Origin of the sequence: Streptomyces sp. NPDC101776 (assembly GCF_044766845.1) — a bacterium.
Taxonomy (GTDB): domain Bacteria; phylum Actinomycetota; class Actinomycetes; order Streptomycetales; family Streptomycetaceae; genus Streptomyces.
The window spans coordinates 64980-119941 of the sequence record NZ_JBIWMV010000015.1 but is presented as its reverse complement, the minus strand read 5'-3'; the positions used below and the strand labels follow the sequence as shown (position 1 = coordinate 119941).

The following is a 54962-nucleotide window of genomic DNA, read 5'->3' as shown; positions in this document are numbered from 1 at the left end:
GGTCGTCAGATAGTCGCTGCCCATCTCGTCGAGCAGCGCCGAGCGGGTGACCAGCAGCGTCTGCCCGTACTCGACCGCGACCAACGTGACCACGGGCAGGACCAGATGGTGGGCCACGTCCAGGACGTACGCGAAGCCCTCCTTGCCGCCCGTCTCCATGCCGCCCGTCGGGAAGAGCCCGGGGATCGGGCCCACCCCCACGGAGAACACGATGATCAGCAGCAGCCCGAGCCAGAACGACGGGATCGAGTAAAGGGTCAGCGCCAGACCGGTGTTGAGCCGGTCGGAGAGGCTGCCGTGCCGCCATGCCGAGCGCGTGCCGAGGAACATGCCGAGCGCGGTGTACAGCACGAAGGCCGTGCCGGTGAGCAGCAGGGTGTTCGGCAGCGCCTCGCCGATCTTGTCGATGACCGGCGCCCGGAACTGGTACGACGTCCCGAGGTCGCCGGTGAGCGCCTTGCCGCAGTAGTCCGTGAACTGCTGCCACAGCGGCAGGTCGAGCCCGAACTCCCGGCGGTACTCGGCCAGTTGGGCGGACGAGATCGGCCGGCCGCCGGTCATCGTCTTGACCGGGTCGCCCGGGATCAGCCGGAACAGGAAGAACCCGGTGACCAGCACGGCCAGCAACGAGACGACGGCGCCGCCCAGTTTGCCGCCGACGTAGCGGACGTAGCCGGACCGGGCGGTGCCCGCCTCAGGTCCGGCCGTCTCCTCCACCAGTACTGACGGTACGTCAGCCGTCATCAACAGCCCTCCCGTGCACCGCTGTTGAGGATCGGTGCCATCGGCTACTCCCGGTCCTCGGCGGTCGCCCGGCGCCGTAGCGCGAACAGGACCACCGCACCGACGACCACCAGACCCCCGACGGCGATGCCGGTGATCGCCCCGCCGGAGAGCCCGCCGGACGACGAACCGCTGGAGGCCGTCGGCACCGCGGACCACCAACTCCAGTACCCGTCCTGGCCGTAGATGTTGCCCGCGGCGCTGGGCATCGTCTCGATGGACTTGATCTGGTCGGTGCGGTAGGCCTCGACGGCGTTCGGGTACGCCATCACGTTCATGTACCCGAGGTCGTACAGCCGGGACTCCATCTGCTTGACGAGGTCCGCGCGCCCGGCCGGGTCGTACTCGGCCAACTGCCGGGCGTAGAGCGCGTCGTACGTCTTGTCGCAGACGAAGTTGTCGGTCGCGCCGATGTCCTTGGGCGTGGCCGGGAGGGCCGCGCAGGTGTGGATGGACAGGACGAAGTCGGGGTCGGGGTTGACGGACCAGCCGTCGAAGGCGAGGTCGTACTTGCCCGCGAGCCAGGGGTCGGTGACGTTGTCGAGGCAGTCGAGCGTCACGCCGATGCCGAGCTTGCCCCACCACTCCTTGAGGTACTGGCCGACCGCCTTGTCGTTGGGGTCGGTGGCGTGGCACAGCAGGCGGTAGGTGATCGGCTTGCCGTCCTTGCCGACGCGTTCGCCGTCGCCGTTCTTCTTGTAGCCCGCCTCGTCGAGGAGTTGGGCCGCCTTGGCCGGGTCGTAGGAGAGTGCCTGGCTCGCGGACGGTTTCCAGAAGTAGGTGGAGAAGCGCGGCGGGATGTAGCCCTCGCCCTCGACGGCGTGGCCCTGGAACACCTTGTCGATGAGGGTCGTGCGGTCGACCGCCATGAAGAGGGCGTGCCGGACGTTCTCGTTCAGGAGGGAGGGGTCGCCGTCGCCGAAGTGCTGTCCGTTCTTCGCCCGGGCGCCGGGGTTGGTGGCGAGGGCGTAGAAGCGGCGGCCGGGGGCGTCGTTGACCTTGATGTCCTTCTCGCCCTTGAGGGAGGCGGCCTGGGCGGGGGTCAGGGACGGGGAGCCGGCGACGAAGGAGACCTCGCCCTTGCGCAGGGCGGCCACCGCCGCGTCCTGGTCCTTGTAGTAGCGGAAGACGAGTTCGTCGAACTTCGGTGCCCCGCGCCAGAAGGACTTGTTGGCCTTGAGGCGGACGTAGCTGTCGGCCTTGTAGTCGGTGAGGACGAACGGGCCGTTGCCGACGATCGGGAAGGTCTTGTCGTTGGTGAACTTGGAGAGGTCGCCGGCCTTCGACCAGATGTGCTCGGGCACGATCGGGACGTCGAGCGCGGTCATCGTGGCCTGCGGCTTCTTCAGCTGGATGACCAGCTGGGTGGGGCTCGGGGCGGTGACCTTCGCGAAGTTGGTGACGAAGCTGCCGTTGGCCGTGGCGGCGCCCGGGTCGGTCATCATCGTGTTGAACGTCCAGGCCGCGTCCTTCGCGGTGGCCTGCTGCCCGTCGGACCACTTGGAGTTCGAGCGGATCGTGTACGTCCAGGTCAGCTTGTCCGGTGACGACGTCCACCTGGTGGCGAGACCCGGGATCGTGTGGTTGTCCTTGGGGTCGTAGTTGGTGAGGTAGTCGTACATCAGCCGGCCGATGCTCGTGCTGACCAGGCGGCTCGCCAGGAACGGGCTCAAGGAGTCCACGCTCTGTGCGACGGCGACGGTGAGGACCTTGTCGCTCTCCTTGGCCTTGGCCTCGGCCTGTTGCGGTGCCGGATCGAGAGGGGTGGCGAGCGCCGCGGTGAGGGCGAGGGCACCGGCCGCTCCGGCTACCAGCCGGTGTAAGTGACGGGGTCGCGGTCTTCCGGTGCGTGAGTGCTCTGTGCCGTTCCGGTCCTGAGTGCTCATGGTCCTGACCTCGCGCTGGTGACGCCGGGCTGGGTTGAAGAGTGTGTCTATCAGCGGCGGTCGGCGGCCGTCAACGGTGCCTGAAAGCCCATGTGGCCTGCGGAAACAGGGAGTTGACGGGTCGCTGGGAGGTTTATTGGTCCAATCCACTGAAGCGTCCCTGGTGGGGCCCTGACGGTGTGACGGGACCACCTCGGCCGGTGCCGTCACTCCTCTCGCGCGCGCCCTGTGCTGCATTCGGGTGACTGCGTATGCGGGGTGCCCATTTTGTGCGGATATTGGCCGTTAGTGGATCGATAGCGGATCGGTAGTGGATCGATCCGGACCGGTCCGGGTCGGCTTTCTGAGGAGGCACTCGATGCGTGGAGCCACGCACGCCAAATGGGCCGCTTGCGCAGCGGCGGTAGCCCTCGCGGCGACCGCCTGTGGGGGCGGCGGAAGCAGCGACAGCGGCGGCGGCGGTGACGGCGGCTCGGTGCTCAGCGCCTCCTGGGGTGACCCGCAGAACCCGCTGGAGCCGGCCAACACCAACGAGGTGCAGGGCGGCAAGGTCCTCGACATGGTCTTCCGCGGACTGAAGCGGTACGACCCGAAGAGCGGCAAGGCCGAGGACATGCTCGCCGACAAGATCGACACCACGGACTCGCAGAACTTCACGGTCACCGTCAAGAGCGGCTGGAAGTTCAGCAACGGCGAGGCCGTCACCGCGAAGTCGTTCGTCGACGCGTGGAACTACGGCGCCAGCCTCAAGAACAACCAGAAGAACGCCTACTTCTTCGGATACATCGAGGGCTACGACAAGGTCCACCCCGACAGCGGTTCCCAGTCCGCGAACACGCTCACCGGGCTCAAGGTGACCGGCACCGACACCTTCACCATCAAGCTCACCCAGAAGTTCTCCACCTTCCCGGACACCCTCGGCTACGCGGCCTACTCGCCGCTGCCGTCGACGTTCTTCTCGGACCACGCGGCCTGGCTGAAGAAGCCGGTCGGCAACGGGCCGTACACGATCTCGTCGTACACCAAGGGCTCGCAGATGAAGCTCGTGAAGTGGGACGGCTACACCGGGACGGACAAGGCCGAGAACGGTGGCGTGACCCTCAAGGTCTACACCGACAACAACACCGCCTACACCGACCTGATGGCCGGCAACCTCGACCTCGTCGACGACATCCCGGCCTCGCAGCTGAAGAACGTCAAGAGCGACCTCGGCGACCGGTACATCAACACGCCCGCCGGGATCATCCAGACGCTCGCGTTCCCGTACTACGACAAGAACTGGAACAAGAGCGGTTCGGAGAAGGTCCGCACGGGTCTGTCCATGGCGATCAACCGGGACCAGATCACCAACACGATCTTCCAGAAGACCCGCACCCCGGCCAGCGACTGGACCTCGCCGGTGCTCGGCACCGAGGGCGGCTTCCAGGACGGGTTGTGCGGGGACGCCTGCAAGTACGACCCGACCGAGGCGAAGAAGCTCGTCCAGGAGGGCGGCGGCATCCCCGGCGGGCAGGTCAAGATCACGTACAACGCGGACACGGGCTCGCACAAGGAGTGGGTGGACGCCGTGTGCAACTCCATCAACAACGCGCTCGGCAACGACAAGGCGTGCGTCGGGAACCCGGTCGGCACCTTCGCGGACTTCCGCAACCAGATCGGCCAGCACAAGATGACGGGCCCGTTCCGGGCCGGCTGGCAGATGGACTACCCGCTCATCCAGAACTTCCTCCAGCCGCTCTACTACACCAACGCCTCCTCCAACGACGGCCAGTGGTCCAACAAGGACTTCGACAAGCTCGTCGACCAGGCCAACGCGGAGACGGACACGAGCAAGGCGATCAAGCTCTTCCAGCAGGCCGAGGAAGTCGTCCGGGACAACATGGCCGCCATCCCGCTCTGGTACCAGAACGGCAGCGCGGGCTATTCGGAGCGGCTCTCCAACGTGGCGCTCAACCCGTTCAGCGTCCCCGTCTACAACGAGATCAAGGTCAGCTGAGCCGACTGGGGCGGCCTTCGAAATGGCCGCCCCACTATCCCCGGAGCCCTCATGGGACGGTACGTAATCCGGCGTCTGCTGCAGATGATCCCGGTCTTCATCGGCGCCACACTGTTGATCTTCCTGATGGTGAACGTGATGGGCGACCCCATCGCGGGCCTGTGCGGCGAGCGGCAGTGCGACCCGGCGACGGCCGCCCAGCTCAAGCGGGAGTTCGGCCTCGACAAGCCCGTGTGGCAGCAGTACCTGACCTACATGGGGAACGTCTTCACCGGTGACTTCGGGACGGCGTTCAACGGCCAGAAGGTCACCGAGCTGATGTCGACCGCGTTCCCCGTCACCATCCGGCTCACCGTCGTCGCGATCATCTTCGAGGTCGTCATCGGCATCACGCTCGGGGTGCTCACCGGCCTCAAACGCGGCCGGCCCATCGACACCACGGTGCTGCTGCTCACCCTCGTGGTGATCTCCGTGCCCACCTTCGTCACCGGCCTGCTGCTGCAACTCCTGCTGGGCGTCGAGTGGGGCTGGATCAAACCGTCCGTCTCCCCGGAGGCGACCTTCAGCGAACTGATCGTCCCCGGGCTGGTCCTCGCCTCGGTCTCCCTCGCGTACGTGACCCGGCTGACCCGGACGTCCATCGCGGAGAACAGGCGCTCCGACTACGTCCGCACGGCGGTCGCGAAGGGCCTGCCGAGGCACCGGGTGATCATCCGTCACCTGCTCCGCAACTCCCTCATCCCCGTGGTGACGTTCATCGGCACGGACATCGGCGCGCTGATGGGCGGCGCGATCGTCACCGAGCGGATCTTCAACATCCACGGGGTCGGCTACCAGCTCTACCAGGGCATCGTCCGCCAGAACACCCAGACGGTGGTCGGCTTCGTGACGGTCCTGGTCCTCGTCTTCCTGGTCGCCAACCTCCTCGTCGACCTCCTGTACGCCGTACTCGACCCGAGGATCCGCTATGCCTGAGCAGCCGTTCGAACCGGAACGCGCCATTGCCGGGACCGGCATGGGCGGCGCCATGGACCTCGCCACGAGCGAGGCGGAGACCCTGGAGCAGCAGTCATCAGCCGCCTCCGGCGGACGGGCACCCGGGGGACCGGAAGGCACGGGCCCGCAGGAGCGCCCCCGCTCCCTCTGGTCCGACGCCTGGCGCGACCTGCGCCGCAACCCCGTCTTCATCATCTCCGCGCTGGTCATCCTCTTCCTGGTCGTCATCTCCCTCTGGCCGTCCCTGATCGCCTCGGGCAACCCCCTCAAGTGCGACCTCGCCAAGGCCCAGGAGGGCTCCCAGCCGGGCCATCCCTTCGGCTACGACGGCCAGGGCTGCGACGTCTACACGCGCACGGTGTACGGCACCCGTACGTCGGTGACGGTGGGCGTCCTGGCCACGCTGGGGGTGGCGATCTTCGGGTCCGTCCTCGGCGGACTCGCGGGCTTCTTCGGCGGGATCTGGGACTCGATCCTGTCCCGCCTCACGGACATCTTCTTCGCGATCCCGGTGGTCCTCGGCGGCCTGGTCCTGCTGTCCGTGGTCACCAGCAACACGGTCTGGCCGGTCATCGGCTTCATGGTCCTGCTCGGCTGGCCGCAGATCTCCCGCATCGCCCGCGGCTCGGTCATCACCGCCAAACAGAACGACTACGTCCAGGCCGCGCGAGCCCTCGGTGCCTCCAACTCCCGCCTCCTGCTGCGCCACATCACCCCGAACGCGGTCGCCCCGGTGATCGTCGTCGCCACGATCGCCCTCGGCACCTACATCTCCCTGGAGGCGACCCTGTCCTACCTGGGCGTAGGCCTGAAGCCCCCCACGGTCAGCTGGGGCATCGACATCTCGGCGGCGTCCCAGTACATCCGCAACGCCCCCCACATGCTCCTCTGGCCCGCCGGAGCCCTGGCGATCACCGTCCTGGCGTTCATCATGCTCGGCGACGCGGTACGCGACGCCCTCGATCCGAAGCTGAGGTGACCGGCGTCATGCTGCTCGAAGTGCGGGATCTGCAGGTGGAGTTCAGGACCAGGGACGGGGTCGCCAAGGCAGTCAACGGGGTCAACTACAGCGTGGACGAGGGCGAGACCCTCGCCGTGCTGGGGGAGTCCGGGTCGGGGAAGTCCGTGACCGCGCAGGCGGTGATGGGGATTCTCGATGTGCCGCCGGGGAAGATCACCGGCGGGGAGATCCTCTTCCGGGGCAAGGACCTGCTGAAGTTCAAGGAAGAGGAGCGGCGCAAGGTCCGCGGCGCCGAGATGGCGATGATCTTCCAGGACGCGCTGTCCTCGCTCAACCCCGTGCTCTCCGTGGGCGACCAGCTCGGCGAGATGTTCATCGTGCACAAGGGGATGTCGAGGAAGGACGCGCGGGCCAAGGCGATCGAGCTGATGGAGCGGGTGCGGATCCCGGCCGCCAAGGAACGCGTCCGCGACTACCCGCACCAGTTCTCCGGCGGAATGCGCCAGCGCATCATGATCGCCATGGCGCTCGCCCTGGAGCCGGCGCTCATCATCGCCGACGAACCGACCACCGCCCTCGACGTCACCGTCCAGGCCCAGGTCATGGACCTGCTCGCCGAGTTGCAGCGCGAGCTCAACATGGGGCTCATCCTCATCACCCACGACCTCGGAGTCGTGGCGGACGTGGCCGACAAGATCGCCGTCATGTACGCGGGCCGGATCGTCGAGTCGGCCCCGGTCCACGACATCTACAAGGCGCCCGCCCACCCGTACACCCGCGGCCTCCTCGACTCCATCCCGCGCCTGGACCAGAAGGGGCAGGAGCTCTACGCCATCAAGGGCCTGCCGCCCAACCTCATGCACATCCCGCCCGGCTGCGCCTTCAACCCCCGCTGTCCGATGGCCCAGGACGTGTGCCGGACCGACGAACCCGAGCTGTACGAGGTTGATCAACACCGGGGCAGCGCCTGTCACTTCTGGAGGGAGTGCCTCAATGGCTGAGTCGATCCTGGAGGTGACCGGGCTCGTCAAGCACTACCCCTTGACCCAGGGCATCCTCTTCAAGAAGCAGGTCGGCGCCGTCAAGGCCGTCGACGGTGTGGACTTCACGCTCAACAGAGGAGAGACCCTCGGCATCGTCGGGGAGTCGGGGTGCGGCAAGTCGACCGTCGCCAAGATGCTGGTCAACCTTGAGCGGCCGACCGAAGGGTCGATCAAGTTCAAGGGCGAGGACATCAGCAAGATGTCCGGCCGCGCCCTGAAGGCCGCCCGCCGCAACATCCAGATGGTGTTCCAGGACCCGTACACCTCCCTCAACCCCCGGATGACCGTGGGCGACATCATCGGGGAGCCGTACGAGATCCACCCCGAGGTGGCGCCGAAGGGCGACCGGCGCAAGCGGGTTCAGAATCTGCTGGACGTGGTGGGGCTCAACCCCGAGTACATCAACCGGTATCCGCACCAGTTCTCCGGCGGCCAGCGCCAACGCATCGGCATCGCACGGGGGTTGGCCCTGCGCCCCGAGGTCATCGTCGCCGACGAACCCGTCTCCGCACTCGACGTCTCCGTCCAGGCCCAGGTCATCAACCTCCTCGACCGCCTCCAGGACGAGTTCGACCTCTCCTACATCTTCATCGCGCACGACCTGTCGATCGTCCGCCACATCTCGGACCGGGTCGGCGTCATGTACCTCGGCCGGATCGTGGAGATCGGCAAGGACGAGGAGATCTATGACCACCCGACGCACCCGTACACCCAGGCGCTGCTCTCCGCCGTCCCCGTGCCCGACCCGGACGCGCGCGAGCACCGGGAGCGGATCATCCTGTCCGGCGATGTGCCGTCCCCGACGAACGTGCCGTCCGGCTGCCGCTTCCGCACCCGCTGCTGGAAGGCGCAGGAGCGCTGCTCGATGGAGGTGCCGCTGCTCGCGGTACCGGCCGAGTTCCGGCTCGCGAGCGGGCCCGCCGCGCACGACTCGGCCTGTCACTTCGCCGAGGAAAAGACGGTCGTACCACCGGAAGTGATCCCGGAAGCAACCCCGGACGATCTTGGGAACGGGGCGGAATAGCGGGACGAACAGGTATCAAACGCGTTAACACGCAGGCAACTCGGCCGACCCGGTCTCGATATACGGACGCGTCAACCTGAACGACGTACGGCCGTGCGGGTGCCGTAAACGGACCGGGGCGCGCCATGTCGCCCCGGTCCGTTGCCCGTTGTCAGCGGGTGAGGCCCAACGACCGCTTCAGGAAGTCCACTTGGAGCAGCAGCAGGTTCTCCGCGACCTGTTCCTGCGGGGTCATGTGGGTCACCCCGGACAGCGGCAGCACCTCGTGCGGGCGGCCGGCGGCCAGCAACGCGGAGGACAGCCGCAGGGTGTGCGCGACCACCACGTTGTCGTCGGCGAGACCGTGCACGACCATCAGCGGGCGCTGCGGGTCGGCGGGCGCCGACAGCCCGCCGTCCGTCACCAGACTGCTCTTCGCGTACGACTCCGGGTCCTTGGCCGGGTCGCCGAGGTACCGCTCCGTGTAGTGGGTGTCGTAGAGCCGCCAGTCGGTGACCGGGGCGCCCGCGATGCCCGCGTGGAAGACGTCGGGGCGGCGCAGCACGGCGAGCCCCGCGAGCCAACCCCCGTACGACCAGCCCCTGATGGCGACCCGGGAGAGGTCGAGCGGGTGGCTCTTCGCCAGGTCCTGGAGGGCGTCGATCTGGTCGTCCAGGGAAAGCGTGAAGTCGCGGTGGACGGCCTTCTCCCACGCCGGTGAGCGGCCCGGGGTGCCCCGCCCGTCGGCGACGAGCACCGCGAAACCCTGGTCCGCGAACCACTGCGAGGTGAGGTGCGCGTTGTGCGCGGCGACCACGCGCGGGCCGTGCGGACCACCGTAGGGGTCGAGCAAAACCGGAAGCGGGTCACTGCCGTCGTAGTCCTGTGGCATAAGCAGGGCGCACGGGACGCGCCGTGCGCCCCCCTCGGTGAACGTGATGCGCGGGGACATACCTGGATCTTCGGCGTACGACGCGATGGTCACCGTCTTCCTGCCCTCGCGCAGCACCTGGACCTGCGTGCCCGGCCGGTCCGGCACCGCCGACAGCAGCACGGTCACGCCCCCGGCGCGCACCGCCGAGTGCACGCCGGGCTCGTGCGAGAGACGCTCCAGCCCGAGCTCGTTGACGCGATATACGTGCACCTCGCCGGTCTCCGGGGCGGGCGCGGACTCGCCCGCCGAGGCCGAGACCAGCACATGGTCGTCGGAGACGTCCAGCACCGCGCGGACGTGCAACTGCGGCCCTGTGAGCAGGCGTTCACCCACCGCGAGCACCCGCGCGCCGCCCTCGTCGGCGATCCGCACAAGCCGTCCCGAAGGGCTCCAGCAGGGCACGCCAGGGAAAAGATCCAGCCAAACTGGATCTTCGTCGGCATGCACCATCCGGGTCGCCCCGGTGTCCGGCTCGACGGCCAGGAACAGCTGGCTGCGCTGGTCCCGGGCCTGCACGAGCAGCAGCGGCGCACCCGCCGCTGACCAGTGCACTCGCGCCAGATACGGGTACCGCGCCCGGTCCCAGACGACCTCCGTACGCGTCCCGTCCAACCCGAGCACATACAGCCGTACGTCCGCGTTCGCGGTGCCCGCCGCCGGGTACGCGACCCGCTGCGGCTCACGCTCCGGATGGGCCGGGTCGGCGATCCACCAGCGCTGTACCGGTGTGTCGTCCGCGCGGGCGACCAGCAGCCGGTCCGACTCCGGCGACCACCAGAAGCCACGCGTCCGGCTCATCTCCTCCGCCGCGATGAACTCGGCCAATCCATAGGTGACTTGCTCCGACTCCGGCTCGGCCAGCGCGCGGTCACCGTCACCCTCGGCTTCCACGACGCGCAGGGCGCCGCCGGTGACGTAGGCGATGTGCCGTCCGTCGGGGGCGGGCCGGGGGTCGATCACCGGTCCGGGGACGCGGAGTCGGCGTGTCGTACCCGCCCTCAGCTCGGCCGTGAAAAGCCGCCCTGACAAGGTGAAAGACGCCAACTCGGCCTCGCTGTCGGTGGCGTAGCCGACGATCCCCGCACCGCCCTCACGGGTGCGCTCGCGACGCGCCCGCTCCTCCGCCGAGAGATGCTCCGCGGCACCGCCCAACAGGGCCTGCGGGTCGGCCACCACGCGCTCGGTACCGTCCGCCGGATCGAGGACCCACAGCGCGTTCGCCCGGTCCGTGCCGGAGGCGGAACGCAGGAACACGACCCGCGAACCGTCGGGTGAGACGGTGAACGCGCGCGGCGCGCCGAGCGTGAACCGCTGGGTACGGGCGTGCCGTCGGGGGAAGGAGTCAGCCTCGGTCGTCATACCCCGACCATATTGGCCATGCGCCCCCTTGTGCGGCTGTGCGCCGAGCGATGCGCGAGCGCGGATAGTTATGATCACTAGCGCTAGGTGGGTATGAACCTGCTGGCTGCTGTATGGATTTGCCGTAGGGATCCACCCCATGGATCCATTGCCCCCATAGTCCGACCCCCCTAGTCCCTGGGATCATTGGAGGTGAGCCGCCGTGGCACTCTCGATTTCGGCGGTGGTGCTGCTGGCGATCGTCGTCTTCCTTCTGGTCAAGAAATCAGGGCTGAAGGGCGGACACGCGGTCGTCTGTGTCCTCCTGGGCTTCTATCTGGCCTCCTCGACCATCGCGCCCACGATCAGCGATCTCACGACCAACATCGCGAGCATGATCGGCAGCATCAAGTTCTGACGGTGCCGGCCCCTCGGAGACGGGGGGCTGGACGCTACTCCTGGCCCGTCGGCACGCGCTCGACGCGGGTCCAGCCCCGCCAGCCACGCTCCTTGAGGATCGCCAGCACCCGTTCGGCGCCCGGTGCGGACTTGAGCATGGTCGAGTCCATGAGGGCGACGAACTGATCGTCGAGGCCGTCGTCACCCATCTCACCGGCCTCCACGGCGCGCATCATCAGGCGTTCCAGGATGTCGGCGATCTCGACGATCCGCGGATCGTCGGCCGGCCAGTCGAGTTCCCCGGTGAAGAAGGTGTAGAGCCGCACCATGTCGGGGTCGTCCAGCTCCTCGTGCTTCTGGGCGATCACGGCGTCGATCTGCTGCGGCACCTGTGCGGCGATCATGATCCAGGCATCCCGCTCCAGCTCCATGTACCGTGCCCCGACGCCGAGTCCGCGCAGCCGGTCGAGGTAGTCCACGACGCTCCGTGGGAGCGCCAGGTGCTCACCGGCGGCGAGCCGGGCGAGCCGGCTGCGGGTGTCCTGGAGCCGCCGGATCTCGGCGCGCAGATCCCTGTCGATCTCCTGGACGCCGCCGGCGAACAACTCCGGTCCGGCGTCGAGGAGTTCCTGCACCCTGGCCAGCGGCACGCCGGCGCCGGCCAGGGTGTGGATCCGGATCAGTCGTACGACCGCGGCGGCATCGTAGGTCCGGTACCCGGAGCGGTCGCGCTCGGGCTCGGGGAGCAGCCCGATCCGGTGGTAGTGGCGCACCGCCCGTACCGTCACCCCGGCATACGCCGCCAACTGGCTGATGGTGAGCATGGTTTCAGCCTGCCTCAGGCGATCTTCCGGCGATAGGCGTTCATCGCGAAGACGTACGCCACGACGAGGATGCCCAGGCACCACCCGAGCGCGAGCCAGATGTCGTCGCCGACCGGCCGCCCTGCGAACAGGGCACGGATCGTGTTGACGATCGACGTCACCGGCTGATGCTCGGCGAACCAGCGCACCGGGCCGGGCATCGTCTTCGTGGGCACGAACGCCGAGCTGACGAACGGCAGGAAGATCAGCGGGTAGGCGAACGCGCCCGCCCCCTCGACCGACGACGCGGTGAGCCCGGGGATCACGGCGAGCCAGGTCAGTGCCAGGGTGAACAGGAGCAGGATGCCGGTGACCGCGAGCCATGCCGACACTCCCGCCCCCGAGCGGAAGCCCATGAGCACGGCGACGCCCACGACGAGCACGAGCGCGATCAGGTTGGCGACCAGTGACGTGACGACATGGGCCCACAGCACACCCGACCGCGCGATCGGCATGGACTGGAATCGCTCGAAGATCCCGCTCTTCACATCGGTGAACAGCCGGTACGCGGTGTAGGAGATGCCCGAGGCGATGGTCATGAGCAGGATGCCGGGCAGCAGGTAGTTCACGTACGAGACCGACCCGGTGTCGATGGCGCCGCCGAACACGTAGACGAACATCAGCATCATGGCGACCGGCGTGACGGCGGTCGTGATGATGGTGTCCATGCTGCGTGTGACATGACGCAGGGTCCGCCCCGTGAGCGCGGCGGTGTCGCTGAAGAAGTACGCGGTCATCGTCGGCCCCCAGTCGTGACCGCGAGGAAGATCTCCTCCAGGGTCGGCTGCTTCTCGACGTACTCGACCTTGGCCGGCGGGAAGAGCTGCTTGAGCTCGGCGAGGGTGCCGTTCACGATGATCCGGCCCTGGTGGAGGATGGCGATCCGGTCGGCCAGTTGCTCTGCCTCCTCCAGGTACTGCGTGGTGAGCAGCACCGTCGTTCCGTGGCCGGCGAGTTCCTTGACCGCTTGCCACACCTCGATGCGCGCCTCGGGGTCGAGTCCGGCCGTCGGCTCGTCCAGGAAGACCACCGGCGAGTTCCCGATGAGGCTCATCGCGATGTCCAGCCGACGGCGCATCCCACCCGAGTACGTCGACGCCCGCCGCGCACCCGCCTCGGTCAGCGAGAACCGCCGCAGCAGATCGTCCGCGATCGCGCCCGGGTCCTTGAGGTGACGCAGCCTGGCGACGAGGACGAGGTTCTCCCGACCGCTGAGGATCTCGTCGACGGCCGCGAACTGCCCGGTGAGACTGATGGATTGCCGCACGTCGGCCGGTCGCGCGGCGACGTCGAAGCCATTGACGCTCGCCGTCCCCGCGTCGGCCTTCAGGAGTGTGGCGAGGATCCGCACGGTCGTGGTCTTGCCCGCCCCGTTGGACCCGAGCAGGGCGAAGATGCTGCCCGGCGCCACGTCGAAGTCCACACCGCGCAGCACGTCGAGCGTTCCGTACGACTTCTCCAGACCCCGCACGCGCATCGCCGGACCGGCGATCGTCTGGGCCGTCATGGTCATCCGCCTCCTTCGCGGAGCGGTTCCACACGCGGCTGCGGGGAAGCTCCTGCCGGAAGGATGAAGGGTTGACGCAGCGTCAAGGTCAAGCCGGCGAGGACGGCAACGGGGAAGGCCCAGCCTTCGAGGCGCCCACGCGGCCGGGGTGACGGTGAACCGGGGGCCCGGACGGTGCTGTACCGCAGTTCGAGAATTGCGGAGTTCCTTCAGGGCTGAAGTCGGACGACCACCGAAGGCTCCGTCGTACGACCGGTATCGACAGCTCGGACACGGACAAGTCACTCTTCACGCGCACCGAGTTCCAGAAACCCGAACTCCGGTGCAAGGGGCGGCTTTTCCCAAGAACCACGACGGCGAAAGAACCCTCACCAAGCCCCACCCCACCCCACCCGCCCCGCAGCAGGACCCGGCCCTCACCCATTCGGGTGAACATCATCAACTGGGCTGGATTCCGGACCGGTTGCGTGATCTACGCTCAACGCAGCACCAACTCAGGCTTTGCAGAACAACTGCAGACATACGACGGCCCTCGCCGGGACGGCAATCCCAAGGCGAGGGCCTGACCACCAAGGAAGAAGCGAACTTCCCCGATGGATACGCACGACATTAGCGCGCCCTCGCGCGCCCAGTCCTGGCACACCGCCGACAAACACCCGAAGCAGCGGCACCCCCGTTCGGGACACCCCGGCGTCGGACTCACCCACGACAACGCCCGCCACACCGCCCGCTTCACGGTGATCGGCAACCACCTCGCCCAGCACCCGGAGTTGTCGGCCCTGGCGATCGGACTCGGCGTCCACATCCAGTCCCTCCCGGCAGGCGCCCGCGTCGACATCAAGACGCTCGCGGCCCGCTTCCCCGAGGGCACGACCCGAATCGCCGCCGCGCTACGGGAGTTGGAGACCCACGGCTACCTCCGCCGCGAACGCCACCGCATCCCCGACGGCCGCATCGTCACCCGCACAACCTCCTGCAACCAGCCCGGCCACCGCGGCGAGACAGCCCCCGCACACGCCCCGGCGACGCCGAAGAAGCCGAAGCAGCGCACACCCCGCAAGCCCCTCCCCGCCGTACCGAGTCCCGCGTACCCGGCACCCGCCCTTCTCCAGGCGGCCACCGACCTCCTCGCGGGCCTCCGCCGTCACCACCCCGACCTCCTCCTGTCGGCCTGCGACACGGCCCACCTGGCGCCAGGAGTCGCGGCCTGGCTGGAGCGGGACATCGGCCCCACCGCCGTACGCCACGCGCTGACGGCCGATCTGCCCCCGGAGGGCGTGCGACGGCCCGCAGCGCTCCTGGCGCATCGCCTGGCCGCGCAGTTGCCGCCACCGCCGCCGTTCCGGGCCCCGGCACCACCACCGGCCGTACGGCAGCCCCTCCAGAACTGCGACGGCTGCGAGCGCGCCTTCCGCGCACCTGCCCCAGGGCTCTGCCACGACTGCCGAACCGATCTTCCGGAGGCCGCCTAGCATGAAGGGGACGATCCCTTGCCCCTGGACACAGACCACGAGGAGCGAGCGCCATGACCATCGCCTCGGACAACGCGCAGCAGGGCGCCTCCCACCAGTACCGGGCCATGAGGGACGTCGTGCGGTCCATGGACGACACCCTTCCCGGCAAGTTCGAGATCACCAAGGAAGGGATCGTCCACGACATGATGGCGCCCATCGGTCCGCACGAGCTGACCACGCTCCACCTGCGCAAGCGCCTGGAGAAAGTCATGCCGGACGAACTGGTCGCTCACACGGGTACACCGGATGTGGAAGCTGAAGCCGAGGGCATCATGCGCCATCCCGATGTGATGGTGATCGCGTGGGCAGACATGGACGTGCCGGATTCGTTCGACCCGCGCACGTTGATCGCCGCCATCGAGGTGGTCTCCCGTTCCAACCCGGACAACGACTGGGTCGGCAAGATGCGCGACTACCCCCTGATCGGGATTCCCGTCTATGCCGTCTTCGACCCCCGCACCGGCACCGGCGCCGTCCTCACCGACATCCACACCACCCCCGGCGGCCCCCGCTACGCCACCCGCAAGGACTTCGTCTACGGCGAGGACGTCACCATCGGCGACTGGACGATCCCGACGGACAATCTGCCGCGCTACGGAGACCGGGTCACCGGTGAGTCCAAGCCTTGAACTCTCCGGGTTCCGGACGCCTCGTAGGGTAGGCACATGACCGAACTGCCCTCCCCCACCCTTCGGGCGGGGGGACCCCCATCTCGCTGCGCTCGTCGTCTGCTGCTGGTGCACGCGCATCCGGACGACGAGTCGATCAACAACGGCGCGACGATGGCCAAGTACGTGGCCGAGGGTGCGCACGTGACACTGATCACGTGCACGCTCGGTGAGGGTGGCGAGATCATCCCGCCCGCGCTACGGCATCTGTCGGGCGCCGGGCTGGCCGAGGAGCGGGAGCGGGAGCTCGGCGCCGCCATGAAGGCGCTCGGGGTCACCGATCACCGCCTCTTGGGCGGGCCCGGGCGATACCGGGACTCCGGAATGATGGGCACCTCGGACAACGACGACCCCGGCTGCTTCTGGCGGGCCGATCTCGACGAGGCCGCCGGGCATCTCGTCGAGGTGATCCGCGAGACCCGGCCCCAGGTTCTGGTCACCTACGACCCCGACGGCGGCTACGGCCACCCCGACCACATCCAGGCCCACCGCGTCGCCATGCGCGCCGCCCAACTCGCCGCCGACGCCGGGCAGTCGGTCGCCAAGGTCTACTGGAACCGGGTGCCCCGGAGCGTCGTGGAAGAGGGTTTCGCGCGGCTGCGTGACGCGCTGCCGGAGCTGCCCTTCGACGCGGTGGCCGCCGTGGACGATGTGCCCGGTGTCGTCGACGGGGAGCTGATCACCACTGCCGTCGACGGCAGCGCTTACGACGATGCAAAGATTGCCGCGCTGCGGGCGCACGCCACGCAGATCGAAGTGGCCCCGGATCAGCCGTACTTCGTGTTGTCGAACGAGCTCGCGCAGCCCGTATTCACCACCGAGTACTACGAGTTGGTCCAAGGGGTACCCGGTGCGGTGCCCGAGACCGATCTTTTCGAAGGGCTGGGCCTGTGATGAGTGCCAACCAGGGCGGCGGGAGTCTGCTCGCCCAGCCGTTGCAACGGCCGTCCGGGCTACGGGTGTTGGCCTACCTCGTGCTCTTCGTGCTCGGCGCTGTCGTCGGGGTGGCGGGGGCGCTGGTGCAGGCCGCGTGGTTCCCCGGCGGGCTGCTGCTCGCGCTCGTCGGAGCGGCCGGACTGTTCCTCGGCGGGGCGAGAGCGGCCGACGGGAGGGGCGGGGCCGTGGCGCCCGCCGCCGGCTGGATGGTCGCCGTTGTTCTGCTCACCGCCAGTCGGCCGGAGGGCGACTTCCTCTTCGGCGCGGGAGTCGGTTCCTATCTCTTCCTGCTCGGTGGGATGGCTGTAGCTGTGATGTGCGCCACGTTGGGTTTGGGGCGGCAACCAAGCAGCTCTGACGTCCGACTTGGCAAGTGACGTACCACTTCGCGGTGAGGCGCGCGTGCGAGTCCGGTGTGGGTTTCCCCAGCGGCCGTGGGATACCGCCAAGAAGTGGCCAGTATGGTGGTGCGCGCCGCCGAGTCGCCCGTGGGTGTCGGGCGGCGGAGCCAACCGGGAGAACTTGCCTTGAGTCGTGAAACTGACACTCCGTCCTCCGGGCCCGACGGGCGCGGCGGAGCCGCTTACCCCTCGGGGACCCCGCCGTACGGGACGCCCGCGGCTTCCGACGACCGTACGGATGCGGGGCGTTCGTCCGCGCAGCCGGAGGAACGCAAGACCGAGACGACGCTGACGACCCGGATCCGGATCAACATCCCCGGTTCGCGGCCGATTCCGCCTGTGGTCGTGCGCACGCCCGTCGCGGACACCGGATCCGCCGACGGATCCACGACCGCCGAGACGCAGTTGCCGAGTTCCGCGCTGCCCGCGGGCGTCGTCGAGCCGACCGCCGAACTCGCGCTGCCCGGCGCCGAGGAGAAGACGAGCGACTGGTTCGCGCCCCGCAAGTCCGGCCCCGCGAAGGGCGGTCAGGGCGGTGGCGGCACCAACGGGGCGGGAATTCCCGGCGGTTCGGCCGCGGGTACCCCGAGTGCGCCGGCTCCCGGTGCGCCCGTCGGCAATCGGCCGAGCGGTGCTCGTCCCGGCGGTGTGGTCGGCGGCATGAGCGTCACCGGCGCCAGCCGTCTGCCCGGCGCGGGCGGCGGCACGAACGGCGCCGGAATCGGCGGTGCCACCGGCGCCGGACCCGTCGCCCCCGGACACGGCGGCGGCACCGGCTCCTTCGACGTGACCGAGGCACTGGCGGCCGGACCGCGGGGCCCCAACGGGTCACGCCCGAACGGCGCCCCCGGCCCCAACGTCGGCGGCCCGGGCGAACCGCGCCGCGACGACCTGCCGTACTTCTCGGAGAACGGGCAGCAGGGCGGTTTCCCGGGACCTGCGGGCCCCGGCGGCCAGGGCGGCTATCCCGAGCCCAACGGTCAGGGTGAGCTGGGCGGCTATCCCGGGTCCACCAACGGTCAGGGCGAGCTGGGTGGTTTCCCCGGGTCCAACGGTCAGGGTGAGCTCGGCGGTTTGCCCGGCTCGGGCGGCCCCGGCCCGCGAGCCGAACAGTTCCCCGGGCCGAGCGGGCAGGGCATCGGTCCGGGCGGTCCCGGAGGCCCCGGTGGTCCGGGTGGACCCAGCGGATTCAACGGCCCGAACGGGCGCGGTGGTCCGGGCGGTCCCGAGGGCCCCGCGGGCCCGACCGGCGGTCCGGTCACCGGCAACGGCCTGATGTTGCCGCCCGGCCCCATGGGCGGAGCACCGGGCGCGCCGAGCGGCTACCCCGACGGACCGGGCGGCCCGAACGGCGTCGGCGGTCCCGCTGGACTCGCCGGGCCGGGTGGTCCCGGTGGTCCCGGCGGCCCGGGTGCGACCTCCGGCCGACACGGCGGTCGCGGCAGGCCTGGTAACCCGGGCGGTCCCGGTGCGCCTGGTGGTCCTGGTAACCCCGGTGGTCCCGGCAACCTCGGCGGTCCCGGTGGTCCTGGTGGCCCCGGTGGTCCCGGCGCGGGTCCCGGTGGCCCCGGCATGGGCGGCCCTGGCGGTCCCGGCATGGGACCGGGCGGCCCCGGTGGCGCGAGCCTCCCCGGCGGCATGATCCCCGGCGGTGGTCTCAGCGACGACACCGCGATCCTCACCCCGCAGAAGCCGGCCCCCGGACCGGGTGGCCAGGGCTACGGCGCCCCCGCCGACCAGGTCTCCGGGCACACCGTCACCAGCGGTATGCCGGTCGTGCCGGGTGCCGGGACCTCGCCGTTCGGCACCGGTACCCACCCCGACGGGCCGCTGCCGCACACACCCCCGAAGACGCCCGAGCCCGGTTCGGCGCAGAGCGCGCCCGCCGGGAAGAAGGCGGGCAAGGGCGCGAAGAAAAAGAAGAAGGGCCGCAGCAAGCTGGTCCTGCTCTTCGTCGGCGTGGTCGTCATCGCGGGCGGCGCGTACGGCGCCGGTCTGCTGATGAACCACACCGACGTGCCCAAGGGCACCACCGTGCTCGGCGTCGACATCGGCGGCGGCACCCGTGACGACGCCGTCAAGAGGCTCGACGACGCGTTCGGCGACCGGGTGAACAAGCCGCTGAAGCTGTCGGTCGGCGGCAGGACGGTCTCGCTGAAGCCGGACCAGGCGGGGCTGCAGTTCGACGCCACGGCCACCGTCAGCGCGGCCGCCACCAGCGACTACAACCCGGTCTCGGTGATCGGCTCGCTCTTCGGCCAGCACCGGGTCGTCGACCCCGTCATGCCGGTCGACGAGGAGAAGCTGGCCGCCGCCCTCTCCGACCTCGGCGGTGGCTCCGGCTCCGGCGCGGTCACCGAGGGCACGATCCAGTTCACCTCCGGCAAGGCCGTCGCCGTCTACGGCAAGGCGGGCAAGGCGATCGACGCGACCGCGTCCACCGGCGCCGTCGAGGAGGCGTACCGCAGCGAGGTGGAGACCGGCACGGCCACCACGGTGACCGTCCCGACGACCACCAAGCAGCCGACGATCACCAACGCCGAGGTCGACCGCGAGATGAAGGCCTTCGCGGAGCCGGCGATGTCCGACCTCGTCAAGGTCAAGACGGACACCGGGATCACACTGCCGCTGAGCCCGAAGAACTCCCTGTGGAAGTTCCTCAGGGTGAAGGCCGTGAACGGCAAGCTCACCGACAGCCCCGACCTGGCCGCCCTGAAGACGCTCTACGGCAGTACCTTCGACGGCGTGACGATCACCCGCGCCAGCGGCCAGAAGACGGCCGTCACACCGCAGGAGGTCTACATCGCCCTGCGCCAGGCCCTGATCAGCAAGACCGACCGGGTGGGGATCATCGACACGACCCCCAACTAGGCGGTGGCCGACCGCACGAGGGGGCACCCGGCACCACGCCGGGTGCCCCCTCGGTCGTCCGGAAGCGACCGTCGTACGGCAGGGCATCGGTCGTAGGACATGACATCTGTCATGCGCGACACCGGACCGTCGACACTGCCGGGGACCGGCCCCCGGCGGCCACGATGGACGGCATGACGACAACAGCGGCGACGGCCACCTCGGTGGTCGGGTTCGATCAGGTGAGCAAGAGCTACGGCGATGTACGGGCCGTGGACGGGCTGTCGCTCGTGCTGCACCCGGGGGAGACGGTGGCCCTGCTGGGGCCGAACGGGGCCGGCAAGTCGACCACCCTGGATCTGCTCCTGGGCCTCAAGCAGGCCGACACCGGCAAGGTCAGCGTCTTCGGCACCAGCCCCCGCGAGGCGATCGTCGCCGGGCGGGTGGGCGCGATGCTGCAGAGCGGCGGGCTGATGGACGAGGTCACGGTCGGTGAACTGGTCAAGCTGGCCTGCGACTTGCACCCGAAGCCGTACAAGGTCGGCGATGTCATCGCCCGCGCGGGCGTCACCCAGATCGCCGACCGCAAGGTCAACAAGCTCTCCGGCGGCCAGGCCCAGCGCGTCCGCTTCGCCCTCGCGACCGCCGGTGACAGCGATCTGATCGTCCTCGACGAGCCGACCACCGGCATGGACGTCTCCGCCCGGCAGGCCTTCTGGGCCACCATGCGCGAACAGGCCGACCAGGGCCGTACGGTCCTCTTCGCCACCCACTACCTCGAAGAGGCCGACGCCATCGCGGACCGCGTCCTGGTCCTGCACCGCGGCCGGCTGCTCGCCGATGGCACCTCCGCCGAGATCAAGGCGAAGGCCGGCGCCCGCCGGATCGCCTTCGACCTGGACGGCGAGATCGACGAGGCCCCGATCCGGTCCCTCCCCTTCCTCACCTCGGTCGACGTATCCGGCCAGACGATCCGTATCCAGTCCACCGACGCCGACGCGACCGTCCACGCGCTCTACGGCCTCGGCGTCTACCCCCGCAACCTCGAAGTCGCCGGGCTCGGCCTGGAGCAGGCCTTCGTCGCCATCACCACCGCCGAGGAGGCCAAGCAGTCATGCTGAATACATTTGCTTCGCGGGGCCTGATCAAGCTGGAACTCACCCGCGCCCTGCGCAACCGCAAGTTCCTGTTCTTCTCGGTGATCTACCCCTCCGTCATCTTCCTGCTCGTCTCCAACCAGACCGGCAACGTCGCCGGCACCGGCCTGAGCATCGCGAAGTACGTCATGGTCTCGATGGCCTCCTTCGGCGCCCTGACCGCCGTCCTGATGGGCAACAGCGAGCGCATCGCCAAGGAGCGCGAGAACGGCTGGGTACGGCAGTTGAGGCTGACCCCGCTGCCCGGGCACGGCTACGTCCTCGCCAAGACCGCGAGCGCCGCCGTCGTCAGCCTGCCGTCCATCGTGGTCGTCTTCATCGTCGCGGCCCTGGTGAAGGACGTACGGCTGGACGCCTGGCAGTGGCTCGCGCTGACCGGCGCGATCTGGGCCGGCAGCCTGGTCTTCGCGGCGCTCGGCGTGGCCATCGGCTACCTCGCCAGCGGGGACGCGGTCCGGCCGATCACGATGATCGTCTACTTCGGCCTGTCGATCCTGGGCGGCCTCTGGTTCCCGTCCTCGACCTTCCCGACCTGGCTCCAGGACATCGCCAAGTGGCTGCCCACGCACGCGTACGCTGCGCTGGGGCAGGCCATCGAGCAGAGCCAGTCGCCCCACGCCAAGGACGTCACCCTCCTCGTCGTCTACTTCGCGCTCTTCGCGGGCGGGGCGGCGTGGCTGTACCGGAAGGACACGCTGAAGGCGTGAGCGCGATGACGGAAGACCTGCGGTCCGACGAGGAGGCCCGGGCGGACCGCCTGGTGCGGATCGGGCAGCCGCCCCGCAACCGGGGCGAGGTACTGCGCAAGCTGGTGTGGATCCTGCCCTGGCTGGTCTTCCTCGGCGCGCCCGTGCGGGACCTGCTGGCCGACCATCACACCACCTCGGCCACGGCGGCCGGCTGGGTGGGCCTGGTGGCCTTCACCGGGACCTACCTGGCCGTCGTGTTCCGCACCGTGGGCCGCCCCTACTCCGGCTGGGCCGTCGCCGCGCTGGTCGCCATGATGTGGGTGCTGGCCGTCGCGCTGGCCCTCAGCCTCGGCAACTCCTGGCTCGGCCTCTTCGTCTACGTCTCCGTCTCCTGCGGCGTGGCCCTGCCCCTGAGCGCCGCGTACTGGACGATCCCGCTGACCACCGCGGCCATGATGCTGGCGGGCTGGTTCGTCGACGACCTGGACGAAGCCTGGGGCCTGTTCCTGGTGGTGTTGCTGGTGGGCTACTCGATGACGGGCGTACGGCAACTCGTGCGCACGACGGTCGAGTTGCGCAAGGCGAGGGCCACGGTCGCCCAACTCGCGGCGAACGAGGAGCGGTTGCGCCTGGCCCGCGACCTGCACGACCTCCTGGGCCACTCCCTCTCCCTGATCACACTGAAGAGCGAGCTGGCCGGCCGGATGCTCCCCGACCACCCCGACAAGGCGGCCCAGCAGGTCGCGGACATCGAACAGGTCAGCCGCCAGGCCCTGGTGGACGTCCGCGAGGCGGTCACCGGCTACCGTCGCCCCCGCCTGGCCGGCGAACTCGCGGGCGCCCAGGTCGCGTTGACGGCGGCCGGAGTCATCGCCGACCTCCCCGCCGAACCGGACCTCACCACCGTCTCCGAGGAACGCGAGTCCGCCCTCGCCTGGGCCCTGCGCGAGGCGACCACCAATGTCGTACGGCACAGCGGCGCCCGGCGCTGCGTGGTCGAACTGGTCCGACGCCAGACCCTGGACGGCCCGACGCTCGAACTCTCCGTCGAGGACAACGGCTCGGGCGGCTCGGGCAAGGGCCCCGGCAACGGTCTGACGGGCCTGGGCGAGCGCCTCGCGAAGGTCGGCGGCTCCCTGGAGGCTTCCCGCCTCAAACACGGCTTCCGGCTGGTCGCACGGGTGCCGGCGGGCACTCCGCCCACCTCGACGGACGTAGGATCGCCCGCATGAGCCGTACGATCAAGGTCCTCCTCGCCGAGGACCAGTCGATGGTCCGCGAGGCACTGGCCGCACTGCTCGGCCTGGAGGACGACATCGAGGTCGTCGCCCAAGTCGCGCGCGGCGACGAGGTGTTGGCGGCGGCCCGACAGCACGCCGTGGACGTGGCCCTCCTCGACATCGAGATGCCGGGCTGCACGGGCATCGAGGCGGCGGCCCAGGTCCACAAGGCGCTCCCCGAGGTGAAACTGGTCGTCCTCACGACCTTCGGCCGCCCCGGTTACCTCCGCAGCGCCATGGAAGCGGGCGCGGACGCCTTCCTGGTCAAGGACGCCCCCGCGGCCCAACTGGCGCAAGCAGTGCGGAAGGTACTGACCGGGGAGCGGGTCATCGACCCAACGCTGGCCGCAGCGGCGCTCGCCGGGGGCGCGAACCCTCTGACCGACCGCGAGCGCGAGATCCTGAGGGCAGCGGCAGAAGGCTCCACCAACGCCGAACTGGCAACGACCCTCCATCTGTCACAGGGCACGGTCCGCAACTACCTCTCGACAGCCATCCAGAAACTGGCGGTACGGAACCGGGCAGAGGCGGTGCGCATCGCAAGGGAGAAGGGCTGGCTGTAGACACAGGCCAGGGCAGCTCACCCAGGGGCGCGGGGCTGTATCGATTTGCGGCTCCGCCGCGTGGGCGCGACCAGCCACGACGCGCCTGCGCACGCAAGACGACCAGAGCTCAACGGCGCATAGGTGAAGGTCAGTTCAACCTGGAGCGAGCCGACCGCGCCTGCCCCCGCACCCGATCGGCAGCAGGTTCATCCACCACCGCCACCACCTCCGCATACGCCTCCAGTTCGGCCGCCCCACTGAGGAAATCCCCCCGCTCAACCAGCAGTTGAGCCCGCTCATACCGCAACCGCGCGGGATGCGAAGGCATCACCAACGCCAACTCCACAGCCCACAAAGCAACATCCGACCGCTCCGGCCGAGCCGCAGCCCACGCCCGGATGTTGTTCAGGACACGGGACACAACCTCCAAAGGCGCCGCGGGCACAAGCATCGAGGGCTCCAGCGAAGCCCCCGTCGCCCCCGCCACCAACAACTCCGCGTCCCCGCCCGTCAACACCCTCCCCCCGTCGAACGGATCGGCCAGCACCTGCTCCTCCGCCGCCCCGAACCCCACGACGAAGTGCCCCGGCAGAGCGACCCCGTACACCGGAGCCCCCGCCCGCCGAGCGACCTCCATCCACACCACGGACAACAGGATCGGCAGCCCGCGCCGGCGCCGCAGCACCGCGTGCAGCAACGAGGACTCCAGCCGCTGGTAGTCGCCGGGCGTACCGCGGAACTCGAAGCGGACGCCCAGGAGTTGACGCAGCGCGCTCGCCCAGGCCGCCGGCCCGCCGGGCCGGAACGGCAACTGCCCCGCCAGCCGGTCCAGTTCGACCTGTGCCGAGTCGATGCCCGCGTCGTCCAGCGCCCCGTCCGCCGCCGCCCCCACCAGCAGGCAGAGCGTGACCAGATCGGGCCGCTCGGACCGAGCCTCCTCGGCGAACAGGCGACGCAATTCGGCGAACCGTTCGGCCGGCGGCGGCCAGGGCGCGGACATGGCGAACTCGTACCCCCTCACGACGATCCGTGCGGGCCGGAATCAGCAGGGACCACAGGCTCGCGGTAGTGGTGATAGGCGTGATGCGCCCCGAACCCCATCCCCGTGTACAGCGCCCGCGCCCCCGCGTTGTCCGCCTCGACCTGCAACCACGCGGCCGACGCCCCCTCGTCCAGCGCCCGCGAGGCCAACGCGGCCATGACGAGCGAGGCCAGCCCCCGCCGCCGTAGCGCGGGATCGACCTCGACGGCCGCGAACCCGGCCCATCGCCCGTCGACGACACACCGCCCGATCGCGGCGGGCTCGTCACCGTCACCGGGCACCGTCGCGAACCACACCGAAGGGCCGCTCCCCAGCACCTTCAGAGCCACCTCGCTCACCCCCTTGCGCTGATAGCGGGCCAGCCACGCCTCGTCGGCCGTCCGGGATAGGACGACGCCGGACGCGTCGGCCCGGTCGGCGATCGGGGCCAGCGCGCCGACCCACAGCTCGGCGGTCACCTCACGGGTCCAGCCCCGCTGTTCCAACTCGGCGCAGAGCGGCTCCTGGGTGCCGTCGGCGCCGGTCGCGGTCTGGATGTACGCGGGCAGGCCGCGGTCGCCGTACCACCGTCGTACAGCGGTGAGGGCCGCGTCGAGGGGCAGGCCGGGATCGCCGAGCGGCAGCGCGGAGTTGGCGCGCCGGGTGAACCCGGCGGCGGCGCGCAGCTCCCACTCGCCGAGCCGCTCGCCCTCCACCGGCTGCCAGCCGCGCGCGGAGACCTGCGCCAGTTCGCGGTACGCGGCGGAAGGTCCTCGGCGACGGGCCGGAGCGGCCGGCACGACCTTGCCGGCCACCAGCGAGGATTCCGAAATACGCACGGACTCCCCACCCTTCCGTGTGATCGTCAGCACACCGCTGTCCCATGATGTGAGAACACCCACCGTGTCGGTGAACTTCTCCGTCGTGTCTTCAGCACCTGTCAAGCGCCTGACGGACACCCGTTTGCCCACGTCAGCAGCGGTGATCCGGACCTCAAGACGTCCGGCCGCAGAGATTTCCACAGGTCAGTTCACCCCTCCTGTATGGATCACGCCCCGGAACGGAGATACTAGGTGCGGGCATGGACGACGCCGCGCTCCAGCGCGCCTGGCGGCGGAGCCTACGGAGGCCCGCCAGCGCCCTATCGAGGAGGAACGACAGCGTGACCTACGTCATCGCGCAGCCTTGTGTCGACGTCAAGGACAAGGCGTGCATCGAGGAGTGCCCGGTCGACTGCATTTACGAGGGCTCCCGGTCCTTGTACATCCACCCGGACGAATGCGTCGACTGCGGCGCCTGTGAGCCGGTGTGCCCGGTCGAGGCGATCTTCTACGAGGACGACACTCCCGAGGAGTGGAAGGACTACTACAAGGCGAACGTCGAGTTCTTCGACGAGCTCGGTTCCCCGGGCGGCGCCAGCAAGCTGGGCCTGATCGAGCGCGACCACCCCTTCGTCGCCGCGCTGCCGCCGCAGAACCAGGGCGAGTAAGAGCGGCCCGCACAGACGCGCGCGCCGCCTCGGTCCCGTACGGCCAGATCGCCCCGGTCGCCGTACGGGGCCGAGGCGTTTGCCGTACCGGCCGTGTCGGGGGTGCCGCGCGTACTGGGCGTACCTGGCGTACCGAAGAAAGTGAGCGAGTAACCGTGTCCGCAGTCACCGATCGCCTCCCCACCTTCCCCTGGGACAAGCTGGAGCCGTACAAGAAGACGGCGACGGCACACCCGGACGGCATTGTCGACCTGTCGGTCGGCACCCCGGTGGACCCGGTCCCCGATCTGATCCAGAAGGCCCTGATCGACGCGGCCGACTCGCCCGGCTATCCGACGGTCTGGGGTACCCCGGCCCTGCGTGACGCGCTCACCGGCTGGGTCGAGCGCCGCCTCGGCGCCCGGGACGTCACCCACCGCCACGTCCTGCCGATCGTCGGCTCCAAGGAACTCGTCGCCTGGCTCCCCACCCAACTGGGCCTGGGCCCCGGCGACCGCGTCGCCTACCCCCGCCTGGCCTACCCGACGTACGAGGTGGGCGCCCGCCTGGCCCGCGCCGAGTACGAGGTCTACGACGACCCCACGACCCTCGACCCCGAGGGCCTGAAGCTCCTCTGGCTCAACTCGCCCTCGAACCCGACCGGCCGGGTGCTGGGCAAGGACGAGCTGACCCGGGTCGTCGCGTGGGCGCGCGAGCACGGCATCCTCATCTTCTCGGACGAGTGCTACCTCGAACTGGGCTGGGAGGCCGACCCGGTCTCGGTCCTGCACCCGGACGTCAACGGCGGTTCCTACGACGGGCTCGTCGCGGTTCACTCCCTCTCCAAGCGCTCGAACCTCGCGGGCTACCGCGCGGCCTTCCTGGCCGGCGACCCGGCGGTCCTGGCTCCGCTCCTGGAGATCCGCAAGCACGGCGGCATGATGACCTCGGCCCCGACCCAGGCAGCGGTGGTGGCGGCCCTGGCCGACGACACCCACGTCCAGGAACAACGCGAGCGCTACCTTGCCCGCCGGTCGCTGTTGCGTGAGGCCCTCGTGTCCCACGGCTTCCGCATCGAACACAGCGAGGCAAGCCTCTACTTGTGGGCGACGCGCGACGAGTCCTGCTGGGACACGGTGTCCCACCTCGCCGACTTGGGCATCCTGGTGGCCCCGGGCGACTTCTACGGAGAAGCGGGCGAGACTTTCGTACGAGTGGCCCTGACGGCTACGGATGAACGAGTAAGGGCAGCTGTAAACCGGCTCGGCTGAAGGCTTTTTGCCTTTAGGGGCGCGGGGAACCGCGCGACAAGCCCCCACCGGCCGCAAGCCGAAAAACAACGCAATGAAGGGGTCCAGGGAACTCCCTGGACCCCTTCAGCCAAGGCCCACTCAGCCAAGCGGCAGACCCTTAAGGGGCAGCTCCTGAGCCTTGGGCAGTCCACCCTTGGTCACCGCGTCCGTCGGCAACCCGCCACCCGCCGTCGCGGTCTTCGCCGTCTCGCCGAGCAGGCCACCCGCCTGCCCCGCCGTATCCCCGGCGACGTGCTGCGCGGCCGGAGCCACCGTCTTGGCAACCTTCCCACCGGTCTTGCCTGCGGCCGGCACCGCCTTCTCCAGCGTCTGGCCACCGGACTTGCCGGCGACCCCCGTGACGTTCTGGCTCGCGCCGTCGACCGTGTTGCCGACGCTCGCCCCGTCCAGGGCGGTCAGCGCGCCCAGGTTCGGGGTGGCCGGCAGGGAGGGGGCCGCACTGGCGGAGCCGGCCGCACCGACCCCGGCTGCCGCTCCCGCTGCGACGAGCAGCGCGGCACGGGCGATCCGGCGGGTCAGGGGGAGGGACATGAGACTCCTTGTGTTGATCTCCGGGCTCGGACGCAGTGACTACCGCTCGAAGCGCGCGAAGGTTGCGGAGCGGCAACGTAAAGAGTTGGCAATGCGTCGCATTATCAGCTACGGATAAAAACGGACAAAGAGCGCCCGGTGTGAAAGCCTGCAGAATGCCCGCAGCCCTTTGTTTCCAAGGACTTCGGCGCACACGAGGACGTCCGTGTGAAAACCCGACCACACCCGACCCCGGATCGACCACGCATAACCCCTGCGGGTGAGGACCCGTACTACTGCTCGACCTGCCCCTGGGTCACGATGCGGACCCCGCCGGAAGCCTTCGAGGCGGTCGAGTGCCACGGGTCGTCCGCGCTGCCGGCGGCCCACTCGCGGCCGGCGTACGACACGCGCTCGATGTGCAGCTCCGAGGAGTTGGCCACCGCCCAGTGCGCGAGTTGCCAGCCGGTCCGCGTGCTGCCGGACTTCACCGGCAGGGTCACCGTGCTGCTCCCGCCCGTGGCGCTCGCGCCGGGCGTCGGCGTGGACTCGGCCCCGGACCCGGACTCTGATTCCGCCTTGACCTTGTCCGCGGACGTCGAGCCCCCGGTCACCTCCGCGCCCGTCTCCTTCAGCACCGTGCGCCCGAAGTCCCGTACCAGCGCGGCCCGTACGGCGTCCGGGCCGGTGGCGGCCACGGTGGAGTCCGGGAGACCCTGGCAGGTCAGCGTGGCGGCCGCCTGGCCCGTGAGGGCGGCGGACAACAGCGTGGCCTCGGGCTCGTGCTTGGCGTACGCCTCCGGGTAGCCGCTGCGCTGCACGCGCTGCGCGGCGACGGTGAGGGGGAGCTTCTGGTAGTCGTCCACCTTGGCCAGGTGCTCGTAGAAGACGCCCGCCGCGTACGTCGGGTCCAGGATCTCCTTCTTGGTGCCCCAGCCCTGCGAGGGCCGCTGCTGGAACAGGCCGAGCGAATCCAGGTCGCCGTGCTGGATGTTGACGAGCTGCGACTCCTGGAGGGCGGTCGCGAGCGCGATCGTGACGGCCCGCTCCGGCATCCCGCGCCCGGTGCCGACGGCGGCGATCGTCGCCGCGTTCATCGTCTGCTCCTGCGAGAACTCGTACTTCTGGCCGTCGTCCTTGCCGGAGACCACCTTGCAACCGGGCCCGCCCCGGCCGCCGGTGACGTACTGGACGACCAGATAGCCCGCGACCGCGAGCAGCACGACGAAGGCCGAGAGGAAACGAAAGAGGCGGCCTCGTCGACGCTTCTTGGGGGTGGGGGACTGCAGCATCCCCACAAGGTACTGGAGGCTCCTGTTACCGGTGCGCCGGGTGTGGACAACCGGCGCACAGGCTGTGCGCGTTAGGGTCGACGCCATGTCCGACACCCCGCTTGACCTCACACTGGACGCCGCCCGGCTCACCGCGCAGCTCGTCGACTTCCCCTCGGAGAGCGGCAGCGAGAAGCCCCTCGCGGACGCGATCGAGACCGCGCTGCGCACCCTGCCGCACCTGAGGGTCGACCGGTACGGCAACAACGTCGTCGCGCGCACCGGCCTCGGCCGCACCGAACGCGTCGTCCTGGCGGGCCACATCGACACGGTCCCGATCGCCGACAACGTCCCCTCGCGCCTCGACGAGAACGGCGTCCTGTGGGGCTGCGGAACCTGCGACATGAAGTCCGGCGTGGCGGTCCAACTCCGCATCGCGGCAACGGTGTTGGCCCCCAACCGCGACCTGACGTTCGTCTTCTACGACAACGAGGAGGTCGCCGCCCACCTCAACGGACTCAAGCATGTCTCCGAGGCTCATCCCGACTGGCTGGAGGGCGACTTCGCGGTCCTCCTGGAGCCGACGGACGGTCAGGTCGAGGGCGGCTGCCAGGGCACGCTCAGGGTGTTCCTGAAGTTCAAGGGTGAACGAGCGCACTCCGCGCGCGCGTGGATGGGCTCCAACGCGATCCACGCGGCCTCGCGGGCGCTGGCCAGGCTCGCCGCGTACGAACCCCGCACGCCCGTGGTGGACGGCCTTCGGTTCCACGAGGGCCTCAACGCGGTACGCGTCGAAGGGGGAGTGGCCACGAACGTCATCCCCGACGCGTGCACCCTTGTTGTCAACTTCCGCTATGCGCCCGACCGCAGCGAGGAGGAGGCGGAGGCGTTCGTACGGGACTACTTCGCCGACTGCGGGGTCGACGAGTTCGTCGTCGACGACCACACCGGAGGGGCCCGCCCCGGCCTGACCCACCCGGCCGCCGCCGCGTTCATGGCGGCCGTCGGCGGCGAGGCCCGCCCCAAGTTCGGCTGGACCGACGTGGCCCGTTTCAGCGCGCTCGGCGTTCCCGCGGTGAACTACGGCCCGGGTGCCCAACTCCTCGCCCACAAGGTGGACGAGAGGGTCGAGGCGGCTCTCATCCCCGAGGCGGAGCGGCGGCTGCGGGACTGGCTCACCGGCTGACATCCGTATGTCCCCCCTCCGTAACCCGCGTAGACCTACGCTGAGGTACGAAACACCTGCAAGTGGAGGGAGCGCACATGGCTACAGGCAACCCCGAGGGCAAGCAGCAGCCACCGGAGGAGCAGCGCCTGGGACCGGTCCTCCGGCGGCGCGGCCAGGTGACCGCGAGCACGACCGACCAGCGCCTCCTGGACGCGGGCGGCCCCTCGGACTGGGTCCACACCGACCCGTGGCGCGTCCTGCGGATCCAGTCGGAGTTCATCGAGGGCTTCGGCACACTGGCCGAACTGCCGCCCGCGATCAGCGTGTTCGGCTCGGCCCGCACCAAGCCGGACTCACCGGAGTACGAAGCGGGCGTACGGCTCGGACACGCCCTCGTGGAGGCCGGGTGGGCCGTGATCACCGGCGGCGGCCCCGGAGCCATGGAGGCGGCCAACAAGGGCGCCCTGGAGGCCAAGGGCATCTCCGTCGGCCTCGGCATCGAGCTGCCCTTCGAGCAGGGGCTCAACGCGTACGTCGACATCGGGCTGAACTTCCGTTACTTCTTCGTCCGCAAGATGATGTTCGTCAAGTACGCCCAGGGCTTCGTGGTCCTCCCCGGCGGCCTCGGCACCCTCGACGAACTCTTCGAGGCGCTCACCCTGGTGCAGACCCAGAAGGTCACCCGCTTCCCGATCGTCCTCTTCGGCAGCGAGTACTGGGGCGGCCTCGTCGACTGGCTGAAGAACACCCTGATCGCCCAGGGCAAGGCGTCGGAGAAGGACCTGCTGCTGTTCCACGTGACGGACGACGTGGACGAGGCGGTCGCGCTGGTGTCCAAGGAAGCCGGCCGCTAAGGCAGTCCGGCGGCTACGCGAGCCCTCGGCGGGCCACCGCCGGGGGCCGATGCCCAGCGATCGACGTCACCATGTCCAGCACCTGCCGCGTCTCCGCGACCTCGTGCACCCGGTACACCTGCGCGCCCAGCCACGCGGACACCGCAGTGGTCGCCAACGTGCCGACGACCCGCTCCTTGACCGGCTTGTCGAGGGTCTCGCCCACGAAGTCCTTGTTGGACAGCGAGACCAGCACGGGCCACCCCGTCCCGACCATCTCCCCGAGCCGCCGGGTCGCCTCCAGACTGTGCCGGGTGTTCTTCCCGAAGTCGTGCCCGGGATCGATCAGCACCGACTCCCTGGGCACGCCCAGTGAAACGGCCCGCTCGGCGAGACCGAGGGTCACCCGCAGAATGTCGGCCATGACGTCGTCGAACGTCACGCGGTGCGGCCGGGTACGCGGCTCCGCGCCGCCCGCGTGCGTGCACACCAGCCCCACGCCGTACCGCGCGGCCACCTCCGCGAGCCGGGGATCCACCCCGCCCCACGCGTCGTTCAGGAGATCCGCGCCGACCTCGCAGACGGCCTCGCCGACCTCGTGCCGCCAGGTGTCGACGCTGATGACCACGTCCGGGAAGCGCCGCCGCACCTCGGCCACGAAGCCGACCGTGCGCCGCGCCTCCTCCTCGGCGGTCACTTCCTCGCCGGGTCCGGCCTTGACCCCGCCGATGTCGATGATGGCGGCGCCCTCGGCCACCGCCTGCTCCACGCGCGCGAGGGCGGGCTCGTCGCGGAACGTCGCCCCCTGGTCGTAGAAGGAGTCCGGGGTCCGGTTCACGATCGCCATGATCACCGGCTCGTGCGCGTCGAATTCACGCCTGCCCAGCCTGAGCATCCCCTGTGACCTCTCTTCGTACATACCGGTCTTCAGCCGCCTGTGACCCTAACTGTCAGCGTCGCATGGCACGATCGGACCCTGACACATTCGGCTTCGGCACGTCCGACATCGACGCCCGTGGAGACCCCAGCGATGTTCATGTTCCTGTTCCTGGTCGTCGCGCTCGCCGTCGTGGTCGGCGCCGTGACGCTCTCGGTGATCGGCGGCGGCGACAGCGCTCCGCTGCCCGAGGTCGCGCCCGAGCGCCTCGACGACCCGCTGCCGGTGGACCGGCCGGTGGACCACGCCGACATCGAGACCCTCCGCTTCCCGCTCGCCGCGCGGGGCTACCGCATGGCCGAGGTGGACGACGCGCTGAGCCGTGTCGCCGCCGAACTCGCCGAGCGCGACGCCCGGATCGCCGACCTGGAGTCCGCGCTGGCGGGCGCGCTGGCCACCGCCAACGTCTCCATGCGGAAGCCGGCCGAAGGCGACCAGCAGTGAGCGAGGGTGCGGCCGTCGCCGGTCCTGACGGCGGCCTGCGCTGCCCCTGGGCGCTGTCCACGGAGGACTACGTCTCGTACCACGACGAGGAGTGGGGCCGCCCGGTCCACGGCGACGACGCCCTCTACGAGCGGCTCAGCCTGGAGGCCTTCCAGTCCGGCCTCTCCTGGATCACGATCCTGCGCCGCCGCGAGGGCTTCCGGGCCGCGTTCGACGGCTTCAGCATCTCCAAGGTCGCCACGTTCACGGACGCCGACCGCGAACGCCTGCTCCTCGACGCGGGCATCATCCGCAACCGCCTCAAGATCGACGCAACGATCGCCAACGCGCGCGTGCTGGCCGACTGGGCGCCGGGCGAACTCGACGAGTTCATCTGGTCCCACGCTCCGGCCCCGGGCCCGGCCCCGAAGAGACTCGGGGACGTCCCGGCGGTCACGGAGGAGTCGACGGCCCTGTCCAAGGCCCTGAAGAAACGGGGCCTGAAATTCGTCGGCCCGACGACGGCGTACGCCCTGATGCAGGCGTGCGGCTTGGTCAACGACCACTTGGAGACCTGCGTGGCGAGAAGCGCCCCCTGAGGGGTGTCTAGCGGCCCAGGTACTTCGGCGTCTCCTTGTTGACGAAGGCCTCCACGGCGATCGCGTGATCCTCCGACGCGCCCGCCCGGGCCTGGAGTTCGTCCTCCTTCTCCAGCGTCTCCTCAAGGGTGTGCGAGAGGCCGTACGCAACCGACTCCTTCAGCGCCGCGTACGCCACCGTCGGCCCGTCCGCCAGCAGCCTGGCCACCTTCTCGGCCTCGGCGTGCAACTCACCGGCGGGGACCAGCCGGTTCGCGATCCCGAGGTCGTACGCCTCCTGCGCCTTGATCGTGCGCGGGAACAGCAGCAGGTCGGAGGCGCGGCCCGGTCCGACGACGCGGGGCAGCGTCCAGGAGATGCCGGAGTCCGCGGTCAGCGCGACCCCCGCGAAGGACGTGTTGAAGCCGGCCGTGTCCGCGACGACGCGGTAGTCCGCCGCCAGCGCGAGCCCGAAACCGGCGCCCGCAGCCACGCCGTTGACCCCGGCGACCACGGGCTTCGCCATCCCGGCGAGCGCCCGCACGATGGGGTTGTAGTGCTCCTTGACCGTGGTCATGGTGGCCCCGGTCCCGGCCTTGCGGTCGGACTCCAGCAGCGTGATGTGCTCCTTGAGGTCCTGGCCCACGCAGAACGCCCGCTCCCCGGCCGCCGTCAGCAGCACGGCCCGTACGGCGTCGTCGGCCGCCGCGGCCTGTACCGCGTCCCGGAGGGCGACCTTGGTCGCGATGTTCAGCGCGTTCATCGCCTCGGGGCGGTTCAGCGTGATCGTCGCGAGTCCGTCGCTCACCTCGTAGAGCACGGTGTCCGCCATGGTGTGTCTCCTCCGGTGTCCGCGGCTCGGGCGTACCGGTCGGTACGGCCCGGTTACGTAGGACAGCATGGCGGAGATCACCGTCCGCGCACCGGACCGGACGTGTGACCTGCGTCAAAGAATTCCGGTCCGGATCGGGTCGGCCGAGGTCGGCGCGGCGGCGGAGTATCGCAGTCACATCGGCGAATTGAGTGGTTTTGCTCGCGCGCGTTGCCCAAGCGATGCCGACTGATGTTGGTCATCGGGTCCTGAGATGCGGGATAATGGCCTGGAAGCAATGTGTTCGATGCCGGTGACGCGTGTCTCATTAGGGGCCGCGCGTGCCCTCCATGGGGCCGTCGGCGACGATGAGCTGGTTTCAGGAAGGGGAACGAGCATGGCGGCCATGAAGCCGCGGACGGGCGATGGCCCGCTCGAGGTGACCAAGGAGGGGCGGGGCATCGTCATGCGCGTTCCGCTCGAAGGCGGCGGTCGGCTCGTCGTCGAGCTGACCCCTGACGAGGCCGACGCCCTGGGCGACGCCCTCAAGAAGGTCGTCGGCTGACGCGGCGGAACGCGACCATACCCCTTCAGCTGCCCCGGCACCCGAGACGGTGCCGGGGTCGCTGCTTTCCCGGGTGCCGCGGGGTCCTACGGGCTGCCGAGGGCCCGTCCGGCGGATCAGCCGCCGACGCGGGGCCGGGCTCGCACACCTGCGGCGTTGTCGTCACCGACGCTCTGTCTACGCGTCGGCCGCGGCCCCCGATGGCGACGTCTCCTCCGCCTTGCGGCCGCACACGCCACGCCCGGCCCAGCGGCGCCCACCGGATACGGCCGACTTCCCGCGACCTGACGCTGGAACGACCTCGCGCGGGTGACCCCCATGGCGCCGCCACCCGCCGCCGCCTCGCAGCTGCACGCACCGGACTCCGCTCACCGGCGCCGAACAGATGCCGCCGATCTCCCGGGACCTGATCCGCCGAAGGCCCTAGCGCTTGACCGCGCAGAGCAGCCCGTCGCCCACCGGGAGCAGGGACGGCACCAGCTCCGGGCTCTCGCGTACGGCGCGGAGCAGCTCGCGCAGCCGTAGGACTTCGGTGGGCTGGGGGCTGGAGTCGACGGTGCGGCCGTTGGCGAAGACGCCCTCGAAGACCACCAGGCCACCCGTACGCAGCAGGCGCAACGATTCAGCGAGATAGTCCAGGAATTCCAGGCGGTCGCCGTCGCAGAACACCAGGTCGTAGCCGGCGTCCGCGAGCCGGGGCAGGACGTCCAGGGCGCGGCCCGGGATGAAGCGGGCCCGGTTGCTGGCGAAGCCGCAGGCGCGGAAGGCCTGGCGGGCGAACTGCTGGTGGTCCGGCTCCGGGTCGACGGTGGTCAGTACCCCGTCCGGCCGCATGCCGTACAGAAGATGCATTCCGGAGACGCCGGTCCCGGTGCCGATCTCCGCCACCGCCTTCGCGTCCACGGTGGCGGCGAGCATCCGCAGCGCGGCGCCCGTGCCGGGCGACACCGAGCGCAGCCCTGCCTCGCGGGCCCGGTCACGGGCCCAGCGCAGTGCTTCGTCCTCGGCGACATAGGCGTCGGCGAACGCCCAGCTCGTCTGCCGGTTGCCGGTAATGACCCTCTCCTGTCCCCGTGGTTGCCTGGGCGTGACTGTATCCGTTGGTGCCGGGAACCTGCTGATGGGACCGGGCGTTTAGAGGGGGAGGAATGCACTGGGGGACGCGGCCGGAGGGAAGAGCGGGGGATGAGGATGGATCAGCCCATCGGGCAGAGGCACGGGCAGCGGCCCGAGCAGGAGCACGAGCGTCGGCTCACGCGACCGCCAGGTCGGTATGAGCGTGTATCAAATTCTCGTAAAACCGCTTATCCGGAGCTAACGGGCGAGGTGGCTATGGTAGGGGCTCCACTGGACACCACCAGAGCCGACAGGGGAGGTGCGGCTGTACCTGTGGATCGGGGAGGAGTGCTCCGGCGCTTTCTCGGATCGGCGGGCAGGCCGAAATCCGTGAACGACACCGCTGCTGACCACAGCCACGCCGCTGACCATGCCCAGACCGCGACCTTCTCCACCGACGCGGACGGGCAGGCGTGGACTCCGCCCACCTGGGAGGAGATCGTCAGCACCCACAGCGGCCGTGTGTACCGGCTCGCGTACCGCCTGACGGGGAACCAGCACGACGCCGAGGACCTCACACAGGAGGTCTTCGTCAGGGTCTTCCGTTCGCTGTCGACGTACACGCCCGGCACCTTCGAGGGCTGGCTGCACCGCATCACCACCAACCTCTTCCTGGACATGGTCCGCCGCAAGCAGCGCATCCGTTTCGACGCGCTGGGGGAGGACGCGGCCGAGCGACTGCCCAGCCGCGAGCCGTCGCCCCAGCAGGTCTTCAACGACGCGCACTTCGACGCGGACGTCCAGCAGGCCCTGGACACCCTCGCCCCGGAGTTCCGGGCGGCGGTCGTCCTGTGCGACATCGAGGGCCTCTCCTACGAGGAGATCGCCGCGACCCTGGGCGTCAAGCTCGGCACGGTCCGCTCCAGGATCCACCGAGGCCGCTCCCAGCTCCGCAAGGCCCTCGCGCACCGCTCGCCGGAAGCACGGGCCGAGCGCCGTTCCTTCGTGGCGCGTGTGCCCGCGCTGGGGGGAGGGGGCGCGACCGCGTGAGTGGATCACGTCCTACGCCTGCGGAGCAGCACCTGGGAGACCGACTTTCCGCCCTGGTGGACGGGGAGCTCGGTCATGAGTCGCGCGAGCGTGTCCTGGCGCATCTGGCCACCTGTACGAAGTGCAAGGTCGAGGCCGACGCGCAGCGCCGACTGAAGAACGTGTTCGCGGAAATGGCCCCGCCGCCGCCCTCCGAGAGCTTCCTGGCCCGTCTGCAGGGCCTCCCCGGGGGAGGCGGTGACATGGACGGCGAGGAGCCGCCCGGTGGAGGACTGTTCGCCGCCGGGATCGGTGTCTTCGGCGTCAAAAGAGACGGCCCGCTCGACGCGTTCGAGTTCGGCTACGTCCCGGCGGGCCCGCACGCGGCCACGGCCCTGACCCCGTCAGCTCCCTCCCGTCCCTCCCGGTCCGCCCGCGAGGGCTTCCGTATCCATGACGTCAGCCGGCACGACGCCGACCGCTCCGCCTCGCGCGGGATGCGGTTCGCCTTCGTCGCCGCCGGAGCGGTGTCGCTGGCGGCGATCGCCCTGGGCGGCGTGGCCACGGTCGCACCGGGCGACACGGCCGCGGAGGCGCGCGGCGGTACGGGTGTGACACCGGCGCGTACGCAGGGCGCGGGCGCGGCGGCCACCACCGACGCGGGTCGTCGCCGTGGCGTCGGACCCCTGCTCGCCCAGGGGACGAGCCAGCGGTCGATGCTCGGCGACACCGCGACGCAGCCGACCTCCGTCTCCGCGCCGCTGCTGCCCGGAGTGCCCTCGCCCGCGGCCGTCCAGGGCGACGAGGTCCTGCACACGCTGACCGCACCGGTGATGGCCGGAGCGGCGGTCATGTCCCCGTTGATACGCCCGATCGACGCGACCCCGCCGATCTCCCTCACGTCATGGTCCGCGGCCCCCGAGGTCATGGCCCCCGGCCTGCTCCGCACACCGGCTCCCGACGCCACCTCGTCCCCCTCTCCCACCTCCTCGTCCCCCTCCCACCCACTCCACTGACCGGCCCCTGCGCCACGCCCCGCGAACCTGGTTGAATCCGGGGAGTACGGGGTGGCGCGGCCAGCGGTGGGGGGACGATGAACGAGGGGACGCCGGAACAGGGGCCCGCGAGGACGAGCACCGGGGCTCCCGGGGACGCCAGGGTTGCCGAGGCTATCGACGGGGACTTTGCGCTACGGCCGCCTTCCGAGGGGCTGAGCGGTGAAGTGGGCTCAGGCGGGGGCGATTTCGAGCTGGGGCGCCCTGTGCCGGGAGCCTTGGCCGATGGCGTGGCCGAGGACGACGCTCGCGGCGACACCGAGGCGGATCGGCTTGCGGGTCGGCTCGTGGCTTCGGACCAGGTTGCAGGCCGGGCTCCAACTGGCCCTACGCTCGCGGGTGTTGACGGTGATTCCGAACCGGAGCCTCCCGCGCCCGAACCCCCGACAGCCCATGGCGCGGCCTTCCCGCCCCCTGAGCAGCCCAAGCCCCCGCACGACCCCGACCACTACAGCACCCCGCCGTACGGCGGGCCCGGCCCCTGGGCGTCCGCACCGCCCATTCAGCATCCGGTGCATCCGCCGGATGCCTCCGCGCCCGGCACGGCCCCACAGGCCCCCACGGCAGCCCCCGGCGCCGTCCCACCGGTCACGCACCCTGCCGCACCTGCCGACACCTCCGCGTCGCCCTACTCCGACACCCCACCCGCCAACCCCTGGGCCCGCTACGACCCCTGGGCACTCCCCGCCCCTCTCCAACAGGCCGGCACCCCGACCCCCACCCCCGAGCAGCGTCGCTCCCGTACCCGGAAACTCCTCGCCGCCTCGGCCGTCGCCCTCGCCCTCCTCAGCGGCGGCATCGGTGGCGTCGTAGGAGCGCGGCTGGAGCGGGACGGCGGTGGTGGGGACGTCGTGTTGCCGCAGGCCGGGGAGGAGGACGGTGGGCGGGCGCCCGGCAGCGTCGCCGGGATCGCCGCTCGGGCGTTGCCCAGTGTGGTGACCCTGCATGTGACCGGGGACGAGGAGTCGGGGACCGGTACCGGGATCGTGCTGGACACCCGGGGGCACATCCTCACCAACAACCATGTGGTGCAGCCCGCCGGCGGTGACGGCGAGATATCCGTGAGTTTCGGTGGGGGGCAGACCGTCAAGGCCAGGGTCGTCGGGCACGACACCGGGTACGACCTCGCCGTCGTGCAGGTGAGCGGGGTGCGTGGGCTCAAGCCGATGCCGCTCGGGAACTCCGACAACGTCCGGGTCGGTGACCCCGTCGTGGCGATCGGCGCGCCCTTCGGTCTCGACAACACCGTGACCTCCGGGATCATCAGCGCCAAGGAGCGGCCCATCACGGCCGGCGGTGAGGCCTCGGACGGCAGTGATGTGTCGTACGTCGACGCCCTCCAGACCGACGCGCCCATCAACCCCGGCAACTCCGGCGGGCCGTTGCTCGACGCGCAGGGGCGGCTGGTCGGGGTCAACTCGGCGATCCGGTCCGCCGACGACGGGGCCGGGGTGGAGGGCGGACAGGCCGGGTCGATCGGGCTCGGGTTCGCCATTCCCGTCAACCAGGCCAAGCGGGTCGCCGAGGAACTGATCAACACAGGCAGGGCGACCCACCCCGTCATCGGCGTCACCCTCGACCTGGACTACACGGGAGACGGAGCCCGCGTCGCCACGAAGGGCAACGGCGACGGCCCGGCCGTCACCGCGGGCGGACCCGGTGCCCGGGCCGGCCTCAAGGCGGGCGACGTCATCACCGAGGTGGACGGCGAGCGCGTCCATTCCGGCGACGAACTCATCGTCAGGACCCGCGCCCACCGCCCCGGCGACCAGTTGCGCCTGACCCTCCGGCGGAACGGCAGGGACCTGACCGTGTCGCTCGTCCTGGGCTCCTCGACCGGTGAATGAGCCGGGAATCGAGCCGGGATTGACAGAAACGTCACAGGTGGGAGCCCCGCGACCCGTCCCACTAGGCAAACAACCCGGAAAACCGTTCGTGTACACCCACTCGTAGCCCCCGGGACAGTACCGGTCGGGTGGGATCGACGGGTACCGTGGACCCGGCCCGGACCACGGAAGACCGCACAGACCACCGAGGGCCGAGGACCGAGGACATCGCTAGGAGCTTCAGGTGTTCAATGACATAGGACCGCTAGAGCTGGTGACGATCATCGTCCTCGCCGTGCTCGTCTTCGGTCCGGACAAGCTCCCCAAGGTCATCCAGGACGTCATGCGGACGATCCGGAAGATCCGAGAGTTCTCGGAGAGCGCCAAGGCGGACATCCGCGAGGAGCTCGGTCCGGAGTTCAAGGACTTCGACTTCGAGGACCTCAACCCCAAGACGTTCCTGCGCAAGCAGCTGGACAACGACGAGCTGGGGCTCAAGGAGATCCGCAACGGCTTCGACCTGAAGAAGGAGATGGCCGAGGTCACGGAGGCGGTGCAGAACGCCGACAACCCCTCGTCCTCCTCTTCCTCCCCGTCGTCGTCCGGTGGTCGTCTCGACATGACCAAGAAGCCCGAGGACCCGGAGAAGGACGACCGCCCGCCGTTCGACGCGGACGCGACCTGACCCCTCCCGGCCGTCTTCCGGAACCCGTCCAGGGCACGTCCCGGGCACGTCCCGAGCGCCTCACGCGAACCTCCCCGCGCGCCTCCCACGTGACGCGTCTCATACCTCCACCTCCCTCCGCCATGCCCTCGTACGGCCTGAACACGGCCTCTTCGCGCCTCGCGCGCCTGGCGCTTTCCGGGCTGCCTCGCACGAGGTGGCTATGCTGCCGAGTTGTTGTGCGGACCGGGTGAGTCGCCCGAAGGGGGGCGGGCCGCCCGGTCCGACGAGAACGAGGAGGCGTCCGGAGCATGGAGACGACGAGTCGGGTAGGCGCGCAGGCGCCGGCCGCGGAGGGTGGACAACAGGTCCCCTCCGCCCGCCGCACGGTCGACGGCTACCTGCTGGCGCCCTTCCCGTGGTACGGCCTCGACGAGGCCTTCACGGGACCGCGCTGGCTGATGCAGGTGGGTATGGCGGCGGACGGAGCGGTCGAGCACGGTTCGATCGGGCACGGCGACGAGCCCTCCGTACGCAACGAAGGCACGGAGGACAAGGAGAAGTTCGCGGTGGTCGTCACCGTCGCGGGCAACCCCGCGCGGCGCACCGCCGACGGTACGGGGCTCCTGGAGGCCACGTCGGTGTCCTCCGCGGCCTGGCTCGCGGGTGTGGGGCTGCTGTCCTTCACCTGGCCCGGGCAGATGGACCACACGCTGCGGGACGACTGGCTGGAGCAGCAGACGGAGACGGCGTGGGTGCTGGCGGACGACCTCGCCGGGTCCGACTGGTCCACCCTGTCCCTGCCGGTGGACGGGGTGCCTACGCCGTTTCACTACCGTGAGTCGGAGTTCGGGTGGGTGTTGGCCGGGTCCACTCAGGCGGGGGTGCACGTGGGGGCGTATGGCCGGGGGATGAGCGCGTACGGGCTCGGCTTCGCCATGATCAAGGACATCGGTTCGTACGCGTAGCACTGCGCCGCGTGGGCTGTCGGCCGTATGTGGCTGGTCGCGCCCACGCGGCGGAGCCGCAAATCGATGCAGCCCCGCGCCCCTTTAGGTGGGACTCCTAGAACTTGTTTTTAGGAGTGATCCCCAGCGACAGTCCCGAAAGGCCCCGCTGGCGTCCGCCCAGCTTTCCCGCGATCGCCCGTAGTGCCGTGCCCGCCGGGGAGTCGGGGTCGGTCAGGACGACCGGCTTGCCCTCGTCGCCGCCCTCTCGGAGGCGGACGTCGATCGGGATGGAGCCCAGGACGGGGACCGTGGCGCCGGTCGTGCGGGTCAGGCCGTCCGCCACCGACTGGCCGCCTCCCGTGCCGAAGACGTCGACCATCTCGCCGCAGTGCGGGCACGGCAGGCCCGCCATGTTCTCGACGACACCGACGATCTTCTGGTGGGTCTGTACGGCGATGGAGCCGGCCCGCTCGGCGACCTCGGCCGCCGCCTGCTGAGGGGTCGTCACGACCAGGATCTCGGCGTTCGGGACGAGTTGGGCGACGGAGATGGCGATGTCGCCCGTGCCCGGCGGGAGGTCGAGCAGCAGCACGTCCAGGTCGCCCCAGTACACGTCCGCCAGGAACTGCTGGAGTGCCCGGTGGAGCATCGGGCCGCGCCACACCACCGGTGCGTTGCCCGGCGTGAACATGCCGATGGAGATGACCTTCACGCCGTGCGCCGACGGCGGCATGATCATGTTCTCGACCTGGGTGGGACGGCCGTCGGCGCCCAGCATGCGGGGCACGGAGTGGCCGTAGATGTCGGCGTCGACGACACCGACCTTCAGGCCGTCGGCGGCCATCGCGGCCGCGAGGTTCACCGTCACCGAGGACTTGCCGACGCCGCCCTTGCCGGAGGCGACCGCGTACACACGCGTGAGGGAACCGGGCTGCGCGAAGGGGACCTCGCGCTCGGCCTTGCCACCGCGCAGGGCGGTCGCGAGTTCCTTGCGCTGCTCGTCGCTCATCACGTCGAGGGTCACGTCGACACCGGTGACACCCTCGACGCCCGAGACCGCCTCCGTCACGCGCTGCGTGATCGTCTCGCGCATGGGGCAGCCGGAGACCGTCAGGTACACGGTGACCGCGACCGCTCCGTCCGTACCGATCTCCACCGACTTGACCATCCCCAGTTCGGTGATGGGTCGGTTGATCTCGGGGTCGTTCACCGTCGACAGCGCTTCACGCACCGCGTCTTCCGTAGCCATAGGGTCGATGGTACGGCGCCGCGCGCGGCGCCAGGTAAGTCGGTCACCGGTCGTCTACGTCACGTCCACGCGACCGTTCCGCCGGGAATACGACGTGTTTGCGGTGACTGTTCTCGCGCTCCTCCAGCTCTTTCACCAGGTCCTGGAGTTCGGAGCGGATCCAGTCCCGGGTCGCCACCTCGCCGAGGCCGATGCGCAGGGCGGCGATCTCGCGGGTGAGGTACTCGGTGTCGGCGATCGACCGCTCGTTCTGCTTGCGGTCCTGTTCGAGGTTGACCTTGTCGCGGTCGTCCTGCCGGTTCTGCGCGAGCAGGATCAGCGGGGCCGCGTAGGAGGCCTGGAGGGAGAGCATCAACGTGAGGAAGATGAACGGGTAGTTGTCGAAGCGGACATCGCTCGGGGCGAAGATGTTCCACAGCACCCAGGCGATGATGACGATCGTCATCCAGACGATGAACCGCCCGGTGCCCAGGAACCGCGCGATCCGCTCCGACAGCCGCCCGAAGGCCTCCGGGTCGTACTCGGGCAGGAGCCGGCGCCGGGGCGGGCGCGGCTGGTCGAGCCGGGTCCGCGAGCGGGTGGTGGCGGTCGCGCCCGCCGGTGTCCGCTCGCGCGTGGTCTCGCGCTCAGGAGTCATGAGCCGCCACCTCCTCTGTCTCTGCGTCTGTGTCTGTCTCCGCGTCGGCCTCGTGCTCGCCCTCGCCCTCGTCCAGATGGAATTCCGTCTCCCGCCAGTCCTCGGGCAGCATGTGGTCCAGTACGTCGTCCACGGTCACCGCGCCCAGCAGCGACCCGGTCTCGTCGACCACGGGCGCCGCGACCATGTCGTACGTCGCGAAGAACCCGGCGATGAGCTGGAGCGTCGCGTCCGGGTCGAGCGGCTGGAGGTCGTCGTCGATGATCGCGCTGACCAGGGTGTACGGCGGGTCGCGCAGCAGCCGTTGGAAGTGGACCGTGCCGAGGTACTTGCCGGTCGGGGTGTCGTCGGGCGGGCGGCACACGTAGACCTGGGCGGCGAGGGCCGGGGAGAGGTCGGCGCTGCGCACGCGGGCCAGCGCGTCGGCGACGGTCGCGTCCGGCCGCAGGACGATCGGTTCGGTCGTCATGAGGCCGCCGGCGGTGTGCTCCTCGTACGACATCAGGCGGCGTACGTCGGCCGCCTCGGAGGGCTGCATCAGGTTCAGCAGGCGTTCCTTGTCGTCCTCGGGGAGTTCGGAGAGGAGGTCGGCCGCGTCGTCCGGGTCCATCGCCTCCAGGACGTCCGCCGCGCGCTCCTCCTTCAGCTTGCCGAGGATCTCGATCTGGTCGTCCTCCGGGAGCTCTTCGAGGACGTCGGCGAGGCGGTCGTCGTCGAGGGCGGCGGCGACCTCGGCCCGGCGCTTGGGGGAGAGATGGTGCAGGACGTTGGCGAGGTCGGCGGGGCGCAACTGCTCGAAGGTGGCCAGGAGGCTCTCCGCGCCCTGTCCCTGCTCCTCCAGGGAGAAACCGGTGACGGCGGACCAGTCCACGGTCAGCGTCTCGCCCTTGGCCCTTCTGAAGGCTCCGCCGGCCCTGCCCTTCCGTACGAAGATCCGGTCGATCTCCCAGTCCCGGCGGGCCGGCAGGTGATGCACCGACAGATCGAGGACGGTGACCTCCTCGTCGGTGTCCGTGAGGGTCACGCGCCGGTCCAGCAGTTCGCCGAACACCAGCCGCTCGGTGGGCCGTTGCTCGAAGCGGCGGACGTTCAGCACGCCGGTGGTGATGACCTGGCCGGACTCGATGCCGGTCACCCGGGTCATGGGGAGGAAGATGCGGCGCCGGGTGGAGAGTTCGACGACCAGGCCGAGCAGCCTGGGGGGCCGCCGGCCGACCCGCAGCATCGCGACGAGGTCGCGGACGCGGCCCACCTGATCGCCGTTCGGGTCGAAGACGGCCACACCGGCGAGGTGCGAGACGAAGACCCGGGGAGCGCCCGCTGCCATGGCCGCACCTCCTTCTTTCTTTGCTGATGTGCCGAGGGATTCTCTGGTGTCAGGATGTGCCGAATTGCCTGCTCGGACGGGCTTCAGGCTAGCCCGTCCGGATGTGATCCGCGCTGGTGGGCGGTCCGGACGGACTGGCTCCGCCGACGTCCGGCGGCCCCGGTACGCTGCCGTACGCCATCGCCCCCCGCACGAAAGGCAACCCACCTGTGACTGCGTTTCCCCAGGCCCGAAACCGTCGTGCGGCGCTGCTCGGCGCGGTCTGTGTGCTGGCCCTCGCGGGGTGCGGCGACGGGGACCCGGACGCGGGGACCAACGGGGTCGGCAAGCTGGCCGCCGACAAGATCCAGTCGACGTCGGTGACGGCCGCGGGCGCCGCCGACGCCGTACGGCTCTCCGGGACCGTGGTCACCAGCGGGCTGACGTACACGCTCGACATGCGGCTGAAGTCCGACGGCGGCAGCGGGTCGGTCACCTCGAAGGGGTCGACCTTCGGGCTGCTCAGGATCGGCGAGAAGCTGTATCTGAAGGCCGACGCGGACTTCTGGAACAGCAACGGGGACTCGGGCGCCGGCGGCGCGCTGCACGGCAAGTACGTGAAGGTGCCGCAGGGCGACCCCTCGTACAAGAAGTTCAGTGGTTTCACGGACAAGGACGTGCTCCTTTCCAGTCTGCTGACCCTGCACGGTTCACTCGCGACGGACGGACACCACGCGCAGAACGGCGTCCGCACGATCCGCATCACCGGTGACGACGGCTCCGGCGGCACCCTCGACGTCTCGCTGGAGGGCAAGCCGTATCCCCTCCGGCTGGTCCGGGCGGGCGGCGCGGGCACCCTGACCTTCTCGGACTGGGGCAAGAGCTTCACGGTGACCCAGCCGGCGGACGGCGACACCGTCGACTACGGCAAGCAACTGCCGTCTTCCTAGCGGTACTTATCGCTGCTTGCGTTTCTTCTTCAGCAGCAGGCGCGGCAGGCCGGCGGGCATCGGCTGACGGGTCGTCGCGGGCGACGGCAGCGGAGGCTGTGCCAGCGAACCGTCCGGCAACTCGGCCGTCGCACCCGTCGGTTCCAGGCGCAGCACCCGGCACTCGCGGGCCCAGCGGGCCGTCATCGCCTCGCCGTCGGGGGCGTTGAGGCGCTTGCCCTTCAGCTCGGCGACGGCCGCCGTCCAGGCCTCGGAGTCCGGCGCCAGTTCCACGACCTTCGCCGTCCATACGACCAGCCGGCCGCCCTTGTCCTTGCTGCGGACGGTGACCTCGGCGGGGCCGCCGTCGACCAGTCCCGGCAGCGGCTGCTCGCCGGGACCGTCGCCGATCAGACAGGCCGCGCCCTCGTGCCAGACATGCCACAGCGCGCGGGCCGGGACGCCCGGGCCTGCGACCCAGACGAGGCCGGACTTCTTCGTGGCCTCCTCGACGAGGGCCTGGTCGAGGAGGGCCTGGTCGAGCAGCTCACCGCTAGTCATGGCGCTCAGCCTATCCAGGCCGCTCACAGCCAGCCGTTGCGCTTCAGCGTGCGGTGGATCGCCAGACAGACCGTCACGGTGAAGGCGAGCACCGACGGATACCCGTACCGCGCGTGCAGTTCGGGCATGTGCTCGAAGTTCATGCCGTACACGCCCGTCACCATCGTCGGTACGGCGATGATCGCGGCCCACGCGGTGATCTTCCGCATGTCCTCGTTCTGGGCGACGGACGCCTGCGCGAGGTTGGCCTGGAGGATCGAGTTGAGCAGCTCGTCGAAGCCGATGACCTGCTCGTGGACGCGGGCGAGGTGGTCGGCGACATCGCGGAAGTACTTCTGGATGTCGGGGTCGATCAGCCGCATCGGCCGCTCGCTCAGCAGCTGCATGGGACGCAGCAGCGGCGACACCGCACGCTTGAACTCCAGTACCTCGCGCTTGAGTTGGTAGATCCGCGCCGAGTCGACACCGCGCGAGACCCCGCCCTTGCGGCCCGGTGTGAACACCTCGGTCTCGACCTCGTCGATGTCGTCCTGCACCGCGTCCGCGACCGCGACATAGCCGTCGACGACATGGTCCGCGATCGCGTGCAGCACCGCCGAGGGGCCGCGCGCGAGCAGCTCGGGGTCGTCCTGGAGCCGGTGCCGCAGCGCCCGCAGGGAGCCCTGGCCGCCGTGCCGGACGGTGATGAAGAAGTCCCGCCCGGTGAAGCACATGACCTCGCCGGTCTCAACCACCTCGCTGTTGGCGGTGAGTTGGTCGTGCTCGACGTAGTGGATGGTCTTGAAGACGGTGAACAGCGAGTCGTCGTAGCGCTCCAGCTTGGGTCGCTGGTGGGCCTGTACGGCGTCCTCGACGGCGAGTGGGTGGAGTCCGAACTCCCCGGCGATACCGCTGAATTCGGCCTCGGTCGGCTCGTGCAGGCCGATCCACACGAAGCCTCCGTCGCGGCGCACCAGACGCATCGCCTCGTGCGGGGTCAGCGGCTTGCCGGTGTCGACGCGGGCGCCGTCGCGGTAGACGGCGCAGTCGACGACGGCCGAGGGGGTGCCGGGGTCCCGGGTGGTGTCGTACGCGCCGCCGTCCTTGCGCAGGGAGGGACGGGACGGGCGGACCACGGCACGCAGGTCGCGGATCATCGACATGGCGGGCTCCTTCGCGAAGAGCAACGAAAGGCGTCGACGACGGTTGGAACTGCCCGGAATGGGGACGTCCTGTGTGGGGATGTTTGGCACGTCCACAAAGCGGGGAGCACCGCACCGTCGCGGTGGCGAGTTTCGCTACTGATACAGGCACTGACTTCGGAACAGACGGATCGGTCGGATCGGAAACACCGGACAGATCAGGCAGATCAGGAAAAAGAAACGAAGTGCTCTTCCGCGACAGTGAAGAAGTGCGAGAGGCGACAGCCGGTCGGAGGCTAGAACAAGAGCCAGAGCGACGACATCAGCGGCCGGAAGAGCGGGTGGTACTGCCAGGCCGACTTCGGTCCATTGCAGCCCCACCTCCTCCGGCCGGTCCCCCGTGGGGGAGTCTCAACGGCGCCGGGACTTGATCGCGACTCCCCCAGTGCTTTAAGAGCCTGGGAGGTATTTCTATTTGTGCGCTGCCCGAACGACCGGCCCAGACTATCAGCAGGCCGAAGTGTCAAGGCGCTGCTTTGCCCGGTACTGACGAGTTCTATGCTCGCCGCATGGTTGATGTTCTTGCTCTGGTCGAGGCACGGTTGCGCACCGCGCTGGGCGATCCGGACGCCCGCGCCGCGGTCACTTTTCTGGGCACGGACCGCGTCGAGGTCCTGCGGTTCCAGGACGAGAAGCAGGACGGGACCGTCGTCCGCTACGCCACGCTCGGCATGTCCGCGCAGCCGATGAGCGACCCCACCGTGATGCTCGCCGACCCGGTCGCGGGCCCGCGCGCCGAGCTGGTCCTCTCCGTGCGCGGCGGCTTCGCCGACACCGACAAGGTGCTCCGCCCGCTCGCCGTACTCGCCGCGTCCCCGCAGGTCGAGGGTGTGATCGTGGCCCCCGGCGCCTCGCTCGACGTGGGCGAACCGCTGTGGCCCGGCGCCCCGTTCACCTCGGTGCTGGTCGCCGAACCGGGCGGCTTGGTCGAGGATCTGGAACTCGACGAGCCCCTCGATCCGGTCCGCTTCCTCCCCCTGCTCCCCATGACTCCGAACGAGGCCGCCTGGAAACGCGTCCACGGCGCCCAGGCCCTCCAGGAACGCTGGCTGACGAACGGGACGGACCTCCGGGATCCGTCCCGGAAATCCGTCCCGCTCGACTGAGACCCGAGTGAGCAAGCTCACCAACGGCGGCCGGTAATCGGCTAGTTGGCGAACACCGCCACACTGTCCGCCACCGCGTGCCTGGGCTCCAGCTCCTCGGCTTCGTGCGTGAGCGCGTTCCGTCGTACGAGCACCACCAGCGCGCCCAGCGCCGCGGTGACCGCCGCGACCACGAACGGGATGTGGATGTTGCTCCACCCCTCGATCTTCGGCGCGAAGAACGGCGCGGCAGCGGCGGCGAACCAGCGGACGAAGTTGTAGCCCGCGCTCGCCACCGGGCGCGGCGCGTCCGAGACGCCCAGGGCCAGCTCGGTGTAGACGGTGTTGTTCACGCCGATGAAGGCGCCGGACAGGATCGTGCAGACGACGGCGGTGGTGTGGCTGCCGTAGCCGAGGACCAGGACGTCGGCGGCGAGGAGTACCAGTGAACCGCCGAGCACCTTCAGCGAGCCGAACCGGGCCTGGAGGCGCGGTGCGACGAAGACCGAGAAGACGGCGAGCAGCAGGCCCCAGGCGAAGAACACGGCACCGGACTTGTACGGGGTCATGTCCAGCACGAACGGGGTGAAGGCCAGCACGGTGAAGAACGTGTAGTTGTAGAAGAAGGACGAGACGGCGGCCGAGGCGAGTCCGCCGTGGCCGAGGGCCTTCAGCGGGTCGAGCAGCGAGGTCTTCCGGGCCGGCTTCGGCTGTTCCCTCAGGAACACCGTGATGCACAGGAAGCCGATCGCCATCAGGAACGCGGTGCCGAAGAAGGGGTAGCGCCAGCTCTGGTTGCCCAGCAGGGCGCCGAGAAGCGGGCCGCAGGCCATGCCCAGGCCGAGGGCGGACTCGTAGAGCAGGATCGCCGCGGCGCTGCCGCCGGCCGCCGCGCCGACGATGACGGCGAGGGCCGTGGACACGAACAGCGCGTTGCCGAGGCCCCAGCCGGCCCGGAAGCCGACGAGTTCGCCGACCGAACCGGAGGTGCCGGCGAGGCCGGCGAAGACCACGACGAGGGCGAGGCCGAGCAGCAGGGTCTTCTTGCCGCCGATCCGGCTGGAGACGAAGCCGGTCACCAGCATCGCGATGGCGGTGATCAGGAAGTACGAGGTGAAGAGCAGGGAGACCTGACCCGCCGTGGCGTCCAGGCCCTTGGCTATCGACGGCAGGATCGGGTCGACGAGTCCGATGCCCATGAAGGCGACGACCGAGGCGCCGGCGGTGGCCCATACGGCCTTTGGCTGCCGCAGGATGCTGACCGTGCCGGTGTCGGCTCCCGCGTCGAAGGGGTCGTCCCTGTCGTCCCTGTGGTCCTTGCCGTTCTTGCCGCCCATTCCGTCCTCCCAAGTAATTGGTATATGCACATAGTAAGTTAGGCAAGGTAATGAATGCAAGCTACATCTAGTTTCGCTCCGTGCGTGGTCCGGGCCGGACGGGTGATCGTCCTTGACGTGCGCGGGCGAGGGTAGGACCGTGGGGCCCTATGAGGGGCGAACCCAGTTGCCCGAAGTGTGGTGGCCGGGTCAGGGCTCCCGGACTCTTCTCCGATTCCTGGCAGTGCGATGTCCACGGCATCGTGCATCCGCTGCAGCCCGTGATCCCGCCCAGCGTCGAGGCCCTCAGCGTGGTCGTGCATCGCACGCAGGTGCCCGTGTGGATGCCGTGGCCGTTGCCGGTCGGGTGGCTGTTCACGGGGGTGGCGTGCGCGGGGGACGACCGTAGTGGGGGGCGGGCGACCGCCGTCGCGTGCACCGGGCCCGGGCCGCTCGGGGGGATCGGGGAGTTGATCCTTGTCGCCGAGGAGCTGGGGGTGGGGCTCGGGGCGCGGTATGCGGGGATCGACGGGCCGGATCCTGGGCCTTACATGAATGTCGAGAAGCCTCCGCAGGCGAAGTTGTTGGCCGCGGGGCGGCCGACCCCGTTGTGGCATGTCACTACGGCGCCGGATGACCGGGCCGTGTTCGCCGGCGAGGCGTTGGGGTTGTGGCTGTGGGCTGTGGTGTGGCCTGAGCAGTCGGGGTTGTTGATGTATGACGAGCTGGTGCTTACGGATTTGCGGGATGCGGGGGCGGAGGTCGATCTGGTGCCGTGTGGAGCGTTGTCGCCGCGCTTGCTGGAGCCGTAGCGCCCAGGGGGGTGCCGGGTTCTGTTGTGGGGCGGGTGCGGGTTCGTTGTGGCTGGTCGCGCCGTTCCCCGCGCCCCGCAGGGCACGACTCCTGGGGTGTTTAGTAGGGGTCCCGGAGATGCCGTTACCCTTGAGTGGTTCCCATCCGTACTGTCTGCGCCCTGGAGTTCGTGTCGTGCGTATTGATCTGCACACCCACTCCACGGCCTCCGATGGGACGGACTCGCCCGCTGAGCTGGTGCGGAATGCTGCCGCTGCCGGGCTGGATGTTGTCGGGTTGACCGATCACGACACGAGTCGTGGGTACGGCGAGGCGATCGACGCGTTGCCCTCGGGGCTCACGCTTGTCACCGGGGCCGAGATGTCCTGTCGGGTCGACGGGATCTCGATGCACATGCTGGCCTACCTGTTCGATCCCGAGGAGCCGGCGCTGCTCGCCGAGCGGGAGCTGGTGCGGGACGATCGGGTGCCTCGGGCTCGGGCCATGGTCGCGCGGTTGCAGGAGCTGGGTGTGCCGGTGACCTGGGAGCAGGTGGCCCGGATCGCCGGGGAGGGATCCGTCGGGCGGCCTCATGTCGCCACCGCGCTGGTCGAGTCGGGTGTCGTACCGACGGTGAACGACGCTTTCACCGTGGAGTGGCTGGCCGACGGCGGGCGGGCCCATGTGGCCAAGCACGAGACCGATCCGTTCGAGGCGATCCGGCTCGTGAAGGGTGCGGGGGGCGTGACCGTGTTCGCGCACCCCGGCGCCAGCAAGCGCGGGCACACCGTGCCCGAGGCCGTGATCGCCGAGATGGCCGCGGCCGGGCTCGACGGCATCGAGGTCGAGCACATGGATCACGACGACGAGACACGCGTACGGCTGCGGGGGCTCGCCAAGGATCTCGGGCTGCTGGTGACCGGGTCCAGCGACTATCACGGGAGCCGCAAGACCGTACGGCTCGGTGAGTACACGACCGATCCCGAGGTGTACGGCGAGATCACGCGGCGCGCGACCGGGGCGTTTCCGGTGCCGGGGGCCGGCGGAGTCTGACCCCGCCCGCATCGTCCCCGTTCACCTCTCCTCTGCAAGGCTTGTGGCTCACCCATGTTCGACGTCGCCGTCTTCGGCTCCCTCTTCCTGACCCTTTTTGTCATCATGGATCCCCCTGGGATCACCCCGATCTTCCTCGCGCTGACCGCCGGACGACCGTCCAAGGTGCAGAAGCGGATGGCCTTCCAGGCCGTGTGCGTCGCGGGCGGAGTCATCACCGTCTTCGGGCTGCTCGGGCACCAGATCCTCGACTATCTGCATGTCTCCGTGCCCGCGCTGATGATCGCGGGCGGACTGCTGCTCCTGCTGATCGCCCTCGACCTGCTCACCGGCAAGACCGACGAGCCGAAGCAGACCAAGGACGTCAACGTCGCCCTCGTACCGCTGGGCATGCCGCTGCTCGCCGGGCCCGGTGCGATCGTGTCCGTCATCCTCGCCGTGCAGAAGGCCGACAGCGTGGCCACACAGGTGTCGGTGTGGACGGCGATCCTCGCCATCCATGTCGTGCTGTGGCTGGTGATGCGGTACTCGCTGCTGATCATCCGGGTCATCAAGGACGGCGGGGTCGTGCTCGTCACGCGGCTCGCGGGGATGATGCTGTCCGCCATCGCCGTGCAGCAGATCATCAACGGGATCACCCAGGTGATCCGGGCGAGCTAGTCGGCCCGGGCGCCTCGGGTGGGCCGCACACGCGGAACCCCGCACGGCATCGGTGCCGTGCGGGGTTCTGAAGTGTGGTTGCGATCCACGTCGGGTCGCGGGTAAGTGTCGTCGCAGTTACGTCGTCGTCGGTGTTACGAGGTCTTGGTCTCGGCGGGACGGATCCACAGTCGCTGTCCTATGGCGGCGGCCTGTTGCACGATCCGGTTGACGGAGGCGGCGTCCACGACGGTGCTGTCCACGGTGGTGCCGTCGACCTCGTCGAGACGCATGATTTCGAAGCGCATGGGCTTCTCCCTTCGTCTGGTCATCCTCCTGAGGAGAACTACTCGGTTACGTATGTAGTCAACGGGATGCGTGTTACAAACATTCCCTACGCTAAGGAAATTTTTCGCACGCCTAACTACTGACCGGTAAGAGATCGGCGCGAGACTGACCGGGACCGGTTGTGTTCGCAGCGTGACCGCCGGGACAATGGAGCCGATGAACGACGACCTCGAGGCCCTCAGCGCCCGCATCGACCGCACGAACGAGCTGCTGCAGCGCATGCTCGCCGAAGTGGCGAAGACGCCCTCGACGCATGCGATCTTCGTCGACGCCGGGTATTTGTATGCAGCCGCGGGCCGGCTCGTCTCCGGGACCGAGGACCGACGCACCTTCGATCTCGACACCGAGGGCCTCATCGAGGCGCTCATCGACAAGGCCCGCACGATCTTCGCGGACAGCCGGCTGCTGCGCGTCTACTGGTACGACGGCGCCCGCCGCCGCATCCACACCGCCGAGCAGCAGGCCATCGCCGAACTCCCGGACGTGAAGGTGCGGTTGGGCAACCTCAACGCCAACAACCAGCAGAAGGGCGTCGATTCACTCATCCGCTCCGACCTGGAGTCCCTCGCCCGGCACCGCGCCATCAGCGACGCGGCCCTCATCGGCGGCGACGAGGACCTGGTCTCGGCGGTCGAGGCGGCCCAAGGCTACGGCGCCCGCGTCCACTTGTGGGGCATCGAGGCCCCCGAGGGCCGCAACCAGGCGGAGCCGCTCCTCTGGGAGGTCGACAGCCAGCGCACCTTCGACCTCGACTTCTTCAAGCCGTACGTCTCCCGGCGCGCGTCCGCCGTCTACGAGGCCGCCGCCACCCGGCCCACCCGCGACGACGTCCGCTTCGTGGGCGCACAGATCGCGGCGAAGTGGCTCGCGGCGCGGGGGCGGGAGGCGCTGGTCGACCTGCTGCCCGGGCATCCGTATCTGCCGGGTTCGGTCGACCAGGATCTGCTGGTCGAGGCGGAAGGGCTGCTGCAGTACTCGCTGCGCGGCCAGGCCGATCTGCGGCGGGCGCTGCGGGACGGGTTCTGGGAGCACCTGCAGACGCAGTACTAGCGTTTTACCGGCTTGCGGTGTCCCAGAAGTCGGCGATGGCCTTCGCGGTCGCGGCCGGCTGGTCCGTGTTCGGTGAGTGCTCGGCCCCCGCGATGACCGTCCGCCGCGCCTTCAGCCGTACGGCCATGTCGTCGAGGAGCGGCACCGGCCAGGTGTCGTCGCGCGAGCCCGACAGGACGTGGGCGGGGAGCCCGGTGGCGGCCAGCTCGGCGACCCGGTCCGGCTCCAGGCACAACTGGCGTCCCGCCGCGAGGAGTTGAGCCGGCTTCGTGCCCAGCCAGCGGCGGCGCAGGTCGGCCCGGTCGTCCAGCCCCTCGTCCAGCGCACCGCCGGTCTCGGTGTCCTCCGGCGCCTCCATCGCCTGGATCGCTTCCCACACCTCGGCCATCGACATCACGGCCAGCGCGTCCCGCAGCAGCTTCACGCGCTCCTGCTGGGAGGCGGAGATCTCCGCGGGGCCCGACGCCATGAGCGTCAGCGACAGGAACGGCGTGGGGTCCAGGAGGACGGCGGCCCGGGCGACATGCCCGCCGAAGGAGTGCCCGAGCAGATGTACCGGCGCGCCCACGGTCTCGGTCAGCGCGACTACGTCCCGCGCCAACTCGGCCTGGGCGTAAGGGGTTTCGTCCACCGCCGGTCCGTCCGTCTCGTACTGGCCGCGTCCGTCCACGGCCACGGTCCGGTACCCGCGCGCCCCGAACGCCTCGTGCAGGGGGTTGAAGTCCTCCTTGCTCCCGGTGAATCCCGGCAGCAACAGCGCGACCCCCTTCGGCTCGACGCCGTCGCCCACGGGCGAGTCCACGACGGCGAACACACCGCGAGGGGTCCGCAGCGGGTAGGCGCGAGCGCCGGGGGGCGGGGTGAAGGAGGGGGGCCTGCTCATGGGGTGAGGTTATCCGGCGAGGCTGAGCGGGACGGGGACGGGAGGGTGTAACCGGGGTTAACGGGGGAGTGCGGGCGGGGGGGTGGGGGAGTGGGGAGTGGGGAGAACGCCGACGGCCCGGCCCACTTCACGTGGGCCGGGCCGTCCGGTGCTGTGCCTGTGCTGATCTCCGGGGGCGGATCAGCCCTCGGTGACCTCCGCGGCTGCTGTCGCCGCGGTCTTGCGCGGCCGGCGCACCCTCGGCTTCGCCTCCGCCGCCGTCGTCTCCGCGACGACCGGGGCCTCGGCGGCCTTGCGGGTCGTACGGCGACGCGGCTTGGCCTCCGACTCCTCGGCCGCCTGGGCCGGGATCTCGGCGGTGGGGGCGGTGGCCGCGGCCTTGCGGGTGCGGCGCGGCTTGGCCTCGACAGCCTCGACACCCTCGGCCGTGTCGACAGCGGCGACCGCTGCCTTGCGCGTCCGACGCGGCTTGACCTCGACGACCTCGACCGGAGCCTCCGTGGCTACGGCGGCAGCCGTCTTGCGGGTGCGGCGCGGCTTGGTCTCGACGGCCTCGACCGTGTCGACGACGACCTCGGCGGCGGGAATCGCTGCCTTACGGGTACGACGGGGCTTGACCTCGACGACCTCGACCGGAGCCTCCGTGGCTACGGCGGCAGCCGTCTTGCGGGTGCGGCGCGGCTTGGTCTCGACGGCCTCGACCGTG

Annotated in this window: 55 protein-coding genes and 1 pseudogene (1 of these 56 only partly in view); 34 read left to right on the top strand and 22 right to left on the bottom strand. The window is 69.9% G+C overall.

Going from position 1 to position 54962, the window contains the following annotated elements; all coding sequences use genetic code 11:
* Positions 1-744: the 5' portion of an ABC transporter permease gene (locus ACIRRY_RS35545; RefSeq protein ID WP_403981119.1), read on the bottom strand. It extends 297 nt beyond the left edge of the window; 744 of the gene's 1041 nt are visible here — the first part of the coding sequence; it begins with the start codon at positions 742-744; its stop codon lies beyond the left edge, outside the window.
* A gap of 44 nt (positions 745-788) precedes the next feature.
* Positions 789-2669: an ABC transporter substrate-binding protein gene (locus ACIRRY_RS35540; RefSeq protein ID WP_403981118.1), complete on the bottom strand. Its 1881-nt coding sequence runs from the start codon at positions 2667-2669 to the stop codon at positions 789-791.
* Positions 2670-3027: 358 nt separating this feature from the next.
* Between ACIRRY_RS35540 and ACIRRY_RS35535 the strand changes: the two genes are divergently transcribed.
* From ACIRRY_RS35535 to ACIRRY_RS35515, 5 genes are read left to right on the top strand one after another with little or no spacing between them, the layout of a single operon-like run.
* Positions 3028-4665 (top strand): ABC transporter substrate-binding protein, encoded by a 1638-nt coding sequence (locus ACIRRY_RS35535; RefSeq protein ID WP_403981115.1) that lies wholly within the window; start codon positions 3028-3030, stop codon positions 4663-4665.
* Between the two features lie 51 nt (positions 4666-4716).
* Positions 4717-5640: an ABC transporter permease gene (locus ACIRRY_RS35530; protein WP_403981113.1), complete on the top strand. Its 924-nt coding sequence runs from the start codon at positions 4717-4719 to the stop codon at positions 5638-5640.
* On the top strand, positions 5633-6640 hold the full coding sequence (locus tag ACIRRY_RS35525) for an ABC transporter permease (RefSeq protein WP_403981111.1): 1008 nt from the start codon (positions 5633-5635) through the stop codon (positions 6638-6640). Before ACIRRY_RS35530 ends, ACIRRY_RS35525 begins: the two co-directional genes overlap by 8 nt.
* An 8-nt stretch (positions 6641-6648) precedes the next feature.
* On the top strand, positions 6649-7623 hold the full coding sequence (locus ACIRRY_RS35520; protein WP_329256820.1) for an ABC transporter ATP-binding protein: 975 nt from the start codon (positions 6649-6651) through the stop codon (positions 7621-7623).
* Positions 7616-8689: an ABC transporter ATP-binding protein gene (locus ACIRRY_RS35515; RefSeq protein WP_403981109.1), complete on the top strand. Its 1074-nt coding sequence runs from the start codon at positions 7616-7618 to the stop codon at positions 8687-8689. The genes ACIRRY_RS35520 and ACIRRY_RS35515 overlap by 8 nt, the downstream gene beginning before the upstream one ends.
* A 151-nt stretch (positions 8690-8840) precedes the next feature.
* Here the strand turns inward: ACIRRY_RS35515 and ACIRRY_RS35510 are convergent, their stop codons facing one another.
* Positions 8841-10961 carry a prolyl oligopeptidase family serine peptidase gene (locus tag ACIRRY_RS35510; RefSeq protein WP_403981106.1) on the bottom strand — a complete coding sequence of 707 codons (2121 nt, stop codon included), beginning with the start codon at positions 10959-10961 and terminating at the stop codon, positions 8841-8843.
* Positions 10962-11163: 202 nt separating this feature from the next.
* Between ACIRRY_RS35510 and ACIRRY_RS35505 the strand changes: the two genes are divergently transcribed.
* On the top strand, positions 11164-11358 hold the full coding sequence (locus ACIRRY_RS35505; RefSeq protein ID WP_019058412.1) for a hypothetical protein: 195 nt from the start codon (positions 11164-11166) through the stop codon (positions 11356-11358).
* Positions 11359-11392: 34 nt separating this feature from the next.
* On the opposite strand, the gene ACIRRY_RS35500 is transcribed toward ACIRRY_RS35505, so the two are convergent.
* The 3 genes from ACIRRY_RS35500 to ACIRRY_RS35490 are packed head-to-tail and all read right to left on the bottom strand — an operon-like array spanning position 11393 to position 13709.
* On the bottom strand, positions 11393-12163 hold the full coding sequence (locus ACIRRY_RS35500; protein WP_403981104.1) for a MerR family transcriptional regulator: 771 nt from the start codon (positions 12161-12163) through the stop codon (positions 11393-11395).
* A 14-nt stretch (positions 12164-12177) separates the two neighbouring features.
* Positions 12178-12939, bottom strand: coding sequence for an ABC transporter permease (locus ACIRRY_RS35495; RefSeq protein ID WP_403981101.1), 762 nt, complete (start codon positions 12937-12939; stop codon positions 12178-12180).
* Positions 12936-13709 carry an ABC transporter ATP-binding protein gene (locus ACIRRY_RS35490; RefSeq protein ID WP_403981099.1) on the bottom strand — a complete coding sequence of 258 codons (774 nt, stop codon included), beginning with the start codon at positions 13707-13709 and terminating at the stop codon, positions 12936-12938. Before ACIRRY_RS35490 ends, ACIRRY_RS35495 begins: the two co-directional genes overlap by 4 nt.
* Before the next feature lie 593 nt (positions 13710-14302).
* On the opposite strand from ACIRRY_RS35490, the gene ACIRRY_RS35485 reads away from it, so the two are divergent.
* From ACIRRY_RS35485 to ACIRRY_RS35445, 9 genes are all read left to right on the top strand, one after another.
* Complete coding sequence (locus ACIRRY_RS35485; RefSeq protein ID WP_403981097.1) at positions 14303-15181, top strand: helix-turn-helix domain-containing protein; 879 nt, start codon at positions 14303-14305, stop codon at positions 15179-15181.
* Positions 15182-15234: 53 nt separating this feature from the next.
* Positions 15235-15852, top strand: a complete 618-nt coding sequence (locus ACIRRY_RS35480; RefSeq protein ID WP_403981095.1) for a Uma2 family endonuclease — start codon at positions 15235-15237, stop codon at positions 15850-15852.
* Positions 15853-15888: 36 nt separating this feature from the next.
* The gene (mshB, locus tag ACIRRY_RS35475; protein ID WP_403981093.1) at positions 15889-16785 is read left to right on the top strand and encodes an N-acetyl-1-D-myo-inositol-2-amino-2-deoxy-alpha-D-glucopyranoside deacetylase; all 897 of its coding nucleotides are present in this window, start codon (positions 15889-15891) and stop codon (positions 16783-16785) included.
* A complete protein-coding gene (locus tag ACIRRY_RS35470) occupies positions 16785-17204 on the top strand; it encodes a DUF6113 family protein (protein WP_403981091.1) in 420 nt (139 codons plus the stop codon). The genes mshB and ACIRRY_RS35470 overlap by 1 nt, the downstream gene beginning before the upstream one ends.
* A gap of 150 nt (positions 17205-17354) precedes the next feature.
* Entirely contained in the window at positions 17355-20099 is a 2745-nt protein-coding gene (locus ACIRRY_RS35465) for a hypothetical protein (RefSeq protein ID WP_403981089.1), read from the top strand.
* Positions 20100-20272: 173 nt separating this feature from the next.
* On the top strand, positions 20273-21199 hold the full coding sequence (locus ACIRRY_RS35460; protein ID WP_403981086.1) for an ABC transporter ATP-binding protein: 927 nt from the start codon (positions 20273-20275) through the stop codon (positions 21197-21199).
* On the top strand, positions 21193-21942 hold the full coding sequence (locus tag ACIRRY_RS35455) for an ABC transporter permease (protein WP_403981083.1): 750 nt from the start codon (positions 21193-21195) through the stop codon (positions 21940-21942). Before ACIRRY_RS35460 ends, ACIRRY_RS35455 begins: the two co-directional genes overlap by 7 nt.
* The gene (locus tag ACIRRY_RS35450) at positions 21939-23156 is read left to right on the top strand and encodes a sensor histidine kinase (RefSeq protein WP_403981080.1); all 1218 of its coding nucleotides are present in this window, start codon (positions 21939-21941) and stop codon (positions 23154-23156) included. The genes ACIRRY_RS35455 and ACIRRY_RS35450 overlap by 4 nt, the downstream gene beginning before the upstream one ends.
* Complete coding sequence (locus tag ACIRRY_RS35445; RefSeq protein ID WP_403981077.1) at positions 23153-23767, top strand: response regulator; 615 nt, start codon at positions 23153-23155, stop codon at positions 23765-23767. Before ACIRRY_RS35450 ends, ACIRRY_RS35445 begins: the two co-directional genes overlap by 4 nt.
* 130 nt (positions 23768-23897) lie before the next feature.
* On the opposite strand, the gene ACIRRY_RS35440 is transcribed toward ACIRRY_RS35445, so the two are convergent.
* Positions 23898-24749, bottom strand: coding sequence for a tetratricopeptide repeat protein (locus tag ACIRRY_RS35440; protein ID WP_403981074.1), 852 nt, complete (start codon positions 24747-24749; stop codon positions 23898-23900).
* 17 nt (positions 24750-24766) lie between these two features.
* On the bottom strand, positions 24767-25792 hold the full coding sequence (locus ACIRRY_RS35435; protein WP_403981072.1) for a GNAT family N-acetyltransferase: 1026 nt from the start codon (positions 25790-25792) through the stop codon (positions 24767-24769).
* Between the two features lie 140 nt (positions 25793-25932).
* Between ACIRRY_RS35435 and fdxA the strand changes: the two genes are divergently transcribed.
* Entirely contained in the window at positions 25933-26259 is a 327-nt protein-coding gene (gene fdxA, locus ACIRRY_RS35430) for a ferredoxin (protein ID WP_200686623.1), read from the top strand.
* A gap of 155 nt (positions 26260-26414) precedes the next feature.
* Positions 26415-27509, top strand: a complete 1095-nt coding sequence (locus tag ACIRRY_RS35425; protein WP_403981068.1) for a bifunctional succinyldiaminopimelate transaminase/glutamate-prephenate aminotransferase — start codon at positions 26415-26417, stop codon at positions 27507-27509.
* Positions 27510-27629: 120 nt separating this feature from the next.
* Here the strand turns inward: ACIRRY_RS35425 and ACIRRY_RS35420 are convergent, their stop codons facing one another.
* Together ACIRRY_RS35420 and ACIRRY_RS35415 are read right to left on the bottom strand one after the other, a co-directional pair.
* Positions 27630-28082, bottom strand: coding sequence for an ATP-binding protein (locus tag ACIRRY_RS35420; protein WP_403981065.1), 453 nt, complete (start codon positions 28080-28082; stop codon positions 27630-27632).
* Positions 28083-28354: 272 nt separating this feature from the next.
* On the bottom strand, positions 28355-29353 hold the full coding sequence (locus ACIRRY_RS35415) for a heavy metal transporter (protein WP_403981062.1): 999 nt from the start codon (positions 29351-29353) through the stop codon (positions 28355-28357).
* An 85-nt stretch (positions 29354-29438) separates the two neighbouring features.
* On the opposite strand from ACIRRY_RS35415, the gene dapE reads away from it, so the two are divergent.
* A complete protein-coding gene (dapE, locus tag ACIRRY_RS35410) occupies positions 29439-30518 on the top strand; it encodes a succinyl-diaminopimelate desuccinylase (RefSeq protein WP_403981060.1) in 1080 nt (359 codons plus the stop codon).
* A 77-nt stretch (positions 30519-30595) separates the two neighbouring features.
* Entirely contained in the window at positions 30596-31354 is a 759-nt protein-coding gene (locus ACIRRY_RS35405) for a TIGR00730 family Rossman fold protein (protein ID WP_043674715.1), read from the top strand.
* Positions 31355-31367: 13 nt separating this feature from the next.
* On the opposite strand, the gene folP is transcribed toward ACIRRY_RS35405, so the two are convergent.
* Positions 31368-32228 (bottom strand): dihydropteroate synthase, encoded by an 861-nt coding sequence (gene folP, locus ACIRRY_RS35400; protein ID WP_403981056.1) that lies wholly within the window; start codon positions 32226-32228, stop codon positions 31368-31370.
* 135 nt (positions 32229-32363) lie between these two features.
* On the opposite strand from folP, the gene ACIRRY_RS35395 reads away from it, so the two are divergent.
* Together ACIRRY_RS35395 and ACIRRY_RS35390 are read left to right on the top strand one after the other, a co-directional pair.
* Positions 32364-32714 (top strand): DivIVA domain-containing protein, encoded by a 351-nt coding sequence (locus tag ACIRRY_RS35395; RefSeq protein ID WP_403981476.1) that lies wholly within the window; start codon positions 32364-32366, stop codon positions 32712-32714.
* Positions 32711-33292, top strand: a complete 582-nt coding sequence (locus ACIRRY_RS35390) for a DNA-3-methyladenine glycosylase I (RefSeq protein ID WP_403981054.1) — start codon at positions 32711-32713, stop codon at positions 33290-33292. Before ACIRRY_RS35395 ends, ACIRRY_RS35390 begins: the two co-directional genes overlap by 4 nt.
* Before the next feature lie 7 nt (positions 33293-33299).
* Here ACIRRY_RS35390 and ACIRRY_RS35385 read toward each other — a convergent pair whose 3' ends face one another.
* A complete protein-coding gene (locus tag ACIRRY_RS35385; protein WP_403981052.1) occupies positions 33300-34103 on the bottom strand; it encodes an enoyl-CoA hydratase/isomerase family protein in 804 nt (267 codons plus the stop codon).
* Between the two features lie 67 nt (positions 34104-34170).
* Between ACIRRY_RS35385 and ACIRRY_RS35380 the strand changes: the two genes are divergently transcribed.
* Both ACIRRY_RS35380 and ACIRRY_RS35375 read left to right on the top strand, forming a co-directional pair.
* Positions 34171-34335, top strand: coding sequence for a hypothetical protein (locus ACIRRY_RS35380; RefSeq protein WP_403981049.1), 165 nt, complete (start codon positions 34171-34173; stop codon positions 34333-34335).
* Between the two features lie 144 nt (positions 34336-34479).
* Entirely contained in the window at positions 34480-34647 is a 168-nt protein-coding gene (locus ACIRRY_RS35375; protein WP_003966491.1) for a DUF3117 domain-containing protein, read from the top strand.
* Positions 34648-35070: 423 nt separating this feature from the next.
* On the opposite strand, the gene ACIRRY_RS35370 is transcribed toward ACIRRY_RS35375, so the two are convergent.
* Complete coding sequence (locus ACIRRY_RS35370; protein WP_329265624.1) at positions 35071-35769, bottom strand: O-methyltransferase; 699 nt, start codon at positions 35767-35769, stop codon at positions 35071-35073.
* 282 nt (positions 35770-36051) lie between these two features.
* On the opposite strand from ACIRRY_RS35370, the gene sigE reads away from it, so the two are divergent.
* The 5 genes from sigE to ACIRRY_RS35345 all read left to right on the top strand — a co-directional run bounded on the left by sigE (position 36052) and on the right by ACIRRY_RS35345 (position 41245).
* On the top strand, positions 36052-36753 hold the full coding sequence (gene sigE, locus ACIRRY_RS35365; RefSeq protein ID WP_019072074.1) for an RNA polymerase sigma factor SigE: 702 nt from the start codon (positions 36052-36054) through the stop codon (positions 36751-36753).
* Positions 36750-37748 carry an anti-sigma factor family protein gene (locus tag ACIRRY_RS35360; protein WP_403981046.1) on the top strand — a complete coding sequence of 333 codons (999 nt, stop codon included), beginning with the start codon at positions 36750-36752 and terminating at the stop codon, positions 37746-37748. The genes sigE and ACIRRY_RS35360 overlap by 4 nt, the downstream gene beginning before the upstream one ends.
* A gap of 77 nt (positions 37749-37825) precedes the next feature.
* On the top strand, positions 37826-39634 hold the full coding sequence (locus ACIRRY_RS35355) for a trypsin-like peptidase domain-containing protein (RefSeq protein WP_403981044.1): 1809 nt from the start codon (positions 37826-37828) through the stop codon (positions 39632-39634).
* A gap of 223 nt (positions 39635-39857) precedes the next feature.
* The gene (locus ACIRRY_RS35350; protein WP_403981042.1) at positions 39858-40298 is read left to right on the top strand and encodes a sec-independent translocase; all 441 of its coding nucleotides are present in this window, start codon (positions 39858-39860) and stop codon (positions 40296-40298) included.
* A 290-nt stretch (positions 40299-40588) separates the two neighbouring features.
* On the top strand, positions 40589-41245 hold the full coding sequence (locus tag ACIRRY_RS35345) for a hypothetical protein (protein ID WP_403981039.1): 657 nt from the start codon (positions 40589-40591) through the stop codon (positions 41243-41245).
* A gap of 97 nt (positions 41246-41342) precedes the next feature.
* Here ACIRRY_RS35345 and ACIRRY_RS35340 read toward each other — a convergent pair whose 3' ends face one another.
* The 3 genes from ACIRRY_RS35340 to ACIRRY_RS35330 are packed head-to-tail and all read right to left on the bottom strand — an operon-like array spanning position 41343 to position 44440.
* Positions 41343-42476 carry an Mrp/NBP35 family ATP-binding protein gene (locus ACIRRY_RS35340; RefSeq protein WP_403981037.1) on the bottom strand — a complete coding sequence of 378 codons (1134 nt, stop codon included), beginning with the start codon at positions 42474-42476 and terminating at the stop codon, positions 41343-41345.
* A 43-nt stretch (positions 42477-42519) separates the two neighbouring features.
* Positions 42520-43113 (bottom strand): DUF1003 domain-containing protein, encoded by a 594-nt coding sequence (locus ACIRRY_RS35335; RefSeq protein WP_403981035.1) that lies wholly within the window; start codon positions 43111-43113, stop codon positions 42520-42522.
* On the bottom strand, positions 43103-44440 hold the full coding sequence (locus tag ACIRRY_RS35330) for a magnesium transporter MgtE N-terminal domain-containing protein (RefSeq protein ID WP_403981033.1): 1338 nt from the start codon (positions 44438-44440) through the stop codon (positions 43103-43105). Before ACIRRY_RS35330 ends, ACIRRY_RS35335 begins: the two co-directional genes overlap by 11 nt.
* 209 nt (positions 44441-44649) lie before the next feature.
* Between ACIRRY_RS35330 and ACIRRY_RS35325 the strand changes: the two genes are divergently transcribed.
* The gene (locus ACIRRY_RS35325; RefSeq protein WP_403981031.1) at positions 44650-45369 is read left to right on the top strand and encodes a hypothetical protein; all 720 of its coding nucleotides are present in this window, start codon (positions 44650-44652) and stop codon (positions 45367-45369) included.
* 6 nt (positions 45370-45375) lie between these two features.
* Here the strand turns inward: ACIRRY_RS35325 and ACIRRY_RS35320 are convergent, their stop codons facing one another.
* Together ACIRRY_RS35320 and ACIRRY_RS35315 are read right to left on the bottom strand one after the other, a co-directional pair.
* The gene (locus ACIRRY_RS35320; RefSeq protein WP_403981029.1) at positions 45376-45909 is read right to left on the bottom strand and encodes a hypothetical protein; all 534 of its coding nucleotides are present in this window, start codon (positions 45907-45909) and stop codon (positions 45376-45378) included.
* Between the two features lie 23 nt (positions 45910-45932).
* Positions 45933-47051 carry a magnesium and cobalt transport protein CorA gene (locus tag ACIRRY_RS35315; RefSeq protein ID WP_403981027.1) on the bottom strand — a complete coding sequence of 373 codons (1119 nt, stop codon included), beginning with the start codon at positions 47049-47051 and terminating at the stop codon, positions 45933-45935.
* 548 nt (positions 47052-47599) lie between these two features.
* Here ACIRRY_RS35315 and ACIRRY_RS35310 point away from each other — a divergent pair.
* Positions 47600-48196: a suppressor of fused domain protein gene (locus tag ACIRRY_RS35310; RefSeq protein ID WP_403981025.1), complete on the top strand. Its 597-nt coding sequence runs from the start codon at positions 47600-47602 to the stop codon at positions 48194-48196.
* A 41-nt stretch (positions 48197-48237) separates the two neighbouring features.
* On the opposite strand, the gene ACIRRY_RS35305 is transcribed toward ACIRRY_RS35310, so the two are convergent.
* On the bottom strand, positions 48238-49512 hold the full coding sequence (locus ACIRRY_RS35305) for an MFS transporter (RefSeq protein WP_403981022.1): 1275 nt from the start codon (positions 49510-49512) through the stop codon (positions 48238-48240).
* 149 nt (positions 49513-49661) lie between these two features.
* Between ACIRRY_RS35305 and ACIRRY_RS35300 the strand changes: the two genes are divergently transcribed.
* From ACIRRY_RS35300 to ACIRRY_RS35290, 3 genes are all read left to right on the top strand, one after another.
* Positions 49662-50303, top strand: a complete 642-nt coding sequence (locus tag ACIRRY_RS35300; protein WP_403981019.1) for a DUF6758 family protein — start codon at positions 49662-49664, stop codon at positions 50301-50303.
* Between the two features lie 175 nt (positions 50304-50478).
* Positions 50479-51336, top strand: coding sequence for a PHP domain-containing protein (locus ACIRRY_RS35295; protein ID WP_403981017.1), 858 nt, complete (start codon positions 50479-50481; stop codon positions 51334-51336).
* A 54-nt stretch (positions 51337-51390) separates the two neighbouring features.
* Entirely contained in the window at positions 51391-51996 is a 606-nt protein-coding gene (locus tag ACIRRY_RS35290) for a MarC family protein (RefSeq protein WP_365305195.1), read from the top strand.
* 134 nt (positions 51997-52130) lie between these two features.
* Here ACIRRY_RS35290 and ACIRRY_RS35285 read toward each other — a convergent pair whose 3' ends face one another.
* Entirely contained in the window at positions 52131-52283 is a 153-nt protein-coding gene (locus tag ACIRRY_RS35285; protein WP_093629009.1) for a hypothetical protein, read from the bottom strand.
* A 196-nt stretch (positions 52284-52479) separates the two neighbouring features.
* Between ACIRRY_RS35285 and ACIRRY_RS35280 the strand changes: the two genes are divergently transcribed.
* The gene (locus ACIRRY_RS35280) at positions 52480-53373 is read left to right on the top strand and encodes an NYN domain-containing protein (RefSeq protein ID WP_403981015.1); all 894 of its coding nucleotides are present in this window, start codon (positions 52480-52482) and stop codon (positions 53371-53373) included.
* A 4-nt stretch (positions 53374-53377) separates the two neighbouring features.
* Here the strand turns inward: ACIRRY_RS35280 and ACIRRY_RS35275 are convergent, their stop codons facing one another.
* Positions 53378-54256 carry an alpha/beta fold hydrolase gene (locus ACIRRY_RS35275; protein WP_403981012.1) on the bottom strand — a complete coding sequence of 293 codons (879 nt, stop codon included), beginning with the start codon at positions 54254-54256 and terminating at the stop codon, positions 53378-53380.
* Between the two features lie 180 nt (positions 54257-54436).
* Positions 54437-54962, bottom strand: a pseudogene (locus ACIRRY_RS35270) (DEAD/DEAH box helicase); the annotation flags it as partial.

Excerpts from the sequence above, each read along its gene's own strand:
- ACIRRY_RS35540 (WP_403981118.1), bottom strand. The coding sequence starts at position 2,669 with ATGAGCACTCAGGACCGGAACGGCACAGAGCACTCACGCACCGGAAGA.
- ACIRRY_RS35535 (WP_403981115.1), top strand. The coding sequence starts at position 3,028 with ATGCGTGGAGCCACGCACGCCAAATGGGCCGCTTGCGCAGCGGCGGTA.
- ACIRRY_RS35530 (WP_403981113.1), top strand. The coding sequence starts at position 4,717 with ATGGGACGGTACGTAATCCGGCGTCTGCTGCAGATGATCCCGGTCTTC.
- ACIRRY_RS35525 (WP_403981111.1), top strand. The coding sequence starts at position 5,633 with ATGCCTGAGCAGCCGTTCGAACCGGAACGCGCCATTGCCGGGACCGGC.
- ACIRRY_RS35520 (WP_329256820.1), top strand. The coding sequence starts at position 6,649 with ATGCTGCTCGAAGTGCGGGATCTGCAGGTGGAGTTCAGGACCAGGGAC.
- ACIRRY_RS35515 (WP_403981109.1), top strand. The coding sequence starts at position 7,616 with ATGGCTGAGTCGATCCTGGAGGTGACCGGGCTCGTCAAGCACTACCCC.
- ACIRRY_RS35510 (WP_403981106.1), bottom strand. The coding sequence starts at position 10,961 with ATGACGACCGAGGCTGACTCCTTCCCCCGACGGCACGCCCGTACCCAG.
- ACIRRY_RS35500 (WP_403981104.1), bottom strand. The coding sequence starts at position 12,163 with ATGCTCACCATCAGCCAGTTGGCGGCGTATGCCGGGGTGACGGTACGG.
- ACIRRY_RS35495 (WP_403981101.1), bottom strand. The coding sequence starts at position 12,939 with ATGACCGCGTACTTCTTCAGCGACACCGCCGCGCTCACGGGGCGGACC.
- ACIRRY_RS35490 (WP_403981099.1), bottom strand. The coding sequence starts at position 13,709 with ATGACGGCCCAGACGATCGCCGGTCCGGCGATGCGCGTGCGGGGTCTG.
- ACIRRY_RS35485 (WP_403981097.1), top strand. The coding sequence starts at position 14,303 with ATGGATACGCACGACATTAGCGCGCCCTCGCGCGCCCAGTCCTGGCAC.
- ACIRRY_RS35480 (WP_403981095.1), top strand. The coding sequence starts at position 15,235 with ATGACCATCGCCTCGGACAACGCGCAGCAGGGCGCCTCCCACCAGTAC.
- mshB (WP_403981093.1), top strand. The coding sequence starts at position 15,889 with ATGACCGAACTGCCCTCCCCCACCCTTCGGGCGGGGGGACCCCCATCT.
- ACIRRY_RS35470 (WP_403981091.1), top strand. The coding sequence starts at position 16,785 with ATGAGTGCCAACCAGGGCGGCGGGAGTCTGCTCGCCCAGCCGTTGCAA.
- ACIRRY_RS35460 (WP_403981086.1), top strand. The coding sequence starts at position 20,273 with ATGACGACAACAGCGGCGACGGCCACCTCGGTGGTCGGGTTCGATCAG.
- ACIRRY_RS35455 (WP_403981083.1), top strand. The coding sequence starts at position 21,193 with ATGCTGAATACATTTGCTTCGCGGGGCCTGATCAAGCTGGAACTCACC.
- ACIRRY_RS35445 (WP_403981077.1), top strand. The coding sequence starts at position 23,153 with ATGAGCCGTACGATCAAGGTCCTCCTCGCCGAGGACCAGTCGATGGTC.
- ACIRRY_RS35440 (WP_403981074.1), bottom strand. The coding sequence starts at position 24,749 with ATGTCCGCGCCCTGGCCGCCGCCGGCCGAACGGTTCGCCGAATTGCGT.
- ACIRRY_RS35420 (WP_403981065.1), bottom strand. The coding sequence starts at position 28,082 with ATGTCCCTCCCCCTGACCCGCCGGATCGCCCGTGCCGCGCTGCTCGTC.
- ACIRRY_RS35415 (WP_403981062.1), bottom strand. The coding sequence starts at position 29,353 with ATGCTGCAGTCCCCCACCCCCAAGAAGCGTCGACGAGGCCGCCTCTTT.
- dapE (WP_403981060.1), top strand. The coding sequence starts at position 29,439 with ATGTCCGACACCCCGCTTGACCTCACACTGGACGCCGCCCGGCTCACC.
- ACIRRY_RS35405 (WP_043674715.1), top strand. The coding sequence starts at position 30,596 with ATGGCTACAGGCAACCCCGAGGGCAAGCAGCAGCCACCGGAGGAGCAG.
- folP (WP_403981056.1), bottom strand. The coding sequence starts at position 32,228 with ATGCTCAGGCTGGGCAGGCGTGAATTCGACGCGCACGAGCCGGTGATC.
- ACIRRY_RS35395 (WP_403981476.1), top strand. The coding sequence starts at position 32,364 with ATGTTCATGTTCCTGTTCCTGGTCGTCGCGCTCGCCGTCGTGGTCGGC.
- ACIRRY_RS35385 (WP_403981052.1), bottom strand. The coding sequence starts at position 34,103 with ATGGCGGACACCGTGCTCTACGAGGTGAGCGACGGACTCGCGACGATC.
- ACIRRY_RS35380 (WP_403981049.1), top strand. The coding sequence starts at position 34,171 with ATGGCGGAGATCACCGTCCGCGCACCGGACCGGACGTGTGACCTGCGT.
- ACIRRY_RS35375 (WP_003966491.1), top strand. The coding sequence starts at position 34,480 with ATGGCGGCCATGAAGCCGCGGACGGGCGATGGCCCGCTCGAGGTGACC.
- ACIRRY_RS35355 (WP_403981044.1), top strand. The coding sequence starts at position 37,826 with ATGAACGAGGGGACGCCGGAACAGGGGCCCGCGAGGACGAGCACCGGG.
- ACIRRY_RS35345 (WP_403981039.1), top strand. The coding sequence starts at position 40,589 with ATGGAGACGACGAGTCGGGTAGGCGCGCAGGCGCCGGCCGCGGAGGGT.
- ACIRRY_RS35340 (WP_403981037.1), bottom strand. The coding sequence starts at position 42,476 with ATGGCTACGGAAGACGCGGTGCGTGAAGCGCTGTCGACGGTGAACGAC.
- ACIRRY_RS35335 (WP_403981035.1), bottom strand. The coding sequence starts at position 43,113 with ATGACTCCTGAGCGCGAGACCACGCGCGAGCGGACACCGGCGGGCGCG.
- ACIRRY_RS35330 (WP_403981033.1), bottom strand. The coding sequence starts at position 44,440 with ATGGCAGCGGGCGCTCCCCGGGTCTTCGTCTCGCACCTCGCCGGTGTG.
- ACIRRY_RS35320 (WP_403981029.1), bottom strand. The coding sequence starts at position 45,909 with ATGACTAGCGGTGAGCTGCTCGACCAGGCCCTCCTCGACCAGGCCCTC.
- ACIRRY_RS35315 (WP_403981027.1), bottom strand. The coding sequence starts at position 47,051 with ATGTCGATGATCCGCGACCTGCGTGCCGTGGTCCGCCCGTCCCGTCCC.
- ACIRRY_RS35310 (WP_403981025.1), top strand. The coding sequence starts at position 47,600 with ATGGTTGATGTTCTTGCTCTGGTCGAGGCACGGTTGCGCACCGCGCTG.
- ACIRRY_RS35305 (WP_403981022.1), bottom strand. The coding sequence starts at position 49,512 with ATGGGCGGCAAGAACGGCAAGGACCACAGGGACGACAGGGACGACCCC.
- ACIRRY_RS35300 (WP_403981019.1), top strand. The coding sequence starts at position 49,662 with ATGAGGGGCGAACCCAGTTGCCCGAAGTGTGGTGGCCGGGTCAGGGCT.
- ACIRRY_RS35290 (WP_365305195.1), top strand. The coding sequence starts at position 51,391 with ATGTTCGACGTCGCCGTCTTCGGCTCCCTCTTCCTGACCCTTTTTGTC.
- ACIRRY_RS35285 (WP_093629009.1), bottom strand. The coding sequence starts at position 52,283 with ATGCGCTTCGAAATCATGCGTCTCGACGAGGTCGACGGCACCACCGTG.
- ACIRRY_RS35280 (WP_403981015.1), top strand. The coding sequence starts at position 52,480 with ATGAACGACGACCTCGAGGCCCTCAGCGCCCGCATCGACCGCACGAAC.
- ACIRRY_RS35275 (WP_403981012.1), bottom strand. The coding sequence starts at position 54,256 with ATGAGCAGGCCCCCCTCCTTCACCCCGCCCCCCGGCGCTCGCGCCTAC.